The sequence below is a fragment of the Bradyrhizobium sp. LTSP857 genome (genome assembly GCF_000938285.1).
GTDB lineage: Bacteria > Pseudomonadota > Alphaproteobacteria > Rhizobiales > Xanthobacteraceae > Bradyrhizobium.
The window spans coordinates 1-55,139 of sequence record NZ_JYMS01000046.1; the positions used below are offsets into that span (position 1 = coordinate 1).

At 62.9% G+C, this 55,139-nt stretch carries 59 protein-coding genes and 2 tRNA genes (1 of these 61 running past the window's edge); 40 read left to right on the forward strand and 21 right to left on the reverse strand.

All coding sequences use genetic code 11. From position 1 onward, the window contains the following. Window positions 1-13 precede the first annotated feature (13 nt). The 3 genes from tnpC to tnpA form a co-directional block, all read right to left on the reverse strand. Window positions 14-1,492: an IS66 family transposase gene (tnpC, locus tag UP06_RS29430; protein WP_045004267.1), complete on the reverse strand. Its 1,479-nt coding sequence runs from the start codon at window positions 1,490-1,492 to the stop codon at window positions 14-16. A 122-nt stretch (window positions 1,493-1,614) separates the two neighbouring features. Beyond that, entirely contained in the window at window positions 1,615-1,971 is a 357-nt protein-coding gene (gene tnpB, locus UP06_RS29435; protein WP_045004130.1) for an IS66 family insertion sequence element accessory protein TnpB, read from the reverse strand. Then, entirely contained in the window at window positions 1,968-2,426 is a 459-nt protein-coding gene (tnpA, locus tag UP06_RS29440) for an IS66-like element accessory protein TnpA (protein ID WP_045005335.1), read from the reverse strand. The genes tnpB and tnpA overlap by 4 nt, the downstream gene beginning before the upstream one ends. A gap of 557 nt (window positions 2,427-2,983) precedes the next feature. On the opposite strand from tnpA, the gene UP06_RS41110 reads away from it, so the two are divergent. From UP06_RS41110 to UP06_RS29465, 5 genes are all read left to right on the forward strand, one after another. After that, the gene (locus tag UP06_RS41110; protein ID WP_156163305.1) at window positions 2,984-3,217 is read left to right on the forward strand and encodes a hypothetical protein; all 234 of its coding nucleotides are present in this window, start codon (window positions 2,984-2,986) and stop codon (window positions 3,215-3,217) included. 622 nt (window positions 3,218-3,839) lie between these two features. Next, window positions 3,840-4,325 carry a GlcG/HbpS family heme-binding protein gene (locus UP06_RS29450; RefSeq protein ID WP_050032209.1) on the forward strand — a complete coding sequence of 162 codons (486 nt, stop codon included), beginning with the start codon at window positions 3,840-3,842 and terminating at the stop codon, window positions 4,323-4,325. A 245-nt stretch (window positions 4,326-4,570) separates the two neighbouring features. Beyond that, a complete protein-coding gene (locus UP06_RS29455; protein ID WP_045007207.1) occupies window positions 4,571-4,771 on the forward strand; it encodes a hypothetical protein in 201 nt (66 codons plus the stop codon). Between the two features lie 10 nt (window positions 4,772-4,781). After that, the gene (locus UP06_RS29460) at window positions 4,782-5,357 is read left to right on the forward strand and encodes a Fic/DOC family protein (RefSeq protein ID WP_045007208.1); all 576 of its coding nucleotides are present in this window, start codon (window positions 4,782-4,784) and stop codon (window positions 5,355-5,357) included. 213 nt (window positions 5,358-5,570) lie between these two features. Then, on the forward strand, window positions 5,571-6,545 hold the full coding sequence (locus tag UP06_RS29465) for a Bug family tripartite tricarboxylate transporter substrate binding protein (protein WP_045007209.1): 975 nt from the start codon (window positions 5,571-5,573) through the stop codon (window positions 6,543-6,545). Window positions 6,546-6,682: 137 nt separating this feature from the next. Here UP06_RS29465 and UP06_RS40260 read toward each other — a convergent pair whose 3' ends face one another. Together UP06_RS40260 and UP06_RS29470 are read right to left on the reverse strand one after the other, a co-directional pair. Continuing rightward, window positions 6,683-7,024 carry a BrnA antitoxin family protein gene (locus UP06_RS40260; protein ID WP_502691615.1) on the reverse strand — a complete coding sequence of 114 codons (342 nt, stop codon included), beginning with the start codon at window positions 7,022-7,024 and terminating at the stop codon, window positions 6,683-6,685. After that, complete coding sequence (locus tag UP06_RS29470; protein ID WP_050032211.1) at window positions 6,990-7,280, reverse strand: BrnT family toxin; 291 nt, start codon at window positions 7,278-7,280, stop codon at window positions 6,990-6,992. The genes UP06_RS40260 and UP06_RS29470 overlap by 35 nt, the downstream gene beginning before the upstream one ends. Before the next feature lie 825 nt (window positions 7,281-8,105). Between UP06_RS29470 and UP06_RS40265 the strand changes: the two genes are divergently transcribed. The 6 genes from UP06_RS40265 (at window position 8,106) to UP06_RS29505 (ending at window position 13,669) form a co-directional block, all read left to right on the forward strand. Continuing rightward, a complete protein-coding gene (locus tag UP06_RS40265) occupies window positions 8,106-8,585 on the forward strand; it encodes a styrene oxide isomerase (protein WP_197087422.1) in 480 nt (159 codons plus the stop codon). Window positions 8,586-8,673: 88 nt separating this feature from the next. Further along, complete coding sequence (locus UP06_RS29485; protein WP_245305583.1) at window positions 8,674-9,996, forward strand: HlyD family secretion protein; 1,323 nt, start codon at window positions 8,674-8,676, stop codon at window positions 9,994-9,996. 14 nt (window positions 9,997-10,010) lie between these two features. After that, window positions 10,011-11,594 (forward strand): DHA2 family efflux MFS transporter permease subunit, encoded by a 1,584-nt coding sequence (locus UP06_RS29490; protein WP_045007213.1) that lies wholly within the window; start codon window positions 10,011-10,013, stop codon window positions 11,592-11,594. A 263-nt stretch (window positions 11,595-11,857) separates the two neighbouring features. Continuing rightward, entirely contained in the window at window positions 11,858-12,283 is a 426-nt protein-coding gene (locus UP06_RS29495; RefSeq protein WP_045007214.1) for an SgcJ/EcaC family oxidoreductase, read from the forward strand. 24 nt (window positions 12,284-12,307) lie between these two features. Further along, a complete protein-coding gene (locus tag UP06_RS29500; protein ID WP_045007215.1) occupies window positions 12,308-13,315 on the forward strand; it encodes an MBL fold metallo-hydrolase in 1,008 nt (335 codons plus the stop codon). 159 nt (window positions 13,316-13,474) lie between these two features. Beyond that, complete coding sequence (locus UP06_RS29505) at window positions 13,475-13,669, forward strand: hypothetical protein (protein ID WP_156163306.1); 195 nt, start codon at window positions 13,475-13,477, stop codon at window positions 13,667-13,669. 16 nt (window positions 13,670-13,685) lie between these two features. Here the strand turns inward: UP06_RS29505 and UP06_RS29510 are convergent, their stop codons facing one another. Both UP06_RS29510 and UP06_RS29515 read right to left on the reverse strand, forming a co-directional pair. Beyond that, a complete protein-coding gene (locus UP06_RS29510) occupies window positions 13,686-13,988 on the reverse strand; it encodes a hypothetical protein (RefSeq protein ID WP_045007217.1) in 303 nt (100 codons plus the stop codon). A 214-nt stretch (window positions 13,989-14,202) separates the two neighbouring features. Then, the gene (locus tag UP06_RS29515) at window positions 14,203-14,388 is read right to left on the reverse strand and encodes a hypothetical protein (protein ID WP_045007218.1); all 186 of its coding nucleotides are present in this window, start codon (window positions 14,386-14,388) and stop codon (window positions 14,203-14,205) included. A 445-nt stretch (window positions 14,389-14,833) separates the two neighbouring features. Here UP06_RS29515 and UP06_RS29520 point away from each other — a divergent pair, with 445 nt between their 5' ends. From UP06_RS29520 to UP06_RS29530, 4 genes are all read left to right on the forward strand, one after another. After that, entirely contained in the window at window positions 14,834-15,130 is a 297-nt protein-coding gene (locus UP06_RS29520; RefSeq protein ID WP_045007219.1) for an HU family DNA-binding protein, read from the forward strand. A 659-nt stretch (window positions 15,131-15,789) separates the two neighbouring features. After that, on the forward strand, window positions 15,790-15,927 hold the full coding sequence (locus UP06_RS41675) for a hypothetical protein (protein ID WP_197087423.1): 138 nt from the start codon (window positions 15,790-15,792) through the stop codon (window positions 15,925-15,927). A 563-nt stretch (window positions 15,928-16,490) separates the two neighbouring features. Next, window positions 16,491-16,841 (forward strand): GrlR family regulatory protein, encoded by a 351-nt coding sequence (locus UP06_RS29525; protein ID WP_045007220.1) that lies wholly within the window; start codon window positions 16,491-16,493, stop codon window positions 16,839-16,841. A gap of 139 nt (window positions 16,842-16,980) precedes the next feature. Continuing rightward, window positions 16,981-17,178 (forward strand): hypothetical protein, encoded by a 198-nt coding sequence (locus UP06_RS29530; RefSeq protein ID WP_045007605.1) that lies wholly within the window; start codon window positions 16,981-16,983, stop codon window positions 17,176-17,178. A 199-nt stretch (window positions 17,179-17,377) separates the two neighbouring features. On the opposite strand, the gene UP06_RS29535 is transcribed toward UP06_RS29530, so the two are convergent. Next, window positions 17,378-17,608, reverse strand: coding sequence for a hypothetical protein (locus tag UP06_RS29535; protein ID WP_045007221.1), 231 nt, complete (start codon window positions 17,606-17,608; stop codon window positions 17,378-17,380). A 282-nt stretch (window positions 17,609-17,890) separates the two neighbouring features. On the opposite strand from UP06_RS29535, the gene UP06_RS29540 reads away from it, so the two are divergent. Next, window positions 17,891-18,190: a hypothetical protein gene (locus UP06_RS29540; RefSeq protein WP_045007606.1), complete on the forward strand. Its 300-nt coding sequence runs from the start codon at window positions 17,891-17,893 to the stop codon at window positions 18,188-18,190. 80 nt (window positions 18,191-18,270) lie between these two features. On the opposite strand, the gene UP06_RS41680 is transcribed toward UP06_RS29540, so the two are convergent. Then, complete coding sequence (locus UP06_RS41680) at window positions 18,271-18,435, reverse strand: hypothetical protein (RefSeq protein ID WP_008130359.1); 165 nt, start codon at window positions 18,433-18,435, stop codon at window positions 18,271-18,273. Between the two features lie 258 nt (window positions 18,436-18,693). Between UP06_RS41680 and UP06_RS29545 the strand changes: the two genes are divergently transcribed. The 4 genes from UP06_RS29545 to UP06_RS29560 all read left to right on the forward strand — a co-directional run bounded on the left by UP06_RS29545 (window position 18,694) and on the right by UP06_RS29560 (window position 21,078). Next, entirely contained in the window at window positions 18,694-19,455 is a 762-nt protein-coding gene (locus UP06_RS29545; protein ID WP_045007222.1) for an SIR2 family NAD-dependent protein deacylase, read from the forward strand. Between the two features lie 211 nt (window positions 19,456-19,666). Continuing rightward, a complete protein-coding gene (locus UP06_RS29550; RefSeq protein WP_045007223.1) occupies window positions 19,667-20,299 on the forward strand; it encodes a cold-shock protein in 633 nt (210 codons plus the stop codon). A gap of 132 nt (window positions 20,300-20,431) precedes the next feature. Next, the gene (locus UP06_RS29555) at window positions 20,432-20,917 is read left to right on the forward strand and encodes a DUF192 domain-containing protein (protein ID WP_045007224.1); all 486 of its coding nucleotides are present in this window, start codon (window positions 20,432-20,434) and stop codon (window positions 20,915-20,917) included. Between the two features lie 84 nt (window positions 20,918-21,001). After that, window positions 21,002-21,078: transfer RNA gene (locus UP06_RS29560), tRNA-Pro, on the forward strand. 76 nt (window positions 21,079-21,154) lie between these two features. Here the strand turns inward: UP06_RS29560 and UP06_RS29565 are convergent. Beyond that, window positions 21,155-21,424 carry an RNA-binding protein gene (locus UP06_RS29565; RefSeq protein WP_245305584.1) on the reverse strand — a complete coding sequence of 90 codons (270 nt, stop codon included), beginning with the start codon at window positions 21,422-21,424 and terminating at the stop codon, window positions 21,155-21,157. A 233-nt stretch (window positions 21,425-21,657) separates the two neighbouring features. Between UP06_RS29565 and UP06_RS29570 the strand changes: the two genes are divergently transcribed. Continuing rightward, a complete protein-coding gene (locus tag UP06_RS29570; RefSeq protein ID WP_045007225.1) occupies window positions 21,658-22,395 on the forward strand; it encodes an outer membrane protein in 738 nt (245 codons plus the stop codon). 162 nt (window positions 22,396-22,557) lie between these two features. Here the strand turns inward: UP06_RS29570 and UP06_RS41115 are convergent, their stop codons facing one another. Continuing rightward, a complete protein-coding gene (locus UP06_RS41115) occupies window positions 22,558-22,848 on the reverse strand; it encodes a hypothetical protein (RefSeq protein WP_045007226.1) in 291 nt (96 codons plus the stop codon). An 870-nt stretch (window positions 22,849-23,718) separates the two neighbouring features. Here UP06_RS41115 and UP06_RS29580 point away from each other — a divergent pair. Continuing rightward, complete coding sequence (locus UP06_RS29580) at window positions 23,719-23,913, forward strand: hypothetical protein (RefSeq protein ID WP_045007227.1); 195 nt, start codon at window positions 23,719-23,721, stop codon at window positions 23,911-23,913. Window positions 23,914-23,958: 45 nt separating this feature from the next. Here the strand turns inward: UP06_RS29580 and UP06_RS29585 are convergent, their stop codons facing one another. Then, window positions 23,959-25,134 (reverse strand): OpgC domain-containing protein, encoded by a 1,176-nt coding sequence (locus tag UP06_RS29585; RefSeq protein ID WP_045007228.1) that lies wholly within the window; start codon window positions 25,132-25,134, stop codon window positions 23,959-23,961. Window positions 25,135-25,397: 263 nt separating this feature from the next. Here UP06_RS29585 and UP06_RS29590 point away from each other — a divergent pair, with 263 nt between their 5' ends. The 3 genes from UP06_RS29590 (at window position 25,398) to UP06_RS29600 (ending at window position 26,831) form a co-directional block, all read left to right on the forward strand. After that, the gene (locus tag UP06_RS29590) at window positions 25,398-25,703 is read left to right on the forward strand and encodes an ETC complex I subunit (protein ID WP_045007229.1); all 306 of its coding nucleotides are present in this window, start codon (window positions 25,398-25,400) and stop codon (window positions 25,701-25,703) included. Window positions 25,704-25,794: 91 nt separating this feature from the next. Then, the gene (locus UP06_RS29595) at window positions 25,795-26,286 is read left to right on the forward strand and encodes an Lrp/AsnC family transcriptional regulator (protein ID WP_045007230.1); all 492 of its coding nucleotides are present in this window, start codon (window positions 25,795-25,797) and stop codon (window positions 26,284-26,286) included. Between the two features lie 248 nt (window positions 26,287-26,534). Further along, entirely contained in the window at window positions 26,535-26,831 is a 297-nt protein-coding gene (locus UP06_RS29600) for a DUF3551 domain-containing protein (protein ID WP_045007231.1), read from the forward strand. 75 nt (window positions 26,832-26,906) lie between these two features. On the opposite strand, the gene UP06_RS29605 is transcribed toward UP06_RS29600, so the two are convergent. Next, window positions 26,907-27,944 (reverse strand): AraC family transcriptional regulator, encoded by a 1,038-nt coding sequence (locus tag UP06_RS29605; RefSeq protein ID WP_045007232.1) that lies wholly within the window; start codon window positions 27,942-27,944, stop codon window positions 26,907-26,909. Between the two features lie 148 nt (window positions 27,945-28,092). Between UP06_RS29605 and UP06_RS29610 the strand changes: the two genes are divergently transcribed. The 4 genes from UP06_RS29610 to UP06_RS29625 all read left to right on the forward strand — a co-directional run bounded on the left by UP06_RS29610 (window position 28,093) and on the right by UP06_RS29625 (window position 33,820). Beyond that, entirely contained in the window at window positions 28,093-29,220 is a 1,128-nt protein-coding gene (locus UP06_RS29610; RefSeq protein ID WP_156163356.1) for an isovaleryl-CoA dehydrogenase, read from the forward strand. Between the two features lie 74 nt (window positions 29,221-29,294). After that, complete coding sequence (locus UP06_RS29615) at window positions 29,295-30,899, forward strand: carboxyl transferase domain-containing protein (protein WP_045007234.1); 1,605 nt, start codon at window positions 29,295-29,297, stop codon at window positions 30,897-30,899. A 4-nt stretch (window positions 30,900-30,903) separates the two neighbouring features. Continuing rightward, entirely contained in the window at window positions 30,904-32,907 is a 2,004-nt protein-coding gene (locus UP06_RS29620; protein ID WP_045007235.1) for an acetyl/propionyl/methylcrotonyl-CoA carboxylase subunit alpha, read from the forward strand. A 1-nt stretch (window position 32,908) separates the two neighbouring features. Next, the gene (locus UP06_RS29625; RefSeq protein WP_045007236.1) at window positions 32,909-33,820 is read left to right on the forward strand and encodes a hydroxymethylglutaryl-CoA lyase; all 912 of its coding nucleotides are present in this window, start codon (window positions 32,909-32,911) and stop codon (window positions 33,818-33,820) included. Between the two features lie 114 nt (window positions 33,821-33,934). On the opposite strand, the gene UP06_RS29630 is transcribed toward UP06_RS29625, so the two are convergent. Genes UP06_RS29630 through UP06_RS29640 form a run of 3 tightly spaced genes read right to left on the reverse strand, consistent with a single transcriptional unit; the run spans window position 33,935 to window position 36,863 of the window. Continuing rightward, entirely contained in the window at window positions 33,935-35,293 is a 1,359-nt protein-coding gene (locus UP06_RS29630; protein WP_045007237.1) for a TRAP transporter large permease, read from the reverse strand. Next, window positions 35,290-35,844, reverse strand: a complete 555-nt coding sequence (locus UP06_RS29635) for a TRAP transporter small permease (RefSeq protein ID WP_045007238.1) — start codon at window positions 35,842-35,844, stop codon at window positions 35,290-35,292. Before UP06_RS29635 ends, UP06_RS29630 begins: the two co-directional genes overlap by 4 nt. Continuing rightward, window positions 35,841-36,863, reverse strand: a complete 1,023-nt coding sequence (locus tag UP06_RS29640) for a TRAP transporter substrate-binding protein (RefSeq protein ID WP_045007239.1) — start codon at window positions 36,861-36,863, stop codon at window positions 35,841-35,843. Before UP06_RS29640 ends, UP06_RS29635 begins: the two co-directional genes overlap by 4 nt. A gap of 331 nt (window positions 36,864-37,194) precedes the next feature. Between UP06_RS29640 and UP06_RS29645 the strand changes: the two genes are divergently transcribed. Then, the gene (locus UP06_RS29645; protein ID WP_045007240.1) at window positions 37,195-37,437 is read left to right on the forward strand and encodes a pentapeptide MXKDX repeat protein; all 243 of its coding nucleotides are present in this window, start codon (window positions 37,195-37,197) and stop codon (window positions 37,435-37,437) included. 170 nt (window positions 37,438-37,607) lie between these two features. Here UP06_RS29645 and UP06_RS29650 read toward each other — a convergent pair whose 3' ends face one another. After that, window positions 37,608-37,955: a DUF6481 family protein gene (locus tag UP06_RS29650; RefSeq protein ID WP_045007241.1), complete on the reverse strand. Its 348-nt coding sequence runs from the start codon at window positions 37,953-37,955 to the stop codon at window positions 37,608-37,610. A gap of 264 nt (window positions 37,956-38,219) precedes the next feature. Between UP06_RS29650 and UP06_RS29655 the strand changes: the two genes are divergently transcribed. The 3 genes from UP06_RS29655 to UP06_RS29665 all read left to right on the forward strand — a co-directional run bounded on the left by UP06_RS29655 (window position 38,220) and on the right by UP06_RS29665 (window position 39,699). Then, window positions 38,220-38,456, forward strand: coding sequence for a hypothetical protein (locus UP06_RS29655; RefSeq protein ID WP_045007242.1), 237 nt, complete (start codon window positions 38,220-38,222; stop codon window positions 38,454-38,456). 62 nt (window positions 38,457-38,518) lie between these two features. Beyond that, entirely contained in the window at window positions 38,519-38,758 is a 240-nt protein-coding gene (locus UP06_RS29660; RefSeq protein WP_045007243.1) for a hypothetical protein, read from the forward strand. Window positions 38,759-38,928: 170 nt separating this feature from the next. Continuing rightward, window positions 38,929-39,699 carry a hypothetical protein gene (locus UP06_RS29665; RefSeq protein WP_045007244.1) on the forward strand — a complete coding sequence of 257 codons (771 nt, stop codon included), beginning with the start codon at window positions 38,929-38,931 and terminating at the stop codon, window positions 39,697-39,699. A 334-nt stretch (window positions 39,700-40,033) separates the two neighbouring features. Here the strand turns inward: UP06_RS29665 and UP06_RS41120 are convergent, their stop codons facing one another. Next, window positions 40,034-40,216: a hypothetical protein gene (locus UP06_RS41120; protein ID WP_156163309.1), complete on the reverse strand. Its 183-nt coding sequence runs from the start codon at window positions 40,214-40,216 to the stop codon at window positions 40,034-40,036. 380 nt (window positions 40,217-40,596) lie between these two features. Here UP06_RS41120 and UP06_RS42235 point away from each other — a divergent pair, with 380 nt between their 5' ends. After that, complete coding sequence (locus tag UP06_RS42235; RefSeq protein WP_245305585.1) at window positions 40,597-40,947, forward strand: hypothetical protein; 351 nt, start codon at window positions 40,597-40,599, stop codon at window positions 40,945-40,947. A 349-nt stretch (window positions 40,948-41,296) separates the two neighbouring features. Here the strand turns inward: UP06_RS42235 and UP06_RS29680 are convergent. Then, a tRNA-Arg gene (locus tag UP06_RS29680) sits at window positions 41,297-41,373 on the reverse strand. Window positions 41,374-41,780: 407 nt separating this feature from the next. Between UP06_RS29680 and UP06_RS29685 the strand changes: the two genes are divergently transcribed. From UP06_RS29685 to UP06_RS29710, 6 genes are all read left to right on the forward strand, one after another. Then, on the forward strand, window positions 41,781-46,985 hold the full coding sequence (locus UP06_RS29685; RefSeq protein ID WP_045007247.1) for an alpha-2-macroglobulin family protein: 5,205 nt from the start codon (window positions 41,781-41,783) through the stop codon (window positions 46,983-46,985). A gap of 11 nt (window positions 46,986-46,996) precedes the next feature. Further along, window positions 46,997-49,105: a penicillin-binding protein 1C gene (gene pbpC, locus UP06_RS29690; RefSeq protein ID WP_045007248.1), complete on the forward strand. Its 2,109-nt coding sequence runs from the start codon at window positions 46,997-46,999 to the stop codon at window positions 49,103-49,105. A 50-nt stretch (window positions 49,106-49,155) separates the two neighbouring features. Beyond that, complete coding sequence (locus UP06_RS29695; protein WP_045007249.1) at window positions 49,156-50,898, forward strand: ArnT family glycosyltransferase; 1,743 nt, start codon at window positions 49,156-49,158, stop codon at window positions 50,896-50,898. A 1-nt stretch (window position 50,899) separates the two neighbouring features. Next, window positions 50,900-51,745, forward strand: a complete 846-nt coding sequence (locus UP06_RS29700) for a phosphatase PAP2 family protein (protein WP_045007250.1) — start codon at window positions 50,900-50,902, stop codon at window positions 51,743-51,745. A 78-nt stretch (window positions 51,746-51,823) separates the two neighbouring features. Beyond that, a complete protein-coding gene (locus UP06_RS29705; protein WP_045007251.1) occupies window positions 51,824-52,558 on the forward strand; it encodes a glycosyltransferase family 2 protein in 735 nt (244 codons plus the stop codon). After that, entirely contained in the window at window positions 52,555-52,884 is a 330-nt protein-coding gene (locus tag UP06_RS29710; protein WP_045007252.1) for a lipid-A-disaccharide synthase N-terminal domain-containing protein, read from the forward strand. Before UP06_RS29705 ends, UP06_RS29710 begins: the two co-directional genes overlap by 4 nt. Before the next feature lie 18 nt (window positions 52,885-52,902). Here the strand turns inward: UP06_RS29710 and UP06_RS29715 are convergent, their stop codons facing one another. Both UP06_RS29715 and UP06_RS29720 read right to left on the reverse strand, forming a co-directional pair. Then, the gene (locus UP06_RS29715; protein WP_045007253.1) at window positions 52,903-54,594 is read right to left on the reverse strand and encodes a Na/Pi cotransporter family protein; all 1,692 of its coding nucleotides are present in this window, start codon (window positions 54,592-54,594) and stop codon (window positions 52,903-52,905) included. 112 nt (window positions 54,595-54,706) lie between these two features. After that, window positions 54,707-55,139, reverse strand: the 3' end of a protein-coding gene (locus UP06_RS29720) for an adenylate/guanylate cyclase domain-containing protein (protein WP_045007254.1). Its footprint extends 1,343 nt past the window's final position; the window shows 433 of its 1,776 coding nt (coding positions 1,344-1,776); its start codon lies beyond the right edge, outside the window; it ends in the stop codon at window positions 54,707-54,709.

Consider the following 55,139-nt stretch of genomic DNA (forward strand, 5'->3'; position numbering starts at 1 on the left):
GTAAGCGCTGTTTTCAGGCCACAGCTCTGAGGTCGTGACGGCAATAGGCCCACGGAAGCAACTGATCGATCTCGCTATTCGGATGACCATTGACGATCCTGGTGAGGACGTCGGTCAGGTAGGCAAGCGGATCGAGGTCGTTCAGCTTACAGGTTTCGACCAGGGAGGCGATGGTGGCCCAGTGCTCGGCACCGCCGTCGGAGCCTGCGAACAGCGCATTTTTACGGTTCAACGTGATCGGACGGATCGAGCGCTCGACGGCGTTATTGTCGAGCTCGATACGGCCATCATCGATGAAGCCCGTCAGGCCATCCCAGCGTGAGAGCGCATAACGGATGGCGTCTGCCAGCTTGCCCTTTTGGCTGATCAACGCGAGCTTTGCGCGGAGCCACAGCTCGAAGGCTTCCGCCAGCGGCCGGCTTTTCTGTTGTCGAACGAGACGACGTTCCTCGGCGCTGCGGCCGCGGATGTCCTTCTCGATGGCATAGAACTCGGCGATATGCTTGAGCGCCTCGCTCGCAATAGGCGCAGGACCGGGGGTGGCAAGTTCGTAGAAGTTACGCCGCATGTGCGACCAGCAGAATGCAAGCTGAACGTTGCCACGCTCGGCGAGCCTGCCATAGCCGGCATAGCCGTCGACCTGCAGGATCCCCTTGAAGCCTGCCAGATGAGCGATCGGTCGGTCGGCCTTGCGGTCGGGCGCATAGACATAGGCGACGCCCGGCGGATCGGCACCGCCCCATGGCCGGTCGTCCGCCGCATAGGCCCAGAGCTGACCGGTCTTGGTGCGCCCGCGGCCGGGATCGAGCACCGGCATCGTCGTCTCGTCGGCGAACAGCTTTGGCCGCTGCCTGAGCTTGCCAAGGAGCCGCTCATGCAACGGGCGCAGATGGAAGGCTGCCTGTCCCACCCAGTCCGCCAGCGTCGAACGATCAAGCTCAATGCCCTGGCGGGCGTAAATCTGCGCCTGCCGGTAGAGTGGCAGGTGATCGGCATATTTGGAGACCAGGACCTGGGCGACGGTGGCCTCGGTCGGCAGACCACCCTCGATCAGCCGGGCCGGGGCCGGCGCCTGCATGACACCGTCCTCGCAAGCCCGGCAGGCGTATTTGGGACGCCGGGTGACGAGGATCCGGAACTGCGCCGGGACCAGGTCCAGCCGCTCACTTCTATCCTCGCCGATCCGGTGCAACTCGCCCTGGCAACAGGAGCAGATCTTATTGTCGATATCGACGACGACCTCGATCCGCCGCAAGTGCGCTGGCAAGGCGCCACGGTTGATCCGGCGCTTGCGAGCCCGAGCCTCACGGCTTTCAGGTGCGCTGACGTCCTGCGCCGTCTCGCTGTACGCTGCGACCTGCTCGACATCTTCCAGGCCCAGCAGCATCTGATCTTCAGGCAAGGTCTCTGCCCGCCGGCCGAACCGATGCCGCTGCAATTCCTTGATGATCTGACGCAGCCGTTCGCTCTCGCACCGCTCGGCAAGCAGCATCGCTTTCAGCGTCTCGGGATCGTCAGGCAGGGCGTCGCTCACACGCAATTCAGAGCATATTCGCCGCCATCTGGCGACGCGCTCGATGCCCCTGATTCACTTCGCCGCAGCGCTGCCAACAACTATCCGGCTTGCGTTGGCGCTGGCGTCTCCCGTACCTCGTGGACACGCCGCCAGTCGAGCCCTTCCAACAGCGCCGACAATTGCGCCGCCGACAGACGCATCACGCCGTCCTCGATCTTCGGCCAGCGGAAGATCCCATCCTCAAGCCGTTTGGCGAACAGGCACAGACCCGTTCCGTCCCAGAACACCAGCTTGATCCGATCCGCCCGCTTGGCACGGAACACATAGACAGCTCCCGAGAATGGGTCAGCCCCCATGCTCTCGCGCACCAGGGTCGCAAGCCCTTCCATCCCCTTGCGGAAGTCCACCGGTTTGGTCGCCACCATCACCCGGACCGCACCCGACGGACCGATCACCGGCTCGCCTTCAGCGCCTGGACGATCGACGCAATCATTGCCGTGTCCGCACCACGACCGGCCCGGATCGTGATGCCGTCGACTTCGATCTCGATGATCCCGGCATCGCAACGGCAAGTTCGGACATCCGGTTTGGGTTTGCAGCGCGCCACTTTGCGCTCCCGGCCAAGAGCAGGCGCCGGCACTGCGACATCCACCACCGCCGGCACAAACTGCACTTCTTCTATTTCGGAATGACCGCCTGCTGCCTCTCGCAACTGACGTCGCCAGCCAAACAACTGCTGCGGTGACAATCCATGCCGTCGGGCTACCGAACAGACCGAGTCGCCGCTCGCCACAATCTCCGCGACGATCCGCGCCTTGTCCTCGTCGCTCCACTTCCGCCGACGGCCGGCGCCGGTGAAGACCTCAAGCCGCCGTACCGGCTCCGTGATAGCAGTATGCACTGTGTCCATTCTAAGCCTAACGGTCCAAATCGAACCGCAGACTCGCAGATCACCCCATCATCCGGTAGGTGGCCGCTGAACAGCGCTTACGGTGCTGTTGGTGCCGAGGCTATTTTATTGAGCACCGGAAATCACTTCGGGAGGGCGCTTTAATCTCCTTCATCGTCATCTCCGCCGTCGTCACCATCTCCTCTGGTTTCGCCCTCGTCTTCCTCATTGCCCTCATTCGAGTCGGACGAGCCGTCGGCTTCGGGATCGTCGTCTCTTCCAAACATCTCAACAAGCTCATCCAGAGTAGTGTCAGCACCCCAACTTCCGCCGAGGGGTGGGAATTACGGTGACAGTGCTGTCACCGTAACTCTGTCACCGTAACTCAAATGGCAGCAAAGAGCGTGTTGAGTGCACTGTCACCGTAACCCCATCGGGGGTCGGAGCGCCGAAGGCGGGGCGTTCAATAACTAGATTCATGCAAAGTGCAATCAACCAGAACGCGCCAGAAATATTCCCGTTGCCGTAGGTTGTGCTGTCTTCTAGGCTGCCTGCGTTTCAATCCCAGGGAGATTTTGATGCGTTTCAGAATATCAATTTTCAGCGCCACCCTCATTGCTCTGTGGTTCGTCCCTCCAGCTCAGGCTGCAGGCAGCATGGACAAATGCACGGGCTCCGGCTTCTCGACTTCCTGCTGTTCGCAGGCGAACGCGAAGGGCTTGTTTGCCGGTGACGACACCAGCTCGGTTGCTTCGCGCTGGGACTTCCTCGGCAAGTGCAAGGCGCGCGAGGAGCAGAAAGGAAAGAAGTGAAGTTGGCAGTCTGACCCCTGAGGGAATTTTCATGAGAACAATTTTGATTACTACCTTTGTCTTGGCCTCAAGCGGGGCCTTCGCCCAGGACCTGTCGATGTGCACCAGCCTGGGCAACTCGGTGAGGTGCTGTAGACAGTCCGTAGCCGAGCATGGAGCTTTCGGAAGTTCTTTCGGTCAGTCAAAGGCAAACCGGCAGGCGGATATGGCGGCGTGTATGGCCGCTGAGAACGGGAAGAAGAAGTGAAGAGCGGCGCGTGGCCGAGGTTACCGCTGGAGGTTTGGTACGTTTTAGCAGGAGAATTTCATGCGAGTTCTTACTTTGGCGATGGTGCTTTGTCTGGTAGGCGGATCCGCAGTGGCTCAGCAAAAGGCATCGAAGGCGCCTAAGGCCAAGACCTGTACTTACGAACAGTGCGTGTCTGCCAACACGGGGAAAGGTTGGAGCAGCACACAGGTAAGTAACTGGTGTTCTGGTAACCCAGGAAAATGCCAATAAACAATTGCGGCGACAGTGCAGTTCAGCACTGTCGCCGTAAGGCCTTCCCTTCGCGCGGTTCTTTGGACTAGAATAACAAGCATGTTACGTAGAGCATGTGTTCGTCTTTCCGCGGCTCTGATTGTGTATTCGCTCCTCGCCGACGGCGCGCCTGCCGAGGAGTTGCTGACTGAGCGTCAGCTTCCGCTTTCATTGGCGCTCGATGGCGCTCGTGCCGCGCTCGATGGCTGCCTGTCGCAAAATTACAAAATCGCAGTGACCGTGGTGGATCGCTCCGGGCAGGTACGCGCCACGCTGCGTGCCGACGGGGCTAATCCGCATCTGCTCGAAGGCGCTTTGCGCAAGGCCTATACGGCATCAATGCTGCGGATCAGCACCGTGCAGATGGGGACGTTCGTTGAGCGCAGCCCGGGTGCCAACGGTTTGATGGTGTTTGAGCACATGACTGCGCTCGGTGGTGGCTTGCCGATCCGCATCGGAGATGATGTCGTCGGCGGCATCGGTGTTGCCGGTGTTGCCGGCGTTCCGGTGGGCGGTGCGGGCGGAGCGGGCGACGAAGGCTGTGCACGCATTGGATTGGACCGGATTGTGTCGAGGTTGATACCGTAACCAGTCGTCGGTGAAGAAGATGGGCCTCAGGCTGGAACAATCCGAATGGCGGCAGTGTGAGCCGAGAGGATTTGGTGCAGCAACAGGCTGGTCATTACGCTGACAGTGCTCGACTGCACCCCTTAAGTGAGACACGGGAATTGCGGCGAACTTAACGCCAATGGCAGGCAGGAGTGAGTTGAGTGCACCGTTGTTGGGGTCCAGGAGAGCGTGGCAAAGCCAGAAAAATGTGATAGATTCGAGCAATGCCAAAGCAAAAACAGCAGACTGGAAAAACCGTCAAGGGTGGCTTCGTCGTTGGCCGTGCGGGCTTTGCTAAGATCAGCGATGTGGAAGGCATTCGGCTGAAGCCGGCCATGAAAAAAAGGGCCACCGAAGCCGCCGCCAAGGGCCTCTCAGCAGAAGAGTATCGCCGCTCGATTTTGCACAGTTACCGCAAGCGCTAAGCGTCATCGCATGTACGATGCGGTTGACGATCCCTACACCTACGAAAACTCGACGGTTCTTGTTAACAAGCTCGACCTGCGGGACCAGGACGACCTCGACGATTTCGAAGCCGAAATTTCCAGCGCTCGATCGGCCGAGCCGTTGCCCGAAGGCCAACTGGACTTCGCCCACTATTGCGCCGTTCATCATCATCTTTTCCAGGATGTCTACGAATGGGCAGGGAAGCCCCGAACGGTCCGGATGTCCAAACAAGGCAGCTCGTTTTGCTTTCCTGAACATATCGACACGCAGGCAGCGAAGCTTTTTCTGGATTTGAAGGCCGACCATTTCCTGGAGAATCTGCCCGCGGCCGAGTTCGCAGCGAAGGCTGCGCACTTCCTCGCCGAATTGAATGTCATCCACGCATTCCGCGAAGGAAACGGGCGCTCTCAATTGTCGTTTTTTGCCATGCTGGCTGATCGCGCAGGCCATCCCCTCGATCTGGAAAGGCTCGACCCTGGTGCCATGCTCGACGCCATGATTGCCAGTTTTGACGGGGATGAAACCGAGTTGGCCCAAATCATAGCTGGCCTAGTTACCGCATAATCCGTCACGGCGACAGTTCGCTCAATTGACGCTGTCCGCCAAGCGGGGACCGAAGCCGCAATAGGCGGGTTGGCGACGGCGAATGAATTTGATGTACTGTCGCCGCAACCCATTTTGTGTTCAGGCCATGCCGTGTTTGTCACCGGCCAAAACATAATCGACGGGGGAAGCGACCCGAGGCATCTTCTAACGCAATTTTTGAGAGGATCCTCGATGACAAGACTTCATGTCCTTGCCCTGCTGGGCACGGCCCTGCTCGGGCTTGCCGCGGCGCCGGTCAAGGCGCACAGCTATCCGAGTCGCGTGGTGACCGTTGTGGTGCCTTATCCCGCAGGCGGCTCCGTCGACGGCGTCGCGCGCCTTCTCGCGCAAAAGCTGACCGAGTCGTTCGGGCAGAGTTTTATCGTCGAGAACCGCGCCGGTGGCGCCGGCGGCATCGTCGGCGCGAACTATGTCGCCAAGGCCGCACCGGATGGCTACACGTTGATGCTGACCGCGTCGATCCATGTGGTGACGCCGTTCCTGCACAAGGCCGTTCCCTACGACGTGGTCACTGACTTCACGCCGATTTCGCTGGTGGCCAGCGGACCGCTGATCGTCAGCACCAATGCGCAGTCGCCCGCCAAAACTCTCAAGGAATTCTTCGACCTGGTTCGCAAGGATTCGACCAAATACACCTTCGCGACATCGAGCTTCGGCTCGGCCGGGCACATGGCGATCGAGCTGCTCAAGCGCGATGCCGGTGTCGACACCCTGGTGGTGCCCTACAAGGGTGCAAGCCCCGCACTGACGGACCTGATGAGCGGCCAGGTGCAGTTGATCGCCGATCCGATCCTGTCGTCGCTGCCGCTGGCGAAAGCCGGAAGCATCAAGGCGCTGGCCATCACCAGCACCAAGCGCGTCGACATCGCTCCGGAGATTCCGACCGTAGCTGAGTCCGGCATGACAGGCTTCGAGTTCAGCTCCTGGTACGGCCTGTGGGGCCCGAAGGGCATGCCCGCTGACCTCGTCACGACGATTCAAGCCGAGGTCGCCAGGATCGTGCAGCGGCCGGAGGTGAGGGAACGCTTCGCGCTGCTCGGATTCGAACCGCTCGGCTCCACGCCGGATTATTTTGCCGGCTACATCAAGAGCGAGATGGCGAAGTACGAGCAGATCATCAAGGACGCCAACATCAAGGCTGAATGAGAGTGGTGGATGCGGGGGCGGGGATTATGGCGCATTCAATGACGCCGCCCGTGCTTGCAGGCAAGCTACGGCCTCTATTTCGGTCCACTCAATGCGGGCTTGAATGAATTTAATGCACGGGCACCGTATTCGAAGCCTTATCTGCTGCCAGCGGCCCGCTTGCCGCTCGACGCGGGTCGCCTGCTGACCGCTCGTTTTCCGCGACGCGCTCTCATCACTATGTTCTTTAGCGTGGTGTCGATCTTCGATTGCCATCCCGGTCCCATTTCCTTGAAATGGGTAACAACCACTTTGCTCAGGCGGATCGATACCGGAACTTTCTTCGGCGCCCTCTGCGGCCCTCGCTTCTTACCAAAGACGGCCAAAACGTCTGGCGAAAGCACCTCTTCCGGGCTCTTTGCTCGCGCAAAGTCTGCTGCGCTCCATTCCGGATTCTCCGGATCATCAACGATCTTTTTTCGCGAGACCATATTGCTCAATCTCCCTTTCGTTGGCAGGGCGGAGGCTGATCGCCCGAACCCGCTTTCCGCCAGTCTTCAGCTCAGTGACGGTGAAAGCGAGGGCATAAGCTCCCTTGCCGATGAACCCAAAGCCCCGGTATCGGGTCTCTCCGTAGTTCTTCCGAACGTCTTCCAAGATTTTGACCGGAACGAACTCGCTGGCTCGCGCTAGCCTAATCCCGTGCTTAACGAGATTGGAAGCGTCCTTCTTTGGGTCGAACTCAATGTCCAGCATCTATAATGTGTATATACAATTTGGAGCCGCGCGCAAGTCCTGTATATACAAATTACTCTATATGCCGGGGTGGCGGGGGACTGGCTCAATGTAGATGTCCTGCCGCGGGCACCGCTCGAGCCGCTCCGTAGCCTGCGCGAGACATGGAGCGGCGTCGGCGCTATGGCGCCCTGGCTGAAGAAGGTTCGGGAGGCGGGCGAGGATATCGAGCGATACCGCGCATCAGCGTGACCTCGTTCGCCCGGCAAGGAGCCCGATGAGGGCTCCGGTGCCTACATTGAAGAGGCTGTTCGCTGTCGTAAAGAATTGGGAGAGGGAGGATTTCTCACCGCTGAGGATTGCCGCGATAAGCGCCAGCGCGGCGCATCCGGCGGTGAGACTGGCTACAAGAAGGGGAAGGTGGTGGTTCTGGTTCATCTGCATCCTGCTGAAGGTTATGCTTGCAGGGAGATGTTCCGGTACGACGAGGAACGCCCCCCGGCAAAGCCGAGAAGTGATCCTCGAAGGCATCCCGTCGCCAACGAGTATTGAAACGAGATTCAACACCGGCCTGTTATGGCCACAGAGAAACGAAAAGGTCTGGGCGGCGACGGGCACCGCAAAGTCCGAACTTCAACAGCTCGGAAAATCTGGTTTAAGGAGCCCTTGCAGGCTCAGGTAGACCTTGACGTAGTTTTGCTGTGGGAGCCTTACAAGAGCCGGCAAGAAAAAATCCTCGCGCGCATGGTGCCGACCATCCCAAGCATCAGGATGACCGCCGTGGCGGGCGATGATTGAATGTCAACAGCTCGAGGGGAGACCCATGGCCGATGAGAAACATGGCCGATGAGAAACGAAGGCTCCTCTGGGCATGGCACGGTCTTGTTCTTGATCGGCTTGCTGACGGGGCTGGTCGAGCAGCATTTTGCAAATGTGAGGATGGGGTTGGCCGCCCATTTGGAGGGCGTAATGAACGGAACGTTCCTGCTTGCCGTCGGCGCCATCTGGAACGAGGTCAGGCTATCGACACGTACGAAGGCGGCGGCCTATTGGACGCTGCTCATTGGAACGTACGGCAATTGGACCGTCACAACATTGGCCGCTGTGCTTGGGACAGCCGCGCTCTCGCCGACCACGGCGGCGGGGGCACGAAGCGGAGCCTTGGAAGGAGGCGATGATCACGGCCGGATTCGTATTCATCGGCCTGGCGATCATCGTGGCCGTCATCCTGCTAATGTTCGGGTTGCGGAGCACGGCAAAGCCGGAGTGAGGCGACGAGCGGCAAATACCAATCGCGGTGACGGTGCATTCAACCGCAGGGCATAAGCCATCCGCACCGGACAAGTGATCTCGCAACCGTAACCGCAGACGTCCTGGTGACGAAGGGCGGCAACACCCGGGAACAAGTTGCGCCTTGGTCCGTTCGTTCCACTTCGGCAATGCACAACAGCCGGTTCGCATTGACGTCATGGAGCCAGGCGGCATGAGTTCTGTTGATCCGATAGTTGCAGGTTCGTCGACCTCGGCGTCGGGGGAAACCTTGCGCAGGGACCGCTCGCCCGAGAAGATATCTCCCAAAACATCCGATCCTGTTGTGCAGAAAGATGCCGGCGTCAGGTCAGAGAAGCCCCAAGCGGATCCGGAGGGCCGACAGACCGACCGCAAGCCGCAGGAAACCGATCAGACTCCGGAAAAGGGGCCCGCGGGAGTCAAGGGTGCATTCCGCAAGCACCCGATCGCGATGATCGCCTGCCTTGGGTTGATCGTCGTCGGCATCATCGCAGGCATCGCTTGGTATCTTCACGCCCGTCACTACGAGAGTACGGACGATGCGTTTATCGATGGCCGGTCGGTGCTGGTCAGCCCGCAAGTCTCCGGCAGCATTGTCAGCGTCAATGTCACCGACAACCAGATCGTGAAAACAGGCGATCTGCTCGCGACCATCGACGCACGAAACTATCAAGCCGCGGTCGATCAGGCCGACGCGCAGATCCGTCAGAACGAAGCAACCGTAAAAAACGTCGAAGCCCAGATCGCAGGGCAAAAAGCCCAGGTCGATCAGGCCACCCAGCAGGTGACGGAGGCGGCATCGGCGCTCAAATTCGCAACCGACGAAAACACCCGCTATCAGGACCTCGTGCAGAAGGGCGCCGGGACTGTTCAGCGCGCCCAACAGGCCTCATCCGACTTCAACGGCAAGCAGGCCGCCCTTGACGCAGCCAACGCGGCCAAGGTGGCGGCCGAACGGCAGATCGACGTCCTGAACGCGCAAAAGGTCGGCGCCGCGGCGCAACTCGATCAGTCCAGGGCACAGAAAGATCGCGCCGACGCCGATCTGCAGCGAACCGAGCTGCGTGCAACCGTCGACGGGCGGGTGACGAAACTGACGGCAGCCGTCGGCGCACTGGCAGCACCCGGGCAGGCGATCATGATCGTGGTGCCGCTCGACATCTGGGTCACGGCCAATTTCAAGGAATCGCAACTCGCCGACATGCGCGTCGGCCAGCCCGTCGATATCAGAATTGACGCGTTCGGCGGCCGCAGTTTTCCCGGCCAGGTCAACAGCGTTCAGGCGGGCAGCGGAACCGCGTTCAGTCTGTTGCCAGCCGAAAACGCCACCGGCAATTATGTGAAGGTGGTGCAGCGCGTGCCGGTGAAGATCACCTTCAACCAGCGTCCCGACATTGAACTCGGACCGGGCATGTCGGTCGTTCCGACCGTCACCGTTCGTCCCTGAGGGGATGGTGGCAAATGCCTGACGCAGCGGCCAAGGGCGAATATGGTGACGCGAACCCCTGGATCATTGCCGTCCTGGTGGCGATCGCGACCTTCATGGAAGTGCTCGACACCACCATCGCCAACGTGGCCCTGCGTTACATATCCGGTGGCCTCGCTGTCAGCAGCGACGAGGCGTCCTGGGTCATAACCACCTATCTGGTCGCCAACTCCATCGTGCTGTGCGCCAGCGGCTGGATTGCCGAGATGTTCGGACGCAAGAACTTCTTTCTGGTCTGCATTGCACTGTTCACGGCGAGCTCGCTGATGTGCGGCTTTGCGTGGAATCTGCAGTCCTTGCTGGTGTTCCGCTTGTTGCAGGGGCTGGCGGGCGGCGGCATGACGCCGGTGGCGCAATCGATTCTGGCCGCGGCTTTCCCACCCGCCAAGCGCAGCCAGGGGTTTGCGCTCTACGGCATCGCCGTGGTCGTGGCACCTGCCGTCGGGCCGACACTCGGCGGCTGGCTGAGCGACAATCTGTCCTGGCACTGGTGCTTTCTCATCAACGTGCCGGTCGGATTGATCTCGCTGGTGCTGATCTACATGATCATTCCGAGTTCGCCTGAAAAGAAGAAAGAGCGCGAGCGGATGTGGGCCAAGGGCCTCGACTTTGACTGGGTGGGCTTTCTGCTGATTGCGATTTTCCTCGGTGGCCTCGAGGTCGTTCTCGACCGCGGCCAGATCGACGACTGGTTCAGCTCGAACTTCATCGTCACGTTCGCGGCGATATCCGCCACCGCGCTGCTGCTGTTCATCCCGTGGGAGCTCAATCGCCCGAAACCACTCATCGACATCAAGATGCTGACCGGACGCCAGTTCGGCACCTGCTTTCTCATCATGCTGGTGACGGGCGCGCTCCTGATCGCGACGACGCAGATCGTGCCGCAGCTGTTGCAAGAGGCATTCGGCTACACCGCCACCCTGGCTGGTCTTGCGATCTCGCCGGGCGGCGCGGTGACGATGGTGATGATGGTGGTGGTTGGCCGCCTTGGATTCATCCAGCCGCGCTATCTGATCGCGGTAGGGGCGGCGATAGCCTGTTATGCGATGATCGACCTGCTTCGCATCAACCCTGATGCAGATTACTGGTACTTCGCCTGGTCACGCATCTATCTCGGTATAGGCTTGCCGCTCGTCTTCATTCCGATCACGACCGCATCCTACGACGGCATTCCACCTGACAAGACCGACCAGGCTTCGGCGCTGATCAACCTTGCGCGAAATTTCGGCGGATCGATGGGCGTGGCGCTGAGCCAGACCGTGCTGGCGCGGCGTGAGCAGTTTCATCAGAGCCGTCTGGTCGAACATATCGGCTCCTGGAATCCGTTCTATAACGACACGTTGAGCCGGATACAGGGATATCTGAATGGGCGCGCGGCCACCGGCAGCTCATCCGGAACCAGCGCGGCGATTGTCAATCAGATGGTGCAGAACCAAGCGACGCTGCTTGCCTATATCGACGTGTTTGTTGCGCTGGGCGTGATTGCGGCGGTGATGGTGCCGCTGGCCCTGACGTTGCGCACGGTCAACCGGAGCGCCGGTTCGAAACCTGCCCATTAGCATTTTGCCACGCCGCGCCGGGTGAACGCCGTTCAGCATTGTCACCGTGATTCCAGCGCTGTCACCGCAATCCCGGCGAGGAGGGGCGTGATCGCGATATCCCCGGATCCAAGATCCTCACATTGAGCTTGTCGAGTTGACCCGAACAGGACATCGGCGATAGCCTGCCGGCGGCTTGTCGTGCTTTGTTGAAATTTTGAGCTGAAGATAGTTGCGGCGGAACGGCGTCCCGCAGACACGCCGGTTATTTGGGGAGAAACCTGATGCAGAAGCTTTTTGCAGTTCTTGTTATTGTCATTGCCTTGTCGCCGCAGCTCGCGAAGGCCGGACCGAGCGAAGACGCCGCAATGGTCCGCGCGCAGTGGGAGGAGGTCTACAATTCCGGCGACGCCGACAAATTCGTCGCGCTCTACACCAAGGATGCCACGCTTTTCGGATCGACGGCCCAGCTCTTCACCGGTTCAGACGGCGTGCGTGCCTACTACAGCAAGCTCCCGCCGGGCATCAAAGCGAAGATGGGCGATCAACAAGCCATCGCGGTCGGGTCGAATGTTCTCCTGAGCTCCGGTTTCGCGAGTTTTACGCTGAAGGATGGCACCGTCGTCCCGTATCGCTTGACCCTCGCTTTGGTGAAGGTCGACGGTCAATGGCTGATCGCCCAGCATCACGGCTCGCCGGTCCCGAAATGAAGCCTCGCAAGTGCCGGAGATATCATGACCTTCGTATCTCGTCGTGGACTGCTGGCTGGTAGCGCGGCACTGGCTGCTGCAACGGGTTTGCCATTGGCCGGGTCATCCCGCGCTGCTGCTCCGCTCGCCGGACAGCAGGCTCCGGGTTTCTATCGATACCAGGTCGGGGATTTCGAGGTCAGCGTGATTTCGGACGGCGCGCTCAGGTTTCCGGTTGAGGGCTTCGTGACGAATGCCAGCACCGATCAGGTCAAGGCCGCGCTCACAGCGGCGTTCCGTAACACGGATGGGTTGACGGTCCCGTTCACGCCGATCGTCGTCAACACGGGAGCGAGGCTGATCCTGATCGACACCGGCCTTGGCGATGCCGCGGTTGCGCGCACGAAGGGGACTGCGGGCCAGTTCGCGGCCAATTTGAAGGCTGCGGGTCTCGATCGCGGGGATATCGACGCCGTCGTCATATCCCATTTCCACGTCGACCATGTGGATGGCCTGCTGACCGCGGACAACAAGCCGGCGTTTCCGAACGCCGAGATTTTCGTGCCGGCCGCCGAACTGAAGTTCTGGATGGACGACGGCGAGATGAGCCGTGCTCCGAAGGGGCGGATCGAAGGGCTGTTCAAGAACACCAGGCGGATCATCGCAGCGCTCGGCGGCAAAGTGACGCCATTCGAGGCCGGCAAGGACGTCGTGCCGGGCAACGAAATTGTGCCAGGGCTCACCGCTGTTGCAACACCGGGGCACTCCGTCGGCCACACGTCGTTCGTGCTGTCGTCGGCCGGCAAGAGCGTGTTCGTTCAGGGCGATGTCGCCCATATCCCGGTGCTGTTTGTCGAAAATCCCAGCTGGCACGCCGCGATCGATCAAGACCCGGTCATGGCCGAAGCCACCCGTCGCAGAATCTACGATATGCTGGTGGCGGAGAAGATGCTGGTTCAGGGCTTTCATTACCCATTCCCAGCCCTTGCCCATGTCGAGCGGACCGCGAATGGTTATCGCGAAATTCTGGTGCCGTGGAGCACCAGCATCTAGGTTGGTCCGTCTCGCGGGAGCTATCTCGTCTTGAGATATCCGCGATCGGAATTACGGAATTTCGGCGAAATGCGGTGACAGAGTTACGGTGCTCACCGCAATTCATGACCTGAGCAAAATTGACCATCCCAGATTTTGGAACCGGGCTATATCCGCATCATGGCTCCGAACACGCTCACGCGCGAAGAGTTTGCCTCGCTGCTTAAGGTCGGCAACTGCTCGACATTGGACCCGCCAGCAGCAATTCCCGTCGAGCACAGCACCAAACTGATCGCGCTGGGTTATATGGTCGACTTGGTGGGAAGGCTGCGGATGACGACGCCCGGCAGGCACCGGATAGCTGTGGGGGCCTGAAGGTCGCCGTCTGCAACTAGGCTGCAATCCGTTGTTCGACGGGGGCCGTCAGGTGCTTGAGCACTTCCGCATGCTCGAGGTCGGGGACCGCGATCGCCGTGTGGCTGTACATCGCATGCGCGCGCGAATTTGCGATTCTGTCCAGGATCTCTTTGCCCTTGATGACGTGGAGGCCCATGCCGTCGCCGGACGGGAAGATCGCCAACACCACGTCATAAGCCGCGATGACGGCTCTGAGCGCCTCGGCCTTGTCTTCGGCGACATCGACGAAAACGCGAACATCGGCTGCGAGTTCACGCAGCTCATCAAAATCCAGCACTGTAGGGGGTACTCCAACGCAACGATACTGCGCGGAGCTTGGATGGGTTGGGTTACTGAAGTCTCAACAGCGCATGCCGAGTCACAAGTTTCACGATGAGGTGACCCCTTCATGGAGTCAGACTCGCAAAACGAGTGTCCCGCTGCCGAACGATGTTGGCCCTGGGTGGAATTGAAGCGCGATGCGCGCGACGGCTACGTCACGTGAAGCTACATCACTTGGCATAGCCCTGAGAACGGAGCCATGCGATCTTGCGATCCCCGTTGATCCAGTCGTCGGCATCTGCCTTGCTGGTGAAGCCTGTAATCTGGCGCTGCTCGTGGTCCGGGTAGTCCGCCAGTATTTTCCAGTCGTTGTCTGAAATGCGGACGGTTTTGAAGGTCACTTTTGTTTTAGCCATGCAGCATTATGCAGGAGCTGGCCCCAAAAGTGAACCCGCCTTGAGCTTTGAAGCAACCTTGGGCGGCGGGGCAGGCATCGGGGCCCGGCCAATCGGCGGGGTTGGGCCGTCTGCAAAGACGTCCAGGTCTTGGATTTCAGGTCTTGGGGATGAGGTCATGGAGATGGCCATGCGAGAACGCGTAACGAACCAGCAGAACTCCATAGGGATATTGTTGTTTTCGATTTCTGGTGTCGTATCGAATAGCCCAACAGAGGCGGTTGTCCGGGTCAAAAAGATGAGGAACCCACGCCCAACTGCGGCTTGCGTTTTCGGCCTCGATAGGTTCTAAGCCCGGTTGCTTCATGACCGTAGGCATGAATAGAAGCGCGCCGGGTAGTTTTACGGCGTCCCAGGCAGAGCTACATCGTGGCTCGCGCGCACCCAATTCAGAGGACTTTGAGACATGGCGAAGATGACCAAGACCCAGTTGATCGATGCAATCGCAGAGGGCACGCAGCTTTCGAAGAACGACGTGAAGTCGGTCATCGAGTTCATGGCGACCGTCGGCTACAAGGAGCTGAACGAGTCCGGCGAGTTCGTCATTCCCGGCTTCGTGAAAATGTCGGTCGTGAACAAGCCTGCGACCGAAGCCCGCATGGGCGTCAATCCCTTCACCAAGGAGCCGATGCAGTTTGCGGCCAAGCCCGCGAGCAAGTCGGTCAAGGCGTCGCCGCTGAAGGTCGCCAAGGACTCGGTCTGATCCGGCCATCGCGCGCCGTAAAAAGCGAAAACCCCGCCTGGGGAAGGCGGGGTTTTCTGATGGGGATGAAGCCTGGGGGAAGCTTCACTTATAAGACGCGCCAGCGCTGAAAAGGTTCACTGTCTGAGGACAGGAGAGTGCTCGGCGATCGCGATCGGGTTTTCCTTTTCGCCAAGAGTCGCAAGTCATCAGTCGCAATTCATCGCCCGCGACCGAAAGAGAAAAACCCCGCGCGGGGGAGCTGCGGGGTTCTTCAATGCTGGCGGTCGCGTCGCACAACCGACAGCACCATCGATTTCGGTTTGACAATGCGGAGGCGGGGAGTTCGTTCCAGCGTTCCCAACGAGCGGCGCGGTTGTCCCCGAAAGAAAAACCCCGCGCTTGCGCACGGGGCTCTCTAGCCGACGGCAATGGGATTTCAGCGCCTAGCCGCCAGCCGTGTTTCTAACTTAAGGTTGAAAATCCAAAAAGCAACAGCGCCGCGGTGACGGAATATGTTCGTCAGGCGGCGCTGCAGTATGACTGGGCGCTGAAATCCCCAGCCTCCATGGGTCCTCGCGCCACCAAAAAGGTTCAAGGCGACGTGATGAGGAAATCTCTGGCCAGGGCTGGACTTTTTGTTCTACTTTTGTTCTAGTGAATCGCCTTGGAGGTGACTCATGACGATCGAGAAACAGCGCGAAGTGATCAGGCTCTGGAATCAACTCAGGAAGGTCGAGGGCCCGGCCGCCGAAGAACTCCGCATCCAGATCCTCGAATGCTTTGCGGAGAAGAGCAACGCCAAGCGCGCGGCATGAGAGGTCTCGCCGGACATCGATAACACGCGGCAATAGCTGCGTGTCGAGCAGGGCATGTCGCGAGATCATCAGCTCGCGAGATCATGAGCGTGCTTTGCGCGCGTCTCGAAATTCTCATCTCGAGATTCCTGCCGCCGGCAAAGTGATCAGTCGCGTCTTCATCCGTCATTAGGATTCGCTTCGCGTTGATATTTCCGACTCCGATTCGTTCCTTGAGAACGAAGTGGAGTCGGATGCAGAACAAGTCGTGGCTGTCTGAATCTCGACGCAGGGCCTGTATCAAAACGAGTCAGCTTGATGTGTCGCACAGTCGTTTGCTCAAGGTGCGGCTGCTCCGCATGACGTCGACAGCGTCGATGGGAATCGAAGATGCGCTCTGGCGATGCAAACCAATTGTTAGGAGTTGCTCCGCGCCGATTTCGCCGATTCCGATTCGTTCTTTGAGAACGAAATGGAGTCGAAGCTGGAACAAAGCCGGTCGGCGAACCGCGAGAAGCTCCCCGGCGGCATCTCGACGCTCTGCGCGTCCGGCGCTATCGTCGCTGACGACGGCGGGCGCATCCATGAAGAACGGGCTTTACTCCATCCACATCCACATGCTCGACGGCGTGAAGGGCCGCGACAGCGGCGTGCTGGTGCTGCGGGACGGCATGCTGCTCGGAGGAGGGCCGTATTTCTGGTCGCGCGGGTCGTACAGTGTCGGCAACGGCACCTGGAAGGGTGAGCTTGCCACCAATCAGCATTCGCCGTTCGCCGATCCGCTGGTCCGGCCGCTGTTCGCTGGCGCAGAGGCCACCAGCGGCTTTTCCGGGACGTTCAGCGGGGATGACGCCGAGGTGTTCGGCACCGTGCTGGTCGCGGGTCATCGCAGTCTGGGTTTTCGCGCGACATTGAAGTGGCTTGCCGAGATCTGAGGCGTCTCGGCGAACTCCTAACGAAAGCTTGCAGCGGTCGCGATAACCCTATTCGGTTAGGTTAAAAGCCCAATCGCGTTGCGCTTGCGCGCCGTTGGGATAGGTGTCTGGCAAAGACAACAAGAAAACCCATTTTGCCATGACCCCATTTTTAGAACCGTCGTTTTATCAAGGCGACCGCCAGACCTATCGGCGCGTTGCCGTCGTCGGCACGCTGTTCTGTCTCGCTTTCGTCGTGATCAGCTTTTCGCTGCGGCCGCAGGACGAGGACACGCGCGTTGCGGTCAAGGCCGACCGATTGATGCGTACCGCCGGCCAGGCGCCGCACGCGAATTAAAATTCGTCGCTATGAGGTCGGATCGTCGGCACCCGTCTGCCGGCATGAGGTGCCGTGCGTTGCGAGCGCCACGAAGCCGGCATAGCCGGACAGATTGAGCAGGATGTCGAGCCACGCGGGCATGTTGAGCCTCTTCTCATGAAGGCACGATCAACGTGCGCGCGAGGCGCACGTTCCCCGCTGACAGAAGAAACGCCACTCAGAGTGGGGAGGAGGGGTCAAGCCGCCGGCCCAGCGTCGCAACCGTCTCCGTGGACGGCGTTGCCTTGAGGAACTCCGCAATGGCGCGGGCGAGCTCGCCGTCGGTCATGGGCGTCGGTGGCGGGCGCAGGGCGCCGACGCCGAAATTGCGGACGATCTCGTCGTAATGCTGCTCGTTGGTGTTGGGAACGAGCCGGCGGATGCGGGCCAGCAGCGCTGATATCGGCAATCTCTCCTCCCAAGGCGCCGTCGCCGTTGGCAGCCAGTTACGTCTGCTGCCATTTTGTCCGTTCGAAACTGAAAAACCCCGCCAGCACCGCGGAGATGCTGACGGGGTCTTCGTGCTGTTACCTCTACCGGATAGCGGAGGCTCCGCACTTGAAACTGAGGCGATTTCGTTCCCTTCAGGACGGAGTTTTTTTCGCATGCCTTGCGGCGCCGACATAGCCGCTCCGCGCAACCATCGCAGGCGGATGACGTTGTCTCTCCAGATGTGAAGGAGACATGCATGATGAAGAAAACATTGGCAGTTTTGGCGACGATCGCGGCGGTTGGCGTGACGGCGGTTGCGGCGCCAGCACCTGCGGAAGCGCGCGGTCGCGGCATTGGACCGGGCTTGGCGTTCGGTCTCGCCGCAGGCGCGATCACTGCTGGCGCGGTTGCGGCGTCCGGTCCTTATGGCTACGGTCCCGGCTACGGCTATGGTCCCGGCTACGGTTATTATGGCCGCCCGGCCTATGCCTACGGTCCTGCCCCGTACGCCTATGGACCAGGCTACTATCGCCACCGTTATTACCGCAATTATTGGTAATCGCAGGTCATAACCGACAAGCGAAAAGCCCGGAGCAATGCTCCGGGCTTTTTTCATGCGCGCGCATCTGGCGCGATATCCTACGGCCAGAGCGAGGGCCGCTCCACCTTGCGGGCGTTCTCGAGCGTCGACACGAAGTACTCGTCACGCTCGCGCTTGAACTTTTCCTGCGTCGCGCGGAAGGCGGCAACACGTGCGGCGATTTCATCTCGTTCGCGAATCTTGCGTTGTTCGTCTTCGGTCATGTCAAATCCCCACTACACCTGAGTATGTGTGCACTGTTGAACTCAAGCACTGCCGCCGCAATCACGTTGAGTCGCGTCAACACATGCATTGGCGCTTCTGATTGGGGCGTCAATGGGGAGGAGGCATTGCAGGATTGTGATAAGCGAGGGTCGGAAAAAATTGCCGACCGCGACTTGCGCGGCAGTGGATAAGAGCGTCAACAATCTTGTCGCTTGAACGTGTTGCAGCTAGCGCGAAAGCAAAGCAGGAGGCGGCGAGTGATTGCATCAGACCTTCAAAGCGGCGTTGAACGGCTCGGCGACATGATCGCCGAAGCCAAGACCATCGTCCCGTTCACCGGCGCCGGTATCTCGACCGAATGCGGCATCCCGGACTTCCGCTCGCCCGGCGGCCTCTGGACCCGCAACCGTCCGATCCCGTTCGATGAATTCGTTGCCAGCCAGGACGCGCGGGACGAATCCTGGCGCCGCCGCTTTGCGATGCAAGAAACTTTCGCGGCGGCAAAGCCTGGCCGCGGCCATCGCGCGCTCGCAGCACTGCACCGCGCCGACAAGGTTCCCGCGGTCATCACCCAGAACATCGACAATCTGCACCAGGCCTCGGGCTTTGCGGCCGATCGCGTGATTGAACTTCACGGCAATACCACTTATGCGCGCTGCATCGGATGTAGGCAGGCCTATCAGCTCGACTGGGTGAAGCGCCGTTTCGACGAGGATGGCGCCGCGCCCAACTGCACCGCGTGTGATGAGCCGGTGAAAACCGCAACGATCTCATTCGGTCAGGCGATGCCGGAGGATGAAATGCAGCGCGCGACCGAGCTGTCGCAAGCCTGCGATCTCTTCATCGCGATCGGTTCCTCGCTCGTGGTGTGGCCCGCGGCGGGCTTTCCGATGATGGCGAAGAACGCCGGTGCACGTTTGGTGATCATCAATCGCGAGCCGACCGAGCAGGACGATATCGCCGACCTCGTGATCCACCACGACATCGGCGAAACACTCGGGCCGTTCGTCCGTAATTGAACGGTCGTTTTTGATTCGCGCCTGTGCAAGCTGTTCATAGGTTCCGGTGAATCTCTTTTTTGTCTATGCCTCGCAACCGGGAGTGTTATCTTTTGATTCGAGAGATTCGCGTCGCGTCCAGTTGAGAAGATTCTCTGAAGGTTCTCGAAAGACGCGTGATTCGACGCCGCCACTGAGGGCGGGTTGCATGGCATGTGTGGGGTCCGGGGTTATGGGGTCGTCGGACGGATTTGAGTCCAAGAAGCTGGGAGTTCCCGCAGCCGGCGAACACGGCGGCGGTCGCGATAGCGCGCTCAGTCCCTTCACCGGACTTGGTGAGGCCAGCGCCAACCTCGTCGAGGTCCACGGCGTCATCAAATGGTTCGACGCCTCAAAGGGCTACGGCTTCATCGTTCCCGACAATGGCTGGCCCGACGTGCTCCTGCACGTTACCGTGCTTAGGCGCGACGGCTTCCAGACCGCTTATGAGGGCGCCCGCATTGTCGTCGAGTGCATCCAGCGCGCCAAGGGTTACCAGGCCTTCCGCGTGGTCTCGATGGACGAGTCGACCGCGATCCATCCGGCGCAGATGCTGCCGCCGCGCACCCATGTCACGGTCACCGCGACCAGCGGGCTGGAGCGGGCCCAGGTCAAGTGGTTCAATCGGCTGCGCGGCTTCGGCTTCCTGACCTGCGGCGAGGGTACCCCCGACATCTTCGTGCACATGGAGACGCTTCGCCGCTTCGGCATGACCGAATTGCGGCCCGGCCAGTATGTGCTGGTCCGCTTTGGGCCCGGGTCCAAGGGCATGATGGCGGCCGAGATCCATCCCGAGACGGGATCGCCGGGATTGCAGTCGCACTAACGGGCTCCCAACTCCCGCAATCGTGAGCAGAGGCGCGTGGTCAGGACCATGTGCCTTTTCTGGCTTTTCCGGCGATCGCCGCGTAAGGATTGCGCCAGTTCCACGTCTTGAGCGCCGTCCCGAGTGCATCCCATGAAGCCTGATCGAAACACTGTCTGGTCCCTCGCCAGAGGCTGGCTTGCTGCCATCCTCGTCATCGCCGGCTTTGCCGTTGCCAATGCGCCCGTCCGGGCCGCCAGCTTCCAGCCGCTCGAGATCGTCACCAAGAACGGCGTGCAGGTGTTCTCGGTGGAGATGGCGACGACGGAGGAGGAGAAGCAGACCGGACTGATGTACCGCAAGGAATTGGCCGACGGCAAAGGCATGCTGTTCGACTTCAATCCCGAGCAGGAAGTGTCGATGTGGATGAAGAACACCTACATCTCGCTCGACATGATCTTCATCCGCGCCGACGGCCGCATCCTGCGCATCGCGGAAAACACCGAAACGCTGTCTACCAAAATCATCGCGTCCCACGGACTTGCCCGGGCCGTCCTGGAGGTTCCGGCGGGGACCGCGCAGAAATACGGCATCCGCCCCGGTGACCGCGTCGGTCATCCGCTGTTCGGCAGCAAATAGGACCGCAAACAGGGCCGAGCGCGGGGGCATTGCCGTCTTGCTGGCGTGCCGGGAAGCGTGTATCGACGGGGCTCGCCGGACATTCGGGGTATAGCGCAGCCTGGTAGCGCGGCAGTTTTGGGTACTGCAGGTCGTTGGTTCGAATCCAGCTGCCCCGACCAGTCCCGAATTTGGTGTCCTCGGCCTTGATGTCTCTTCAGGCTGGATGTCTTCAGGCTTGCGGGCCGCGATCCGGCCTCAGGACAGCACCCAATCCCCTAGTCGCCAGGCCAGCCAGCCAAGCGCGGAAATCCAGCCGACCATCGCGATCCCTACGATCCCCAGCCAGCAGAGCGCAAACAGCGATGTCCCGGGCTCGTGTAGCTCGGGAGGTTTCTCAGTCGTATCAAGTTGGCTCACAGCGTCCCCTTGCCTTGCGGCCTGCTGTTCATTGGTCTGCGCTTGCTCCTGATAATTCACCGGGCCCCCCTCAATCTCACGGGGACGTGAGACGATCCGGTTGTCCATGTCGGCGCGCACGTCCTGCTGTCGCGCCTGTCCTGTGCAGTGCGGGAAAGCCCTGCAACTCTTTGCAACTCAATCGGTTGTGGCCGTTCGGCCGGAAATCCATCTCGATGGACGCGTACCCTTTATCACCGCGCAGGAGCATGCACACGTCTTGCGAGTGTGCTTCCCGGGTGACACCTAGAATCGAGAACGCGTGGTAGTTGTTGCGCAGCATCTGTCGGGGAAATTATCCAATGAAAAAATTGCCACTCGCGATCGCCATTCTGGCGATGAGCGCCAGCAGCGCGTTTTCCGCCGATCTCGCCGCGCGTCCCTACACCAAGGCGCCGCCGATGATTGCTGCGATCTATGACTGGAGCGGCTTCTATATCGGCATCAACGGCGGTGGCGGCTCCGCCCACACATGCTGGGATCTGGTCGGTTTCGGCGCGGAAGGATGCCACAACTCGACCGGCGGTACCGTCGGCGGCCAGGTTGGCTATCGCTGGCAGTCGGCCAATTGGGTGTTCGGCCTGGAGGGGCAGGGCAACTGGGCCGACTTCTCGGGCAGCAACACCACGCCGATTGGCGGCAACCCGCTTGGCGGCGGAAGCATCCGGACCCGGATCGACGCCTTCGGGCTGATCACCGGCCAGGTCGGCTATGCCTGGAACAACGTTCTCATCTATGCGAAGGGCGGCGCTGCGGTCGTGAGCGACAAATACGACGCGATCTTCGCCGGTGCCGTGGTCGATACCGCCAAGGCGACGCGCTGGGGTGGCACAGTCGGTGCGGGCCTGGAGTTCGGGTTTGCGCCAAACTGGTCGGTCGGCGTCGAATACGACCACATCTTCCTGGATAGCCACGACACCGCGCTGACGGCGGTCCCTGGTGGTGGCGCTGGCGGCACCATTCACGTTCGCCAGGACGTCGACATGGGCCTCGTGCGCCTGAACTATCGCTTCGGCGGTCCGGTGATCGCCAAGTACTAAGTGAAGTACTGGGCAAGCCGGGGCGGCGGTCTGAGCCGCCCCGACCACCCCGCTCCTGACTGCTCGTACTGATTTTTCGTCGCGCTCGCGACGCCTGATTTCGGCCGGGTTCGCGTTGAAGGGGAAGAGCAGGCGCTGAGATGGCGCCGCGCCAAATCTCCTTCAGGCGAAGCTTCCTTCAGGCGAGGTTCTCATGTCGATCAGTGCGATTGCTTCATCTTCCGCGGCGGTGACGGCAACGCCGTCAACATCAGCAAATTCGTCCTCGGCCGCTTCGTCGACTGCGGCAACATCAGCGACGTCGTCGACATCAGCGACCTCGTCAACATCGTCGACCTCATCCTCGCAATCGGCGGGCGGAAGCTCCGGCTCCGGCGGCAGCGGCGGCTCGTCCAAGACGGTCGTCAGCGAGGTCTCGACCACCGTCAACGGAATGACAACAACGACGATCACCTATTCCGACGGTACGACCGAGGTGGAGACGTCCCCCGCCAGCTCGCAAGCCAGTCAGGGCAGTCAGCCCGGACAGACCTACAATTCGCAAGGCGCTCTTAGCTCCAGCGCCAACGCGAGCAGCGCGTCGGCCGCGAGCAGCGGGGTCTGAACGGTGATCAATCGCTGACACCAGGGGCGCAGTCAAACGCGACGCCGAACCCTCAGCGTTTGTTCTTCGCGAGACGCGACTTCTGCGCGATTTTTGCTGGAATTAAAACAGGTTAACCGGAGCAGAATTACCAAGGCTTTATCGAACCTTTGGGCGTCGCCACAGACATATGGATGTTGGGGATTTCAGCGCCCAATGACTAAACGGACGCCGCCAAGCGATGATACTCCGCTTGCGCGGCGTTGCGCTTTTTGAAGGGGCTCTTCAGTTCGAGGCGTACCAACCTGCCGGGAACGGGATCAGCGGCCAAGCCGGATAATTGTCGTTGGCGCCTTTCGGCAATCTATCGGCGAGCGGCTTCGCAATTGGCGTCAGGGGCGGCGAAACCATCGCCAGTCGCAAATATACATTTTGCAAATTCATGATCATCAACCTGCACAGTTCAAAAATTCAGTCTGAGTTCGAAATCGCTACGCGCGCCTCGTAAATGGCGCCCTCATTCTCAAATCGCGCACACATCTTAGGAAAGATAGGCAAGCGTTTCAACCGGCAAGACACCACGTCGAGTAAGGTTGATCGGTTAGGTTAAGCGCGAGACGTCGTTGCGGCCGCCTTGGTGACTGTTATCAAACCAGTCCCGGCTTGCGACGATGGGCCATCAGCCAGCTCACACGACGTCACATTCGTCGCAGCGTTTCGTTTCGCGCGAGTTGTCCGTCATGGCTTTCGATCTCACCCCTAGAACTCTCCGTCCGCGGTCGAACTGGACCGAGATCTGGCACCTCTGGACCGTGATCGTGCCGCGCCGCTCGATCAATGGGCAGCTAGTCTATGGCAAGGTCTGGCGCCGCCATGACGGCCGCGACTGGATCTACAAGAAGTTCACCGAGTACGACGGCGAAGCGGCGGCCTGAGCTAGCGCCGCTTCCACGGGCTCAAGCGGCCTTCTCAGGCAACCTTCAAGCAGCCTTGGCCGCCGTTGCCGCTGGCTTGGCCGGCGGCGGCTTCAGCGGCTTGTCCTGCCGCTTCGACCAGGAAATGTAATAGGCCACCGTCGTCATGATCGCGATGCCGGCGATTGAGACGAACAGCTGCGCGAACACCGAGCCCGAACTCATCGACAGCTCGAAATGGCCGACGAAGGACAAGAACACGCCGACGCAGAACACCGCGAGCGATTGCTGACCGCAGACGATCACCGGATCGAAGATCTTCCATTCCAGGCCCGGCCAGTCCTTCGGCACGAAGCGGATCACCATGATCACGATCACGACGAAATGGATGAAGCGATAGGGCGCGAGGTTGGTCTTGTCGTTCGGGTTGAAGTACGAGAACAGCCATTCCGGGAACATGCCGGCGAGGGTCGGGAAGCGGCCGGCCATGGTCATCACCAGCGCGAACGCGAGATAACCGAGACAGAGCCACAGCGTGATCGGTGAGTTGATCACTGTCCCCGAGCGCCGCGCCCCGCCCATTGCGCACCAGGCGCCGAACACGAACAGCACCTGCCAGGCATACGGGTTGAAGTACCACTGGCCGGCCGGATAGGCGGTCAGATTCCAGCCGAAGTGCCGCGCGGAAAGCCACAGCACGATGGACACCACCATCGTCAGGTCCGGCTTGCGCAGCATGAACCACAGCACCGGCGGAAACAGGCCCATCAGCACGATGTAGAGCGGCAGCACGTCGAGATTGAGCGGCTTGAAGCGCAGGAACAGGCCCTGCCGCAGCGTCTCGGTGGCGTTGTCGACGAGGCCGGCGACGTTGAACTCGTTGATCATCTCGGAGTCGCCGAAGCGCAGCGCCAGATAGCTGATCGAGGCGATGTAGATCACGAACAGGATGATGTGGGCGACGTAGAGCTGCCAGACCCGCTTGGTGAGGCGGGTGGCGCCGACCAGGAAGCCGCGCTCCAGCATCATCCGCGCATAGACGAAGGAGGCGGTGTAGCCGGAGATGAAGACGAACAGGTCGGCGGCGTCGGAAAAGCCGTAATTGCGGGTCGTGATCCAGTTCACGATGTTGTCGGGGATGTGATCGAGGAAGATCGCCCAGTTCGCGACGCCGCGAAACAGGTCGAGCCTGAGGTCGCGGCCTTTTTCGGGAAGGGTTGCGCTGATGTTCAGGAAGGCCATGCGACGGGAGCTTTCGAAGGGGACACTGGAAAACGCAGGCGCCGGCGGGACGGCCGTGGCTGCCCCGGGCTTCCCGCCGGGAGCGTGGCGGGTACGCAATTGTCACGGTGCAGCATAATGACTATACCCGTCGGTGAGATTACCGGGGGCCGGAATCACCGATTTGGTCCCGAAAGGCGTCTCTATACTATGCCCACGGTTTCCACCAACTGCTACCGTGACGCATCAAAATCGAACGAAAAGACGAAGAGGCCGGACAGCCAATGACCGCACGCATTTTCAAGCCCGCCAAGAACGCGATGCAATCGGGCCGGTCCAAGACCAAGGAATGGCAGCTCGACTACGAGCCGGAGCAGCCGCGCGCGGTCGAGCCCCTGATGGGCTGGACCTCGTCCGGTGACATGAAGCAGCAGATCACGCTGCACTTCCACACCAAGGACGAGGCGGTCGCCTATTGCGAGCGCAAGGGCATCGCCTACCAGGTGATCGAGCCGAAGGAGTCGCTGCATCGGCAGGTCGCCTATGCCGACAATTTCTCGTTCCGGCGCGGCGAGCCCTGGACGCACTGAGCCCATCCCCAGCCTCTGAGAGCCCTTGGCAGCGATTCCGCCGCGTGCTTCGCTCATCCGAGGCATGACGGGATCATGACGAGGTGGGGGTATGGCCGGGCGTCATCAGCTCGACGGCGTCGACTTGCGGATATTGTCCGAGCTCCAGCAGGACGGGCGCGTCCGCAACAATGAGCTGGCGCTGCGCGTCGGCGTCTCTGCGCCCAACTGCCTGCGGCGGCTGAAATCGCTGTTCAGCCGCGGCGTGATCCGGGCGATACGCGCCGTCATCGACGAGCGGCTGCTCGGCTACGAGGTGGTGTCGTTCGTCTCGATCCAACTCGGCAGCCAGGCCCAGCCGGTGCTCGAAGCGTTCGAAAGCTCGATCGCCGCGATCCCGCGCATCCAGCAGTGCTGGCGGATTTCGGGCGATACCGACTATCTCCTCAAATGCGTGGCGCCGAGCGTCGAGAGCATGCGCCAGCAGCTCCTGCATTTCGCCGCGATGCCGAACGTGAAGAACGTCCGCAGCTTCCCGGTGCTGGGCGTGGCCAAGGATGTGCCGCTGCCGGTGCAGGAGATCGCAACAGCATCGGCGGGGTAGGGCTGCTGACGCAGCTCTTTTCACACAAATCCGAAGTGGTGGCGGTCGCGCGCATGGCCAATCCGATTCGGATAATGTCACAAAAGCTTAGTAACTCACCTAACTGTGACATGTGATTTAGGCAGTACTGCAATGCGCTGAACCGTGATTGTCGGTTCCGGTGCACGGCCTACATCCGGGGTGTGAACCCTCAGCTTGCGTCGCATGCCGAGGCCTCTTTTGTGGGACCCTGAAGCAGGAAAAGACATATGACCCCGATTTCGAAGACGTTTGTCGCCTCCGCTGCGACGCTGTTTGCATCCGCGTTTCTTGTGTTGAGTGCGCCGGCCGCGAAGGCTGACGATTTCTGCATCACCAACGGCGCCCAGGCCGCTCACGGCTGCGGCTATCCGACCATGGAGGCCTGTCGGGCGGCGTCTGCCGGTATGGGCGGCTCGTGCTCGCAGAGCGGCGGCGCGAAGACCACCAACGACGCGCTCGCGTTCCAGCCGAAGCAGACGAAGCAGCCCAAGCTTCGCTCGGGGGCGCAGACCAACTCGAACTAAGTTCAGCGTCGAGATTGGTTTTGAAGCATTGCGGCCTCCGCGTTTGATCGCGGAGGCCGCAGGCGTTTGTAGGGCTCAGCGATACCTGCTGCGAAACTCGCGCGGCGAGGCGCCGGTCCAGCTGCGGAAGGCGCGGGAAAAGCTCTTCTCGTTGCGGAAGCCCGCGATCTCGGCAATCCGCTTGATCGGGGTGCGGCCGCGCATCAGTGCCTGCTTGGCGAGCTCGAGTTTTGCTTCTTCCTTGAGATTGCGCAGCGAGGTCGCTTCCTCGCGCAGGCGGCGGTGCATGGTGCGGGTGGAGAGCGCGAGCTCGCTTGCGATATCCTCCGCGCCGAGAATGCGTCCGCGCGCTTCGCGCAGCACGCGACGGACACGCTCGACCAGGAGTCGGTCGCGGCGATAGGGCCGATAGGGCAGCACGGTGAGCCGCAACGCGCCCTTGAGCATGGTGTCGAGATCGGCGGCGCTGCGGGTGAGCGGCAGCGAGAGATAATGCTTGTCGAAGGTGATGCTGGCATGGTCCGCGCGGAAGCGGACGGTTTTGCAGAAGATGGTCGGATAGACCGACACGTGTTCGGGTTCGGGATAGGGGAATTCTGCCGCGCGGAGCGCGATGGCTGAATCGACCGCCCAGCAGGAAAAGCCGAGCACGTAGCGGAGCAGGGTGACCAAGCAGAACTCACGGAGGGCGCCGAGGTCGCGCTGCTCGCGAATGGAAACGGTCGCGGTGTCCTCGCTGGCCGAAAGCTCGAACAGCACGTCCTCGGTCAGCAGGCGGTGATGCCGGCACCAGCGCTTGAGTGCGACCTCCAGATTGGGCGCGGTGATCGAGGCGCGGCACAGCATGCCATAGGTGCCGAAAGGCAGCCGGCGCGAGAACCAGCCGAGCGCCTCGTCGTCGAGCTCGCGCATGGCATGGCCGGCCAGCGCCTCGAACTGGGCGGCCGTCACGCGCCCCTCCATCGATTTGACGAGGTCCGGGAGCACCTGTCCCTTGGCCAGCGCCTCGGCCGGATCCTGCCCGTAGCGGGCGTAGGCGGCGACCACGCCGCGCACGAAGGCGGCGGGGGTCATGGCGCGGCGGGGTGTCGCGGTCGCGGCTCGAAGGGGCATGGAAAATCCTCGCCAAACTTGGCGGAAAATGCAACCTTTTCGACCGCCACGGCGCTCGGGCGGGGGTAGGTTCGGGCGAGAATAAGAATTCGGAGGAATCGCCTTGAACATCCCGAGCATCGATTTCGATCTGGGCGACGACATCGGCATGCTGCGCGACACCGTGCGCGCCTTCGTCGAGGCGGAGGTCGCCCCGCGCGCTGCCGAGGTCGAGAAGGCCAATCTGTTCCCGGCCGACCTCTGGAAGCGTTTTGGCGATCTCGGCCTGCTCGGCATGACCGCGCCGGAGCAATATGGCGGCTCCAACATGGGCTATCTCGCCCACGTCGTTGCCATGGAGGAGATTTCGCGCGGCTCGGCCGCGGTGGGGCTGTCCTACGGCGCCCATTCCAACCTCTGCGTCAACCAGATCCGCCGCAACGGCAACGACGCGCAGCGGCAGCGCTATTTGCCCAAACTGATCTCCGGCGAATTTGTCGGCGCGCTCGCGATGTCCGAGCCCGGCGCCGGCTCCGACGTGGTCTCGATGAAGCTGCGCGCCGACAAGCGCGGCGATCGCTACGTGCTCAACGGCTCCAAAATGTGGATCACCAATGGCGGCGATGCCGACGTGCTCGTGGTCTATGCCAAGACCGATCCGGAGGCCGGCCCGCGCGGCATGACCGCGTTCCTCATCGAGAAGGATTTTAAGGGCTTCACCAACGGCCAGCATCTCGACAAGCTCGGCATGCGCGGCTCCAACACCTATCCCTTGTTCTTCGACGACTGCGAAGTGCCGGAAGAAAACGTGCTCGCCGGCGTCGGCGAGGGGGTCAAGGTGCTGATGTCCGGCCTCGACTATGAGCGCGCGGTGCTATCAGGCGGTCCGCTCGGGATCATGGCCGCCTGCATGGACGCGGTGGTGCCCTACATGCACGAGCGCAAGCAGTTCGGGCAGCCGATCGGCGATTTCCAGCTGATGCAGGGCAAGCTCGCCGACATGTACTCGACCTGGCAGGCGACACGCGCCTATGTCTATGCGGTGGGAAAGGCCTGCGACCGCGCCAACCACGCCCGCAGCCTGCGCAAGGATGCTGCCGCCGCGATCCTCTATTCCGCCGAGAAGGCGACGTGGATGGCGGGCGAGGCGATCCAGGCGCTCGGCGGCGTCGGCTACACCAGCGAGTTTCCGGTCGGACGTCTGTGGCGCGACGCAAAGCTCTACGAGATCGGCGCCGGCACCTCGGAGGTTCGCCGTATGCTGATCGGTCGCGAGCTGATGGCGGAAACCGCTTAAACCCTCCACGTAATTGGAATTGCCGCGAAACCTGTTCGCGGTCTCTCACCACATCACCAGAAACGCGGGACCCCATGCCGCTCCATTCCAGCATCGATCCATCGTCATCAGATTTCGCGCGCAATTCGGAAGCCATGCGCGGGCTCGTCGCCGATTTGCGTGACAAGCTCAGCCAGGTCGCCGGCGGCGGAGGCGAAGCCTCGCGCAACCGCCACACGTCGCGCGGCAAGATGCTGGCGCGCGAGCGCGTCGATCTCCTGGTCGATCCCGGGACGTCGTTCCTGGAGCTGTCGCCGCTGGCGGCCCACGGCCTCTATGGCGGTGACGTGCATTCGGCGAGCGTCGTCACCGGCGTGGGGCGTATCTCGGGCCGCGAATGTGTGATCGTCGCCAACGATGCCACCATCAAGGGCGGCACCTATTATCCGATGACCGTGAAGAAGCATCTGCGCGCGCAGGACATCGCGCGGCAGAACAATCTTCCCTGCGTCTACATGGTCGATTCCGGCGGCGCGTTCCTGCCGCTCCAGGACGAAATCTTTCCGGACGAGCGCCACTTTGGCCGCATCTTCTACAACCAGGCGCAGATGTCGTCGCAGGGCATTCCGCAGATCGCGATCGTGATGGGCTCCTGCACCGCCGGCGGCGCCTATGTGCCGGCGATGTCGGACGAGAGCATCATCGTGCGCAACCAAGGCACCATCTTCCTCGGCGGTCCGCCGCTGGTGAAGGCCGCGACCGGCGAGGTGGTGACCGCGGAAGAGCTCGGCGGCGCCGACGTGCATTCGCGCCAGTCCGGCGTCACCGATCATTATGCCCAGAACGACGCGCATGCGATCGGTATCGCGCGGCGGATCGTCGGCACGCTCAAGCCATCGACGCGGCCGAACCTCAACATGCATCCGCCGCGCGACCCGCTGTTTGCAGCAGAAGAGATCTACGGCGTGGTGCCCGTCGACGGCCGCAAGCCGTTCGACGTCCGCGACATCATCGCCCGCATTGTCGACGGCTCGGAATTCGACGAGTTCAAGAAGCTTTACGGCACGACGCTGATCTGCGGCTTCGCCCATGTCTGGGGCTATCCGGTCGGCATCATCGCCAACAACGGCATTTTGTTCAGCGAGAGCTCGCTGAAGGGCGCCCATTTCATCGAGCTGTGCTGCCAGCGCGGAATCCCGCTGGTGTTCCTCCAGAACATCACGGGATTCATGGTCGGCAAGAAGTACGAGGCCGGCGGCATCGCGCGCGACGGCGCCAAGCTGGTAACGGCGGTAGCGACGGCGTCCGTGCCGAAATTCACCGTGGTGATCGGCGGCTCCTATGGCGCTGGCAATTACGGCATGTGCGGCCGTGCCTACTCACCGCGCTTCCTCTGGATGTGGCCGAACGCGCGCATCTCGGTGATGGGTGGCGAGCAGGCCTCGATGGTGCTGAGCCAGGTCCGGCGCGACAATATCGAGGCCAAGGGCGACAGCTGGTCGAAAGAAGAGGAAGACAAATTCCGTAACCCCATTCGCGCGCAATATGAGAGCCAGGGGCACCCGTATTACGCGACCGCGCGTCTCTGGGACGACGGTGTGATCGATCCGGCCGACACAAGGCTCGTGCTCGGGCTTGGCCTCTCGGCGGCGTCGAATGCGCCGATCGAGCCTACGAAATTCGGCCTGTTCAGGATGTGATGCGATGGACCGTTCAAAGCTCTACCGGCGTTTTCGCACGCTCCTGATCGCCAACCGCGGCGAGATCGCCTGCCGTGTCATCCGCACTGCGCGGGCCATGGGGCTGCGCACCGTCGCGGTCTATTCCGAGGCCGACCGCGACGCCATGCATGTCGCGCTCGCCGACGAGGCCGTGCTGCTCGGGCCTGCACGGGCGCGCGACAGCTATCTCAATGTCGAGCGGCTGATCGAGGCTGCGCGCAAGACCGGCGCGGAGGCCGTGCATCCCGGCTACGGCTTCCTGTCGGAGAATGCCGAGTTCGCGCAGGCCTGCTTCGACGCCGGCCTGGTGTTTGTCGGCCCGACTGCCGCGATGATGACGGCGATGGGATCAAAATCCGGCTCGAAAGCGCTGATGGAGAAGGCCGGCGTGCCGCTGGTGCCCGGCTATCACGGCGAGGCCCAGGACGAGGCGACGCTTGCGAAGGCGGCTGAGAAGGTCGGCTTCCCTGTGCTGGTCAAGGCGTCCGCCGGCGGCGGCGGACGCGGCATGCGCATCGTGCGCTCGGCGGCCGAGCTCGGCCCCGCGATCGTCAGCGCCAAGCGCGAGGCCAAGGCCGCGTTCGGCGACGATCGCATGCTGATCGAGAAATATGTCGACAATCCCCGCCACATCGAGGTGCAGGTGATCGGCGACAGCCACGGCAATCTGCTGTCGCTGTTCGAGCGCGAATGCACGTTGCAGCGGCGGCACCAGAAGGTGATCGAGGAGGCGCCGTCGCCGACGCTCAATCCCGCGCAGCGCGAGACCGTCTGCGCCGCCGCGCGCAAAGCAGCGGGAGCCGTCAACTATGTCGGCGCCGGCACCATCGAGTTCGTTTCCGACGGCAAGGACGTGTTCTTCATCGAGATGAACACCCGTCTCCAGGTCGAGCATCCCGTGACCGAGCTGATCACCGGCATCGATCTGGTCGAGTGGCAGCTGCGCGTCGCCTTCGGCGAGGCATTGCCGCTGAAGCAGGATGAGATCCGGCTCAACGGCCATGCGGTCGAGGCGCGCGTCTACGCCGAAAACCCGACCAAGAACTTTATGCCGTCGGTCGGCAAGATCTCGACCTGGCGGCTGCCGGCGGAGACCGGAGGTTTGCGTATCGACGCCGGCTATCGCGAGGGCGATGCGGTGTCGCCTTACTACGATGCGATGCTGGCCAAGATGATCGCATGGGCGCCGACGCGGGATGTCGCGATCGAGCGGCTCAACCGCGGGCTGGAGGACTCCGACGTCCGCGGCATCGTCACCAACATCCCGTTCCTGTCGGCGCTGATAACGCATCCGAAGGTGCGGGCGAATGCGATCGACACTGGGTTTATCGAGCGTGAGCTGGCGGTCCTGACGTCAGCGGCACCGGCGCCGGCTGAACTCGAGCTCTGTGCGGCGGTGGCCGCGATCGTCAACGACGAGCGCAAGACCGCACAGACGGACGCGAATTCGCCCTGGCAGACTTTTGGCTGGATGCCGGTCGGCCGCCGCCAGCGCGGTTTTGCGTTCCGAGTCGGCCACGGGCCGGAACATAAGATCACGTTGAATTATGGCAGTGGTCCATCGACGCTGGTGATCGGCGAACGCGAGCTGGCTTTTGCCGTCGTGCCAAAGGACGGCGGCTTCGACTTGACGCTCGACGGCGTGAAGTCACAGGTTGCCGCTGTCATCGACGGCCATGAGCTGTATTTGCGTACGCGCAACGGGCGGTTCGATCTGCACTGGGTCGATCCGTTCGGCGGCGAGACCGAGGAACAGGCCGGCGCGGACAAGATCGCAGCACCGCTGCCGGGCACGGTCGTCGCCGTGCTGGCCGAGGAAGGGGCCAGCCTCGAGAAGGGCGCGCCGATCCTGACGCTGGAGGTGATGAAGATGGAGCAGACGCTGCGGGCGCCCTATGCCGGCGTGCTGAAGTCCATCAAGTGCAAGGTCGGCGACATCGTCCAGGAGGGCGTCGAGCTCGCCGTGGTCGAAGCTTCCGGTGAGTGACATGAGCGATCCCGTACGCATCATCGAAATGGGGCCGCGCGACGGCCTCCAGAACGAGAAGACGCCCGTCAGCGTCGAGGCGCGGATTGCTTTCGTCGAGGCGCTGGTGGCAGCCGGCTTGCACACCGTCGAGGTCGGGGCGTTCGTCTCGCCCAAGGCGATCCCGCAGATGGCAAGCTCGGATGCCGTGCTGCGCGGCATCAGCCATGTGAAGGGCGCCGAATTCCACGTGCTGGTGCCGAACGAAAAGGGGTACGACGCCGCGCGAGCCGCTGGTGCGCAAGTGGTGTCCGTATTCGCGGCAGCCTCCGAAGGTTTTTCGCGGGCCAACATCAATTGCACGGTCGCGGAGTCCATCGAGCGCTTCAAGCCGGTGCTGGCGCGCGCCAAGGCCGATGGCGTAAGAGTGCGCGGCTATATCTCCTGCGTGCTGGGCTGTCCCTTCGACGGCGAGATCAGGCCCAAGGCGGTCGCCGACCTCGCTGCTGCGCTGTGGGATCTCGGCTGCTACGAGATCTCGCTCGGCGACACCATCGGCGTCGGCACGCCACTCAAGGCGAAGGAGATGCTGCGCGCGGTCAGTGCCAATATTCCCGCGGCCAAGCTCGCGATGCACTTTCACGACACCTATGGCCAGGCGCTCGCCAATCTCTATGCCGGCCTAGAGCAGGGCGTCCGCGTCATCGATGCCGCCGCCGGCGGGCTTGGCGGCTGTCCGTACGCTCCCGGTGCGACTGGCAATGTCGCGACGGAGGATGTCGTCTACATGCTCGAGGGCATGGGGATCAGGACCGGCGTGGATATGGAGAAGCTGCTGACGGCGACGATTGAGATGAGTGGTGTGCTGGGCAAGCCGCCCGTGAGCCGCGTGGCGTCGGCGCTGAATGCGAAGAAGAGGCGGGCGGCGTCGTAACTCCCGTAGGGTGGGCAAAGGCGCGTAGCGCCGTGCCCACCATCTCTCAACGATCGCAATTCCAAAGGGTGGGCACGCTTCGCTTTGCCCACCCTACGGCAGTTGTGATTGCCTCTACCTGCTTCCGTCCGGCCCCATCACCAGGTCCGGCAGTGCGGTCGATATTCCCGGCACGAGGCAGAGCAGCAGCACCGCGCCCATCATCAAGAGCACGAAGGGCAGCGTGCCCCAGATCACCTCGCTCAGCGGAATATCCGGCGCGACGTTGCGGATGACGAAGATATTCAACCCCACAGGCGGATGAATCAGCCCCATCTCCATCACGATGGTCATGACCACGCCGAACCAGATGATGTCGAAATTGGCCGCCCGTAGGGGGGGCAGGATGATCGGCGCGGTCATGAGAATAATCGAGACCGGCGGCAGGAAGAAGCCGAGCACGACCACCATCACGAGGATCGCGAACAGCAGGCCCCAGCGCGGCAGGTGCATCGCGACGACGGATTCGGCGGCCGATTGCGAGATGTGCAGATAGCTCATCACGTAGGAATAGAGCAGCGACATGCCGATGATCATCATCAGCATGGTCGATTCCCGGATTGTCGACTTCATGATGGGCGCAAGGTCGCTCGGCCGCCAGACACCGTAGATCGCCGCGATCAGCGCCAGCGCCAGCAGGCCGCCGAGCCCGGCGGTCTCCGACGGAGTGGCATAGCCGCCATAGAGCGCGGCCATCACGCCGGTCAGCAGCAGGACGAAGGGCAGCACGCGCGGCAGGACGCTGAAGCGCTCGGCGAGTGTGTACTCGTCACGGGCCAGGATGGCGGCCTCGGGGCCGCCCTTCTTGTAGATCGCTTCAGCAGCGGCATATTCCTTGCGGAAGTGGATCACCGCATAGGCGCCGAACAGCGAGACCAGCAGCAGGCCGGGCCCGATGCCGGCGAGGAACAGCCGTCCGAGTGATTTTTCGGCGGCAACCGCGAACAGGATCATGGTGATCGAGGGCGGCAGCAGAATGCCGAGCGTGCCGCCGGCTGCAATGATGCCGGCGGCAAAACCGCCGGAATAGCCGCGCTTGCGCATCTCGGGGATGCCGGCCGAGCCGATTGCCGAGCAGGTCGCGGGCGAGGAGCCCGCCATGGCTGCAAACAGCGCGCAGGCGAACACGTTGGCAACGCCCAAGCCGCCGGGCACGCGATGCAGCCAGGCATGCAGCGCCGAGTAGAGATCCTGGCCGGCGCGCGACTTGCCGATCGCCGCGCCCTTCAGGATGAAGAGCGGGATCGACAGCAGTGTGATCGAGGCCATCTCCTCGTAGACGTTCTGCGTCACCGTATCCAGCGAAGCGGCGGGCATGTAGATGCCCATGAACACGACAGCGACGGCGCCAAGGGCAAAGGCAATGGGCATGCCCGAGAACATGGCAACCAGTGTCGCGAAGCCGTAAGCGAGGCCGATACCGAAAACGCTCATGGCCGCCTGGCTCCAGCGAAGGGCAGCGCAAGCTGCACGAGAACCTGCACGCAGAGCAGGCTCATGCCGAACGCCATCAGCGAATAGGGGATGGCGAGCGGCGGTGACCACATCGAGTTCGAGACCTGGCCGTCGACGTAAGCTTCATGCGCCAGCGTCCAGGATTTCCAGGTGAAGAACGCACAGAACAGAAGCGTCACCACGTCGACGAACCAGAGCCGGGCCTTGTTTGCCAGCGGCGAGAGCAGGCCGACGAAGGCCTCGATGCCGATATGACCGCGGTTCTGCTGTACATAGGCTGCGGACATGAAGGTGGCGCCGACCAGCAGGAACACGGCGGCCTCGTCCTGCCAGTAATTGGCGGCGTGGAACAGCGCGCGGCTGAGCACGCTGTAGCTCAGGATAGCGCAGGCAGCGACCAGCGCGAGTGATGCGAACACGACGATGATGCGGTTGAGGACGGCGAGGCCGCGATCGAGCGCCGCCGCAAGGCCTGTGCTTGCGGCAGCGGTCGCCTGGTCGTCACGATCCGGAAGCGGACCGTGGATCATGCTGAGACGTCGGAGGCGAGCTTGAGCAAATTCGCCGCGGTCGCGGTCTTGGCGCCGTAATCCTTCCACGCGGTGTCGCGGGCGATGTCGCGCCACTTGCCGACGGTCGCGGCATCGAGTGCGCTGACCTTGGCACCGGCCTTCTCATAGACCTTGGCGACCTCGACATCATCGTCCTGCGCGCCCTGGCGGCCGAAGGTCTCGAGCTTCTCGCCGACAGCGAGCAGGATGTCCTGCTGGTTCTTCGGCAGCTTGTCGAAGATCGCCTTCGACATCATCAGCGGCTCGAGCATGAACCAATACGAAGCACCAGCGCCCGAGGTCAGCGACTTCGCGACCTCTTCGAGGCGGAACGAGATCAGGCTGGTGGAGGAGGTGATGCCGGCATCGCAGGCGCCGGTCTGCATCGCCGCGTAAATTTCGTTCGACGGCACCGACAGCACCGAGGCGCCCGCGGTCTGGAGCACCATGTCCATCTCGCGCGAGCCGCCGCGCACCTTCATGCCCTTGGCATCTTCCGGCGATACAATCGCCTTGGAGCGGCTGGCGACGCCGCCGGCCTGCCACACCCAGGAGAGCAGGATGATGCCCTTGTCGGCGAGGAAGTCGGTCAGCGCCTTGCCGACCGGCTCTTTCTTCCAGCGCATGCCTTGGTCGTAAGTCGTGACCAGGCCAGGCATCAGGCCGATATTGGTCTCCGGCAATTCGCCGCCGGCGTAGGGCATCGGATAGAGCGAGATGTCGAGCGCGCCCTTGCGCATCGCGGAGAACTGCGCGTTGGTCTTGATCAGCGAGGAGTTCGGATAGATTTCAGCTGCGATATCGCCGTTGCTGCGCTTGGCGACTTCGGCTGCGAACATGCGACAGAGCCGGTCGCGGAAATCGCCCTTGTCGATGGTGCCGCCCGGGAATTGGTGCGAAATCTTCAGCGTGGTCGCGGCGTGTGCGGTGCCGATGCCGAAACGGAGAATGGCGGGTGCTGCGACGGCGGTCGCGAGCAAGTTGCGGCGGGTAAGCATGACTTGATCCCCTTGGATTGTTCTTGTTGGCACGATCGGGTTTTGAGGCCGGCCTCAGGGCCCATCCTAGCCGGTCTTCCACCCGATATTCTCTCATCTGATAGTTCGAGACCGAATGCCGCGGCAAGTGTTGGCCTTGCTGCGCTGCACACTTGCGGTCACCGCCGGTTTGAGAAACCGGCGGTGCCACTGCGCACGAGATTGCGGCAAACACGCGGACAGCGGGCACCACAAATTTGTCTGTGGCGGCGTAACAAAGCCGGCCGTCCATCCGTCGAGATTGAATAGCGGCGTCCGTCGCTAGCAAACCTCATTCGAAGGACAATGAATCATGACCATTCGCACCCGCATCGTGCTCGGCGTCTCGGCTGCCGCTCTCTCGCTTGGCCTCGCGCTTTCGCCGGCCGCCTTTGCTCAGGACAAGATGGGCAAGGACGATGGCATGATGAAGAAGGACACGATGTCCAAAGACGGCATGAAGAAAGACACCATGTCCAAGGACGACGGCATGAAGAAGGACACGATGTCGAAGGACGGGATGAAGAAGGACGATGGGATGATGAAGAAGAACTGATCTCGCGCCGTGATGCCGGGACGCCTCGACGAGGTGAGCCCGGCGTTTCGCGATTTCGGTTTGGTCGCCTGTCGTCGGGCCGCGCTTTCGCGCGGGCCCGGCAAGACCGTCCCGGCGTGTGAACGGAGGCGTGCCTCAGTTCAATTTCAGTTGAACGTTACTTGTGAACGTTACTTGCGCTTGGCCTTGCGGGCGGCGTAGCGGGCGTCACGCTTGGCCTTTTGCTCAGCCTCGGCTTCAGCCGCCTTTGCGGCCGATTCTTCCGCTTCACGAGCGATCCGCGCGGCTTCGAGGGCCGCGGCTTCTTCGTCGCGACGCTTCTGCTCGGCCTTTTCCACCTCGCGCAAAGCCTTTGCCTCGGCGCGCTTGACCGCGAGGGCCTCGCGCTCGGCACGCTTCGCCAGAACCGCGGGATCATCGGGCCCGGGCTGCGATTTGAATTTGTTTAAAAGATTCTTGCGCGCTTCCTGCGCCGCCTTTTGCCGGTCTGAAAACCCGGGTTCCCTAAATCCACTCACGGGCCTTGCCTTCCTCGCTTTCGATCTTACATCATTGCCTGTTGGTACGTCGGCTGGGCATAGCAGGCACCACGCGACGCAGATGCGTGTACATCCGCGCGCGCCGCAACGCCACCCATATTCGCAGCCGATCAGGTAGACGAAAATTCGCTGTACCAGCCGATCCCTTCGTAGCCCGGAAAAACTGCCGAATTGTGATGTCCCTCATAAGGGGCCACGGAGGCGGCGCCTAGCGTTCGCCCCGATACGAGACGGAGCACGGGCATGTCTTTCTTCCGGCTGAGCCTGAAGGCGCTCGCAATCATCTTTGCGGTGGCGGCAGTGGCCGGCGCAGCGTTGCTGCTCGCCCGCCCGCAACCGATCGAGAATGCAGTTCTGGGGACCGGCTGGGAGTGCAGCCGGACCGCGTTCGTGCTGACGACTTGCGCGCCGCGGGCCCAGCAGGCGATCCCGGCGGTCGAAACCTCGGGCAAGGAGGCGGTCAGGCCCACCAGGGGCTGAGGGGGGATGTGACGGGACGTCGCGGAGGTGATAAAGCCGCCGTTCCAAGCGACAAGGTCGTCATGTCCAACGAACCAGCCAAGCCTGAATCAGCCAAGCCTGAACCAGCCGAAAAGCCCAAATCAGCGCCAAAGCCCCAATCCGGCGACAGCCGCCGCGGCGCCATTGCGGGGTTGATCATTGCCGCCGTGATTCTGGGCGTCGGCCTGTGGCTCGCCCGGGACCTTACCGCCGCCAGCAAGCTGCAGGATTGCCTGATGTCGGGGCGCAGCAACTGCAACGTGATCGAGCCGGCCCGCTAGCAGCATTCTCGGGACACGTCCGGACGAAAAATTGCCGCGATCTTAAACATTTGTAACGGGACTTGGCTGATCAAGCAGGTCAGTTGTGTCAGCCGGCATCAGCCAGGCGCGATCCGAATCGTCTATCGCGCATGGACCACGGCAATCGAGCGAATAGGGGTCAAGCACGCATGAGTGCGTCCAGCCGCATGAAGATCATCATTCCCTTGGTTTCGGCCATGTCATTGCTCGCGCTTTCGGCGCAAGCGCAGGACGCAGGTCCGAAAAGAGAGGGCCAGGGGCCGGGCGCCGGTGCGCCGCCCCAGAACAATCAGCAGAACATGCGCAAGGGTCCCCCGCCACAGCAGGCGGCCCGGCCAGGGCCACAGCCCGGCGGCCCCGTTCACGCCGGTCCCGGTCCCGGTGCTGGTCCGCACGGTCCTGGCGGCCCGCCCCCTGGACGCTACGCGCGCGGCCCTGCGCCGGCGCGTGACTGGGGCGGACACGCCTATCGCGGCAACCTCGCCTGGGATGGCGGGCGCTGGCGCCATGAGGTCCACAACGGCCGCCCGGGCTGGTGGTGGGACGTCGGCGGCGTCTGGTATTATTATCCGCAGCGGATGGACGGCCCGCCCGCCTATATCTCCGAAGATTATGCTGACGACGTGCCGATGGCCTACGCGCCACCGCCGGTCGCCTATGAACCGGCACCGCCGCCGCCTCCACCGGTCGATCCCGGCGCGAGTGCGCTGGGCGGCGCCATCGTTGGCGGTGTGCTCGGCGGGCTGATTTCCGGCAGAGCCTCGGGTGCAGCCGCGGGCGCCGTGATCGGCGGCGCCACCGGCGCGATCGCCGGCGCTACCGCGGCCTCACGTCCCGGCTACTATCTGGCCGAGGGCGTTTGCTACTACCGCTATCCGAGCGGCCAGTATGTGCAGGCCGATCCGCGCGCCTGCTACTGAGCACCTGAGCGAAATCCGAATTGAATGAGGCGGGCGCGATGCCCGCCTCATTTGTTTCTGGATGTCACAAGCGCCCGTGTTTTTGCGGATGAATCCTTGCGGCGGCGCACAACAACTGCCTTAAATTTCGACTGGCGCTTCCTTCCGCATCACGCGATTGATCAAAGAAAAAAATGGAGACGTGAGTCGAAGGGGACAGAAACATGTTGGATGCAGTTCAGATCAGCTTGGCGCTATGGGCCATGATCGTTTGCGGGGGGATCAAGGCAGTGCAGATCGTGCACTACCTGTTCTGACGCGCGAACGAGAGAGCGTGGCGCGGTGTTGTCGCGCTCTAGGAAACAAGCCAGTTCAGGAACGCCATCACGGCCCAGACCAGAGCGCCGATCCAGACCGTCATCACGATGGCGATGGTTGCGAGAAAGGCGAGGCCGTGCAGGTCGGCTTTGCGCGATGATGCCGCCGCGTCAGCCTGTGCTGCGGCTTCAGCTTCCTGGGTCATGAGGGGAACAGCCATCGATCCTGTGTCGCTTTCTGTGGAGCGCTGTGCTGCTGTTTAGCGGACGCGCCGGGCCGCGGCTGTGATGCAATTCACAGATCACCGCTTCGTGCGCGCGGCTTGAGCCGTTTGAAACCGCCAGTGCAATTCCCTATGGCCCACAATTTTAGCGTGCCGAAAGCGCCGAAAACACGCCTCGTACTCCGCATTCATACGGACAAATTTGCCACGTACTTGTCCAGATCGCCCGGTTAGAGTCGGCCTCATGTGTACCAAGTACGATGCGCAGCATGAAGCCGAGGCGGCGATGAAGCGCGCCGCAGCGTCAGAGGGCGCCGACCGGCAAAGACTCATCGAAATCGCCCTGGCCTGGTTTCAACTCGCCCGCGATCGGCGCGATGACGAGCGGACGGACTGATCGCGTCTCCACCAATGCCAAGAAGCGGACGCGTTGTGTGATCCAGGGGCAGCCTTCAACGGCGGCAGGCTCGCAGGTAGGAACATCCGATCTGGACCTGCGTTGGCTGGCTATGACCGATCCCGAGTTGCGCGCACAGTCTTTCGAGATTGCCTGGAGATATCTCGACCAGTCCGGGCTGCTCTCCGGCGAGCATCAGGATTCAGCCCGCTTCATCCTGAACAGGATCGACCGCATGATGCTGCGTGGCGAGCGGCGCAGGCTACTGCTGTCAAACGCCGCGATCGAGGCCTACCGGTTGCGGCCTGTGCTCGTAACCATGAATGCATGATCGATCCGCGGCCGAACGAGGCTTCTGGTCGCTGCCACCCGCCAGCGACCGAACGGCGAAAGCAAGTTGATACTGGCTTGCCGCCACATCCATAATGGACGTTTGCGCCACCTCGAGGCGTTTTGCGATCCCGCCTGCGCTCAGGTTCACGACCGCGTCCATCGCCAAAAAAGACATTGCGATGACGGCGGCTCCGGCCGCAACGGCAATTCCTGTCCATTCGGATGACGGCATCACAAAACCCTTCGACACCTATCTTGCATGCCGGATAGGTAGGGTTCTCTGGTCGCCTGGACAGGCCTGTGCACGCGTTCTTGAAGTGCGACAGATTTGCAAAGCGTTGAGGGCTTGGCGATCCCGGCAGGAATCGAACCTGCAACCCTCAGAGTAGAAATCTGATGCTCTATCCAGTTGAGCTACGGGACCGTCTGGCGCCAGCCTCGGTTTGGGGGGCGGGCTGTTCATCTACCATGCCAATAGGAAATATCTGGTGTTTCGCCAAGCCTGAACCGAACCGTTTTCCTCAAAGCTGCGACAAAGCGGAACGGCGGAGTGTCAGGGTGCCGGGTTGAGCGGCCGCGGACTGGACGATGGTTCACATCGCCGGGAACGCTGGCTAGCTTCCGGGACACGGCCGCCGGTCGACTGGCCTGGTATTGCTGCGCCGTTAGGACGGTGGGTGCGGCGGTATCTTGATCGGTCTCCTCTGGGCTTGGCTTGCCATGGCGCATGCGACGTTTTGCTATCCTGGTTCCATCGCCTTGAGTCGGTCACCTTTCCGAGCATTTCATTGCCTGCCGCGGCGTTCGTCCGCGCTTCCTGGAGTTTCCGTCATGATCGGTCTGGTTCGCGCCGTCACAATCTGCGCAACGCTTTGCTTTGGGCTGGTTTCAGCACAGGCCGCCGACAAGGCGTTCAAGCGTGACGATCTCGCCGATTCCGCAATCAAGCTGGAGGCCCAGATCAAGAGCGAAGCGGGGCCGGTCGCCAAGTCCGGCGCGACGCTGCGCACCGATGCCGACGCCGCCTTCAGGCGCAACGATTTCCGCACCGGCCTGTCGGTGCTCGGCCAGATCGCGGCGACCGCGCCGGAGGACGCCGGCAACTGGCTGCGGCTCGCAAAAGTCATCTTCCAGATCACGCCGAAGAGCTCGAGCGAGCAGACCTTCCTGCTGGAGCGGGCCTCGACCGCCGCCTACGTCGCTTATCAGCGCGCCGGCAATCCGGGCGAGGAGGCGGACGCGCTCGCGGTGCTCGGCAAGTCGCTCTCCGAACGAAAACTGTGGCGGCCGGCGCTGGATGCATTGCGGCTGTCGCTCGACATGCGCGAGGTCGCTGACGTCCGCGGCCAATACGAGAAGATGCGCGACGAGCACGGTTTTCGGCTGCTCGACTACACCGTGGACTCGGATTCGGCGAGCCCGCGCGCCTGCTTCCAGTTCTCCGAAGAGCTTGCGAAGCGCACTGATTTCGCTCCGTTCCTGGCGCTCGCGGGCCAGGACAAGCCGGCGCTGTCGGCCGAAGGCAAGCAGCTCTGCGTCGACGGGCTGAAGCATGGCGAGCGCTACAACATCAATCTGCGCGCCGGCCTGCCGTCGACGGTGAAGGAAGGCCTGCCGAAATCGGCCGAGTTCAACATCTATGTGCGCGACCGCAAGCCCTTCGTGCGCTTCACCAGCCGCGCTTATGTGCTGCCGAAAACCGGCCAGCGCGGCATTCCCGTGATCAGCGTCAACACGCCCGCGGTCAACGTCAACGTATTCCGGATCGGCGATCGCAATCTGATCAACACGGTGGTCGACAGCGATTTCCAGAAGACGCTGTCCAAGTATCAGCTCTCGGATCTCGGCGATGAGCGTGGTGTCAAGGTCTGGTCCGGCGAGCTTGCGACCGCGATGACGCTGAACCAGGACGTCACCACCGCATTCCCGGTCGACCAGGCGCTCGGCGAGCTTCAGCCCGGCGTCTATGTGATGACGGCTGCGGCCAAGGGCCCGGGCTCGGACGACGACTCCCAGCTTGCCACGCAATGGTTCATCGTCTCCGATCTCGGAGTAACGGCCTATTCCGGCAATGATGGCATACACGTCTTCGTCAATTCGCTGGCTTCGACTGATCCGGTCGGGAAGGCCGAGGTACGGCTGGTCGCGCGCAACAACGAGATTTTGGCGACGCGCAAGACCGACGACAGCGGCCATGTCCTGTTCGAGGCGGGGCTTGCACGCGGCGAGGGCGGGCTGTCGCCGGCGATGCTGACTGTCACGGGCGAGAAGGCCGACTATGCCTTCCTCAGCCTGAAGACCTCCGCCTTTGACCTGTCCGATCGCGGTGTCGCGGGCCGCGTGGTGCCATCAGGCGCCGACGCCTTCGTCTATGCCGAGCGCGGCGTCTACCGCTCCAGCGAGACGGTCTATCTCACCGCGCTGCTGCGTGACGGTCAGGGCAATGCCGTGACAGGTGGCCCGCTGACGCTGGTGATCGAGCGCCCCGACGGCGTTGAATTCCGCCGCGCCGTGCTGCCCGACCAGGGTGCTGGCGGGCGTACGCTCTCCGTGCCGCTCAACTCCGCCGTTCCGACCGGCACCTGGCGCGTGCGCGCCTTCACCGATCCGAAGGGCTCCTCGGTCGGCGAGACCACCTTCATGGTCGAGGACTACGTTCCTGATCGGATCGAATTCGACTTGTCCGCCAAGGACAAGCTGATCAAAGCTAACGCTCCTGTGGAGCTTAAGGCCGACGGCCATTTCCTCTATGGCGCGCCGGCCTCGGGCCTCCAGCTCGAGGGCGATATGCTGATCGCGCCCGCGAGCGAACGCCCGGGCTTTGCCGGCTACCAGTTCGGCGTCGACGACGAACAGACCACCTCGAACGAACGCACGCCGCTGGAGAACCTGCCTGAGGCTGACGCCAATGGCGTGGCGACCTTCCCGGTGACGCTGGACAAGCAGCCGGCCTCGACGCGTCCGCAGGAGGCGCAGATTTTTGTCCGCATGGTCGAGACCGGTGGTCGCGCCGTCGAGCGCAAGCTCGTGCTGCCGGTTGCGCCCGCCGCCGCCATGATCGGCATCAAGCCGCTGTTCGGCGACAAGAACGTTGCCGAGGGCGATAAGGCCGAGTTCGACATCGTGTTCATCTCGCCAGAGGGCAAGACCTTGCCGCGCGACGGCCTGCGCTACGAGCTCCTGAAGATGGAGTCGCGCTACCAATGGTATCGCCAGAACAATTACTGGGAGTATGAGCCGGTCAAATCGACCTCGCGCGTCGCCGACGGCGACGTGACGATCGCTGCCGACAAGTCGTCGCGGATCTCGCTGGCGCCGCAACCCGGCCGCTACCGGCTCGACGTCAAGTCGAACGACGCCGACGGCCCGGTGACCTCGGTGCAGTTCGACGTCGGCTGGTATTCCGACGGCAGCGCCGACACGCCGGACCTGCTGGAGACCTCGATCGACAAGCCGCAATACGCCTCCGGCGATACCATGACCGTCTCGGTCAATGTCCGCACCGCTGGCAAGCTCACCATCAACGTGCTCGGCGACCGCCTGCTGACGACGCAGACCATCGACGTCAAGGAGGGGACCGCGCAGATAAAACTTCCGGTCGGCAAGGATTGGGGCACCGGCGCCTATGTGGTGGCAACGCTGCGCCGTCCACTCGATGCGGCTGCGCAACGCATGCCGGGCCGTGCGATCGGCCTGAAATGGTTCGGGATCGACAAGCAGACCCGCACGTTGCAGGTGAAGCTGACGCCGCCGGCGTTGATCCGGCCGAACGCGATGCTGAAGATCCCGGTCAAGCTCGACGGGCTCAATCCGGGGGAGGACGCCAAAATTGTCATCGCCGCGGTCGATGTCGGCATTCTCAACCTCACCAATTACAAGCCGCCGGCGCCGGACGATTACTATCTCGGCCAGCGCCGCCTCAGCGCGGAGATCCGCGATCTCTATGGGCAACTGATCGACGGCATGTCGGGCACGCGCGGCCAGATCAAGTCCGGCGGCGACGCCGGCGCGGCCGAGCTCCAGGGCTCGCCGCCCGCGCAAAAGCCGCTGGCGCTCTATTCGGGCATCGTCACGGTCGCTGCCGACGGCACCGCGGAAGTGAGCTTCGACATTCCGGAGTTCGCCGGCACCGCCCGCGTGATGGCGGTGGCGTGGACCGCGACGAAACTCGGCCGCGCCAACACCGACGTCGTGATCCGCGATCCCGTGGTGCTGACCACGACCTTGCCGCGCTTTCTACTCAATGGCGATCACGGCACGGCCAATCTCGAGATCGACAATGTCGAGGGACAGGCCGGCGATTACGTCATCAACGTGAAGACCGGCGGCCCGATGAAGATGACCGGCAATCCCGCAACCACGGTCAAGCTCGCAGCCAAGCAGCGCAATTCGTTCTCGCTGGCGCTCGACGCGACAGCGGCGGGGCAGGCCACGCTCGATGTCGACATCAAGGGGCCGAACGGGCTTGCGCTCGCGCGGCACTATGCATTCGACGTCAAGGCGGCGACGCAAGTGCTGGCACGGCGCTCGATCCGGACGCTGGCAAAGGGCGAGAGCCTGACGCTGACCTCGGATATGTTCTCCGATCTCGTGCCGGGCACCGGCAGCGTCTCGGTGTCGGCGAGCCTGTCGACCGCGCTCGATGCGGCGACGATTCTGAAAGCGCTCGACCGCTATCCCTATGGCTGCTCGGAACAGATCACCAGCCGCGCCATGCCGCTGCTCTATGTCAACGATCTCGCGGCCGGGGCGCATCTGGCCATGGACACCGAGGTCGACCAGCGCATCCGCGACGCGATCGAACGGCTTTTGGCTCGTCAGGGGTCCAATGGCTCATTCGGCCTGTGGTCGGCCGGCGGCGACGATGCCTGGCTCGACGCCTATGTCACGGACTTCCTGACCCGCGCCCGCGAAAAGGGCTTTGTGGTGCCGGACGTGCTGTTCAAGAACGCGCTCGATCGCGTCCGCAACTCCGTCGTCAACGGCAACGAGCCGGAGAAGGACGGCGGGCGCGATCTCGCCTACGGCCTCTACGTGCTCGCCCGCAATGGCGCAGCGCCGATCGGCGATCTCCGCTATCTCGCCGACACCAAGCTGAGCAATCTGGCGACGCCGATTGCGAAATCACAGCTTGCGGCAGCGTTGGCCTTGGTTGGTGACCGCAATCGTGCGGAACGCGTCTATGGTGCCGCCCTCGACAGCCTTGCGCCAAAGCCGGTGCTGGAGTTCGGCCGCACCGATTACGGCTCGCAGCTCCGCGATGCTGCGGCACTTGTCTCGCTTGCCAGCGAAGGCAACGCGCCGAAGGCGACGCTGACGCAGGCGGTGTTGCGGGTCGAGACCGCGCGCGGGCTGACGCCGTATACATCCACGCAGGAAAATGCGTGGCTGGTGTTGGCGGCGCGGGCGCTGGCCAAGGAAAATCTCTCGATCGAGGTCGACGGGCAGTCGGTCAAGACCGCACTATATCGCAGCTACAAGGCCGCGACGCTGGAGGGCAAGCCGCTGAAGATCACCAACACCGGCGATGCGCCGGTGCAGGCGGTGATCTCGGTGTCGGGCTCGCCGGTCACGCCGGAGCCGGCGGCGTCCAATGGCTTCAAGATCGAGCGCAATTACTTCACGCTTGACGGCAAGCCCGCCGACATCAGCAAGGTCAAGCAGAACGACCGCTTTGCGGTGGTGCTGAAGATCACCGAGGCCAAGCCTGAGTACGGCCACATCATGGTGTCCGACTATCTGCCGGCCGGCCTCGAGATCGACAATCCGAAGCTGGTGTCGTCGGGCGACAGCGGCACGCTGGACTGGATCGAGGACGGCCAGGAGCCGGAGGATACCGAATTCCGCGACGACCGCTTCACAGCGGCCGTCGACCGGGCCTCGGATTCCAAGGCGGTGTTCACGGTCGCCTATATCGTGCGTGTGGTGTCGCCCGGCAAATACGTGCTGCCGCAAGCCTATGTCGAGGACATGTACAACCCCTCGCGTTATGGACGCACCGGCACGGGCAATGTCGAGGTGCGGGCGGCGAAGTGAGTGATGGCGCGATGAGTGAGGTCAACAAGGACGGCAGTGGAGCAGGGCGACGCGGTGTTATGCGTGCCCTCTCGGCCGCCGCGCTTGCGTTCATCCTCGCCATCGGTGCCTTCGTCACCTGGGTCTACTCGCTTGGGCCTCTGCCGTTCGACGAGTCGCGCGCGGTCTCCACCACCATCGTCGATCGCAACGGCAAGCTGCTGCGTGCCTACGCCATGGCCGACGGCCGCTGGCGGCTGCCGGTCGATGCCAAAGCCAATGTCGATCCGACCTACCTGAAACTACTGCTCGCCTATGAGGACCAGCGCTTCTATGCCCATGACGGCATCGATCCGCGTGCGCTTGGCCGCGCCGCGTTGCAGCTCTCGACACGTGGCCACATCGTGTCCGGCGGCTCGACCATCACCATGCAGCTGGCGCGGCTGATGGAGCCGCGGCGGCAGCGCTCGCTCTACGCAAAGCTGCGGCAGATCGTGCGCGCCATCGAGATCGAACGCAGCCTAAGCAAGAGCGAGATCCTCGATCTCTATCTCGCGCTCGCGCCCTACGGCGGCAATCTCGAAGGCATCCGAGCCGCCTCCATTGCCTATCTCGGCAAGGAGCCGAAGCGGCTGTCGCTGGCGGAGGCCGCGCTGCTGGTGGCCCTGCCGCAATCGCCGGAGACACGCCGGCTCGATCGCTATCCCGATGCGGCGCGTAAAGCCCGCGACCGCGTGCTGGATCGCATGGTCGAGGAGCAGGTGGTCAGCGTCGACGACGCGACGCAGGCCAAGGCCGTGCCCGTACCAAAGCTGCGCAAGCCGATGCCGATCCTGGCGCCGCATGCCACCGATACCGCGCTCGCGACCATCAAGGATACGCCGGTCATCAAGCTGACGCTCGATGCGAACTTGCAGAAGGTATTGGAGCCGCTGGCACGCGACCGCGCCATCATGCTCGGACCGAATATCTCAGTCGGCATCATCGTGGTCGACAACGAGAGCGGCGATATACTCGCGCGCGTCGGCTCGGCGGATTATTTCGACGACAGCCGGGCAGGGCAGGTCGACATGACCCGCGCCATTCGCTCGCCGGGATCGACGCTGAAGCCGTTCATCTATGGGCTCGCCTTCGAGGATGGTTTTGTTCATCCCGACAGCCTGATCGACGACCGTCCGGTCCGCTTCGGCTCCTACGCGCCGGAAAATTTCGACATGACGTTCCAGGGCACGCTGCCGGTGAAGAAGGCGCTGCAGCTCTCGCTGAACGTGCCGGCCATCGTGCTGCTCGATCGCGTCGGTGCGAGCCGGCTGGCCTCGCGGCTGCGGCAGGCGGGCGGCAATCTGGTTCTTCCCAAAGACGAGGCGCCGGGTCTCGCCATGGGCCTTGGCGGCGTCGGTGTGACGCTCCAGGACCTCGCCCAGCTCTACACGGGGTTCGCCCGGCTCGGCACGACCAAGCCGCTGCGCGAGGTCATGACTGATAAGGACGATCGCGAGCCGCTGCGGCTGCTGGATCAGGTCGCGGCCTGGCAGGTCGGCAATGTGCTGCTCGGCACCCCGCCGCCGGAAAACGCCGCCCACAACCGTATCGCCTTCAAGACCGGCACCTCCTACGGCTATCGCGATGCCTGGTCGGTCGGGTTCGACGGCCGCATGACTATCGGTGTCTGGGTCGGCCGGCCCGATGGCGCGCCCGTTCCCGGCCTGATCGGCCGCGTCGCAGCCGCGCCGATCCTGTTTGATGCCTTCGCCCGGACCGGCAAGACGCTGACCCCGTTGCCGAAGCCGCCGCGGGGAACCCTGGTTGCCAGTAATGCCAAGCTGCCGTTGCCGTTGAAGCGGTTCCGCCCGGTTGGGGAACTGGTCCGGACCGGGGGCGAGCAGGCGCTGCACATTCAGTTTCCGCTCAACGGTTCCCGGATCGACGTGGACCGCTCGGGCGGGCTGGAGGCCGCCGCCATGCCCGTCAAGGTCGCCGGCGGGGTCGTGCCGATGACTGTCATGGTCAACGGTACGGCCCTCGGCGAGATCGACGGCCGGCGCCAGCGCCTGATTGATCCGCCCGGTCCGGGCTTTGCAAGGCTGACCGTGATCGATGCCACGGGCGCCGCGGACACAGTTGTCATTCGAATTCAGTGACCCCGGCTTAAGCGGTTGTGGCGATGGCGGTTTCATCGTAAGCGGAACCAATGGCCGAGACCTATCCCAGCCCCCGTTTTGGCGCGCCGCGCGAGCCGAAATCGCCCGTGAATCCGGGCAGCCGGCTCGTGCTGATGCTCGACATCGCCACCGCCAGCCACGCCCGCGCGGTCGCCTTTCTGGTGCTGTGCGCGCTGCTGCTGTTTCTGCCGGGCTTCTTCACGATTCCGCCTGTTGACCGCGACGAGGCGCGCTTTGCGCAGGCCACCAAGCAGATGGTCGAGAGCGGCGACTATGTCGATATCCGCTTCCAGGAGGACGTCCGCTACAAGAAGCCGGTCGGCATCTACTGGCTGCAATCCGCCGCGGTTGAAATCGCCACGGCGCTGAAGCTGCCGAAAGCCGAATTGCGGATCTGGGTCTATCGGCTGCCTTCGCTGATCGGCGCGATCGGCGCGGTGCTCATGACCTATTGGACGGCACTCGGCTTCGTGACGCGGCGCGCCGCGGTGCTCGCCGCGCTGCTGGTGTGCGCCTCCGTCCTGCTCGGCGTCGAAGCGCGCCTCGCAAAAACCGACGCGATGCTGCTGTTCTGCGTCGTCGCCGCGATGGGCGCGATGTCGCGGGCCTATCTGTCCTGGCAGCGCGCCGAGGACGAGACCCACCCACCCTGGAGCTGGCCCGCGATCTTCTGGACAGCGCTCGCCGTCGGCATTTTGATCAAGGGTCCGCTGATCCTGATGTTCGCAGGCCTGACTATCGTCGTGCTCGCGATCCAGGACCGCGATGCCTCCTGGCTGTGGCGGCTGCGCCCGGTCTGGGGCCTGATGTGGATGCTGGTGCTGGTGCTGCCCTGGTTCATCGCGATCTTCTGGCGTGCCGGCGACGCCTTCTTTGCGGACTCCGTCGGCGGCGACATGCTGAGCAAGATCGGCGCGCAGGAATCTCACGGCGCGCCCCCAGGCGTTTATCTGGCGCTGTTCTGGATCACCTTCTGGCCGGGTGCGCCGCTCGCTGCGATGGCGGCGCCTGCGGTGTGGCGGGCGCGGCGCGAGCCCGGCGCGCAGTTTCTGCTGGCCTGGCTGATCCCGTCCTGGATCGTGTTCGAGGCGGTGCTGACCAAGCTGCCGCATTACGTGCTGCCGCTATACCCTGCGATCGCGATCCTCACCGTCGGCGCGCTGGAGCGGCGCGTGCTGTCGCGCTCCTGGCTGATGCGCGGCTCGGCCTGGTGGTTCGCGATCCCCGCAGCCGCCTCGATCATCGCGGTGGTCGGCGCGGTCATGCTGACGCGGCAGCCGGCCTTCGTGGCGTGGCCGTTCATTGCGGCCTCGCTGATCTTCGGTCTGTTCGCCTGGTGGCTCTACGACAACAACCGCGCCGAGCGCTCGGTGCTCAACGCGCTGGTCGCGGCCCTGATGCTGGCGGTCGTGGTCTACGGCATCGTGCTGCCATCGCTGACGCCGCTGTTTCCGAGCATCGAGGTCGCGCGCGCCCTGCGCAACGTCACCTGCGTCGGGCCGAAGGCGGCGTCGGCCGGCTATCATGAGCCGAGCCTCGTCTTCCTGACAGGCACGCAGACAGTGCTGACCGACGGCTCGGGAGCTGCTGATTTCCTCAGACAGGGGAGCTGCCGCTTCGCGCTGATCGAACAACGCTCGGAGCGCAGCTTCGTGCAGCGCGCCGAGGCGACCGGGCTGCGCTACAAGGTCGGCGCGCGCATCGACGGCTATAATTTCTCGCAGGGACGCGCGATCTCGATCTCGATCTTCCGCTCCGAAGGCACCGAATAGGATGCCGGCCTCGACCAACATTGCGCCGCGCGCGAGCTACCCCGCGCAATTGCTCGCCGTCTCGGAGCGTGCGCTGGCACAGCTCGTGCGCACGCCCTCGCATTCCCGTCGCGCTGAGGCCGCGCGAAAACTGGCACGGCACGCACTGTGGCTCAGTGTGGCCGGCGCGGCCGCGGTCATCACGCTCATGCTCGCCTTTGATCTGACCGAGATCCAGTTGATGCCGGCGCGCGGCGCGCCGGGCCTCTGGCCGATCCGCATCCTCACTGATTTCGGCAAGGACGAGTATGTGCTCGTGGTGCTGGCTGCGGCGCTCGTCGTGGTCGCGCTTGTTGCGGCCGGCTTGCATGGCACTCGCCGTACACTGCTGCTCGGCCTCGGGACTCGGCTCCAATATTTGTTTCTGTCTGTTGCTGCGTCGGTGTTCATTGCCGAGATCCTAAAGTTCATCATCGGGCGCGGCAGGCCCTTCGTCGGCGGCAAGGCAAATCCGTTCAACTTCGTTCCGTTTCAGGGAACGGAGGCCTATTTCAGCCTGCCATCCGCGCATGCGGTCACGGCATTCGCGTTGGCATTTGCGGTCTCCGCGCTGTGGCCGCGGCTGCGCGTGTTCATGTTCACTTACGCAATCGTGATCCTGTTGACGCGGCTGGTGCTGCTCGCGCACCACCCGAGCGACGTCGTCGCCGGCGCCCTGGTCGGCATGGGCGGCGCCATGGCGGTGCGCTACTGGTTTGCGGCCCGCAGGCTCGGCTTTGCCATTCGTGCCGACGGCACCATTGTGCCGCTCCCGGGACCGGTCGGCGGGCGCCTCAAAAGGGTTGCCCGCGGGGCATCCGCCCCATAAAAGCGGCTGCCTGCCGGGGCCGCCGGTTCCCCGAGCCAATGCCTCCGGGCCAAGCCAATCCAACCACGAGCTTTCGATTTGTCGTCGTCCCAGCCTTCGGTTTCCATCGTCGTTCCCGTGCGCAACGAAGCCGATAACATTGCGCCCCTGATCGAGGAGATCACCGCCGCGCTCGACGGCCGCTGGGTCTACGAGATCGTCTATGTCAACGACGGCTCGACGGATGCGACCGGCGACCGGCTCGTGGCGATCATGACGCAACGGGACAATTTGCGGCAGCTTCGCCACGCCAGATCAGGCGGCCAGTCGGCAGCGGTGCGCAGCGGCGTCCGCGCGGCGCGCGGCGCGATCGTGGCGACGCTCGATGGTGACGGTCAGAACAATCCGGCCTTCCTGCCCGACCTGATCGCGGCGGTCGAGAAGGGCGCGAATGTCGGGCTTGCCGCGGGCCAGCGGGTCGGGCGCAAGGACACGGGCTTCAAGAAATTCCAGTCGCGGGTCGCCAACGGCGTCCGCAATGGCATCCTGAAAGACGGCACGCGCGATACCGGCTGCGGGCTGAAGGCGTTCCGGCGCGAGGTGTTCCTGATGATGCCCTATTTCGACGGGCTGCATCGATTTCTGCCGGCACTGGTCCGCCGTGAGGGGTTTGACATCGCCTATGTCGACGTGATCGACCGGCCGCGCCGTTCGGGCGTGTCCAACTACGGCTTCTTCGACCGGCTGTGGATCGGGATCATGGATCTCGCCGGCGTGTGGTGGCTGATCCGGCGCAAGAAGCCGACGCCAGATGTGACTGAGGTGAAGGCATGATCATTCAATACGGTCAGGCGCTGAGCAACTATTTCTACGACGTCTTCGTCGCCAAGTTCGATTTCTGGCTGGCGTTCGGCCTGGTTGCGCAGCTGTTCTTCACCGCGCGCTTCCTGGTGCAATGGATCGCGAGCGAGCGCGCCGGCAACAGCGTGGTGCCGATGGCGTTCTGGTTCTGCTCGATGGGCGGCGGCTTGATGACGCTGGTCTATGGTGTCGTCAAGCGCGAGCCTGTCATCATCCTCGGTCAGGCGCTGGCGACCATCATCTACATCCGCAACATCATGCTGATCATCAAGAACCGCGGCCGCGCCGCCAAGACCTGAATCGTTGAAGCGGCTTGATCAGCGCGGCAAGGCCGACGCCGCACCCGAGGCGGGCAGGGTGGCCGCATCCGCCTCGCTCCTGCGATAGGGTTCACCCGCCGCATCCAGCACGGGATAGGCCACCGAGCAGATGTGCGAATGGATGCGGCGCAAATCGCGCAGCACGTCCAGATGCAGCGAGGTGGTCTCAATGGTCTCGGGCCGGCCTTCGCGCAGGCGGTCGAGATGGCGTTCGACGGCGGTGAGCTCGGTGTTCTTCAGCGCGGTCTTCTCCACCAGCAGCTTGCGCGCCTCGTTGGCATCGCCCGACATGAACACGCCGAAGGCGATCCGCAGCGACTCCATCGTGCGCTTGTGGAAGGCGGCGAGCTCCTCGGAACCCTCGGGCGAGAACTGGAAGCGCCGCTTGATCTTCTTGGTGGCGAGCTCGCTCAGATTCTTGTCGATGATGTCGCCGATATGCTCGAGATTGATGGCGAAGGAGATGATCTCCATCGCGCGCCGGCCTTCGCCCTCGTCAAGGCTGCCGCGGGTCAGCTTGGTCACGTAGAGCTTGATGGCCTCATCGAGACTGTCGACGACATTGTCCATCTTCGAGACCTGGTCGACCAGCGTGCGGTCGCCGGTCATCATCGCCGCCATCACCTTGCGCAGCATGACCTCGACGAGATCACCCATCCGTAGTGTCTCGCGGGCGGCGTCGGCGAGTGCGAGTGAGGGCGTCTCCAGCGCCGTCTCGTCGAGATAGCGCGGACGGGCCGGATCATCCTCCCGCACGCGATCGGGCAGGAGCCGGGTCAACAGCCGCGACATGGGGTCGAGCAGGCCGATGAAGATCACGGCCGTGCCGACATTGAAGGCGATGTGGAAGGCCGCCGTCATTTTCGCGAGATCGGGCTGCCAGTTATGCATGTGCCCGGCGATCACGTTCAGGAACGGCAGGACGAGGACGATACCGACCACGCGGTTGACGAGATTGCCGACCGGCAGGCGATAGCTCGCGGGATCGTCGCGCTTGGCGCCTTCGAAGACGGGATTGATGGCGCTGCCGAGATTGGCGCCCAGCACCAGGGCCAACGCCGCATCAGACGTGATGAACTGCGAATAAGCCAGCGACATGATCAGCAGCACGCTGGCGACGCTCGAATGCACCGCCCAGGTGACGACCGCCGCGATCATAATGCACAGAACCGGATCGCCGGTGATGGAAGCCATCACGACGCGGACGCCGGGCGCGTTCTCCGCCGGCGCCAGCGTGTCGAGCAGGATGTGCAGCGACAGCAACATCAGCCCGAGGCCGATCAGGATGCGGCCGATATCCTTGATGCGCGAGCGTGGACCGGAGCGGAAGGCGACGAGCCCGAGCACGAACAGTACCGGCGCGACGGCTGCGATATTGAACGACAGCGCCTGCACGATCAGCGTGGTGCCGACATTGGCCCCTAACATGATGGCGAGCGCGGCGACGAGGCTGAGCAAGCCCTCGGCGGCGAAGGAGCTGGTGAGCAGCGCGGTCGCGGTGCTGCTCTGGAGCAGCGCCGTCAGCCCGAGGCCGGCGGCAAAGGCGCTGAAGCGGTTGCCGAGCGCCTTGCCGAGCGCGCGTCGCAGGTCGGGGCCGAAGGCGCGCAGAATGCCGCTTTGGACCATATGGAGGCCCCACAGCAGCAGCGCCACGCCACCCATCAGATCAAGCAGAACCAACGTTCCCATGCTCCGTGTCCGGATTAGAGTCGAGAGGTCAGGCTAACGCCAAACGACTGGGGATCAATCCCTTTATTCGGAAGAAGTTTCCGCGTGCCCGTGCCGGAGGCATGCTTGCCGGTTATGAAGGCAGACCCGTCAGACGTAGGCCTTCTTCGAAGGCGGCAAGGTCCCCGGCGCGTCGCAAAGGCCATACGTTTGCGAAATTGGCGATCCGGACCTGTGGGTCGAGCTCGCGCAGGCGGGCGACGGCTTTGTCCCGGTCCTCGTTGCGTCCGGCTAGTGCGCCGCTGACTGCCGCCATGATCAACGCTGCGGCGTAGTTCGGGTTCTGCCGAAGCGCGCGCTGAGCCCAGTCCAGCGCCTCTTCGTAACGCCCGGCAAAGAAGTGGGCCAGCACGATCCCGTTCTGGACGATGAAGATGAGGGGATCGAGCGGGCTCAGCCGTATCGCGCGCTGGAGATGCTCGATGGCAAGGTCGGGGTCGCCGAGAAACGCCCGGACGTACCCGCTGAAACGCCAGGCCGCCGCGAGATTGGGGTTGAGGTTCAGG

Bases quoted from the DNA above. Each gene is read 5' to 3' on its own strand.
- tnpC (WP_045004267.1), bottom strand. From the start codon at position 1,492: ATGCTGCTTGCCGAGCGGTGCGAGAGCGAACGGCTGCGTCAGATCATC.
- tnpA (WP_045005335.1), bottom strand. From the start codon at position 2,426: ATGGACACAGTGCATACTGCTATCACGGAGCCGGTACGGCGGCTTGAG.
- UP06_RS41110 (WP_156163305.1), top strand. From the start codon at position 2,984: ATGCGTTTCAGAATATCAATTTTCAGCGCCACCCTCATTGCTCTGTGG.
- UP06_RS29455 (WP_045007207.1), top strand. From the start codon at position 4,571: ATGCCAAAGCAAAAACAGCAGACTGGAAAAACCGTCAAGGGTGGCTTC.
- UP06_RS29460 (WP_045007208.1), top strand. From the start codon at position 4,782: ATGTACGATGCGGTTGACGATCCCTACACCTACGAAAACTCGACGGTT.
- UP06_RS29465 (WP_045007209.1), top strand. From the start codon at position 5,571: ATGACAAGACTTCATGTCCTTGCCCTGCTGGGCACGGCCCTGCTCGGG.
- UP06_RS29470 (WP_050032211.1), bottom strand. From the start codon at position 7,280: ATGCTGGACATTGAGTTCGACCCAAAGAAGGACGCTTCCAATCTCGTT.
- UP06_RS40265 (WP_197087422.1), top strand. From the start codon at position 8,106: ATGAGAAACGAAGGCTCCTCTGGGCATGGCACGGTCTTGTTCTTGATC.
- UP06_RS29490 (WP_045007213.1), top strand. From the start codon at position 10,011: ATGCCTGACGCAGCGGCCAAGGGCGAATATGGTGACGCGAACCCCTGG.
- UP06_RS29495 (WP_045007214.1), top strand. From the start codon at position 11,858: ATGCAGAAGCTTTTTGCAGTTCTTGTTATTGTCATTGCCTTGTCGCCG.
- UP06_RS29500 (WP_045007215.1), top strand. From the start codon at position 12,308: ATGACCTTCGTATCTCGTCGTGGACTGCTGGCTGGTAGCGCGGCACTG.
- UP06_RS29505 (WP_156163306.1), top strand. From the start codon at position 13,475: ATGGCTCCGAACACGCTCACGCGCGAAGAGTTTGCCTCGCTGCTTAAG.
- UP06_RS29515 (WP_045007218.1), bottom strand. From the start codon at position 14,388: ATGGCTAAAACAAAAGTGACCTTCAAAACCGTCCGCATTTCAGACAAC.
- UP06_RS29520 (WP_045007219.1), top strand. From the start codon at position 14,834: ATGGCGAAGATGACCAAGACCCAGTTGATCGATGCAATCGCAGAGGGC.
- UP06_RS41675 (WP_197087423.1), top strand. From the start codon at position 15,790: ATGACGATCGAGAAACAGCGCGAAGTGATCAGGCTCTGGAATCAACTC.
- UP06_RS29525 (WP_045007220.1), top strand. From the start codon at position 16,491: ATGAAGAACGGGCTTTACTCCATCCACATCCACATGCTCGACGGCGTG.
- UP06_RS29530 (WP_045007605.1), top strand. From the start codon at position 16,981: ATGACCCCATTTTTAGAACCGTCGTTTTATCAAGGCGACCGCCAGACC.
- UP06_RS29540 (WP_045007606.1), top strand. From the start codon at position 17,891: ATGAAGAAAACATTGGCAGTTTTGGCGACGATCGCGGCGGTTGGCGTG.
- UP06_RS41680 (WP_008130359.1), bottom strand. From the start codon at position 18,435: ATGACCGAAGACGAACAACGCAAGATTCGCGAACGAGATGAAATCGCC.
- UP06_RS29550 (WP_045007223.1), top strand. From the start codon at position 19,667: ATGGGGTCGTCGGACGGATTTGAGTCCAAGAAGCTGGGAGTTCCCGCA.
- UP06_RS29555 (WP_045007224.1), top strand. From the start codon at position 20,432: ATGAAGCCTGATCGAAACACTGTCTGGTCCCTCGCCAGAGGCTGGCTT.
- UP06_RS29565 (WP_245305584.1), bottom strand. From the start codon at position 21,424: ATGGACAACCGGATCGTCTCACGTCCCCGTGAGATTGAGGGGGGCCCG.
- UP06_RS29570 (WP_045007225.1), top strand. From the start codon at position 21,658: ATGAAAAAATTGCCACTCGCGATCGCCATTCTGGCGATGAGCGCCAGC.
- UP06_RS29580 (WP_045007227.1), top strand. From the start codon at position 23,719: ATGGCTTTCGATCTCACCCCTAGAACTCTCCGTCCGCGGTCGAACTGG.
- UP06_RS29585 (WP_045007228.1), bottom strand. From the start codon at position 25,134: ATGGCCTTCCTGAACATCAGCGCAACCCTTCCCGAAAAAGGCCGCGAC.
- UP06_RS29590 (WP_045007229.1), top strand. From the start codon at position 25,398: ATGACCGCACGCATTTTCAAGCCCGCCAAGAACGCGATGCAATCGGGC.
- UP06_RS29595 (WP_045007230.1), top strand. From the start codon at position 25,795: ATGGCCGGGCGTCATCAGCTCGACGGCGTCGACTTGCGGATATTGTCC.
- UP06_RS29600 (WP_045007231.1), top strand. From the start codon at position 26,535: ATGACCCCGATTTCGAAGACGTTTGTCGCCTCCGCTGCGACGCTGTTT.
- UP06_RS29605 (WP_045007232.1), bottom strand. From the start codon at position 27,944: ATGCCCCTTCGAGCCGCGACCGCGACACCCCGCCGCGCCATGACCCCC.
- UP06_RS29610 (WP_156163356.1), top strand. From the start codon at position 28,093: ATGCTGCGCGACACCGTGCGCGCCTTCGTCGAGGCGGAGGTCGCCCCG.
- UP06_RS29615 (WP_045007234.1), top strand. From the start codon at position 29,295: ATGCCGCTCCATTCCAGCATCGATCCATCGTCATCAGATTTCGCGCGC.
- UP06_RS29620 (WP_045007235.1), top strand. From the start codon at position 30,904: ATGGACCGTTCAAAGCTCTACCGGCGTTTTCGCACGCTCCTGATCGCC.
- UP06_RS29625 (WP_045007236.1), top strand. From the start codon at position 32,909: ATGAGCGATCCCGTACGCATCATCGAAATGGGGCCGCGCGACGGCCTC.
- UP06_RS29630 (WP_045007237.1), bottom strand. From the start codon at position 35,293: ATGAGCGTTTTCGGTATCGGCCTCGCTTACGGCTTCGCGACACTGGTT.
- UP06_RS29635 (WP_045007238.1), bottom strand. From the start codon at position 35,844: ATGATCCACGGTCCGCTTCCGGATCGTGACGACCAGGCGACCGCTGCC.
- UP06_RS29640 (WP_045007239.1), bottom strand. From the start codon at position 36,863: ATGCTTACCCGCCGCAACTTGCTCGCGACCGCCGTCGCAGCACCCGCC.
- UP06_RS29645 (WP_045007240.1), top strand. From the start codon at position 37,195: ATGACCATTCGCACCCGCATCGTGCTCGGCGTCTCGGCTGCCGCTCTC.
- UP06_RS29655 (WP_045007242.1), top strand. From the start codon at position 38,220: ATGTCTTTCTTCCGGCTGAGCCTGAAGGCGCTCGCAATCATCTTTGCG.
- UP06_RS29660 (WP_045007243.1), top strand. From the start codon at position 38,519: ATGTCCAACGAACCAGCCAAGCCTGAATCAGCCAAGCCTGAACCAGCC.
- UP06_RS29665 (WP_045007244.1), top strand. From the start codon at position 38,929: ATGAGTGCGTCCAGCCGCATGAAGATCATCATTCCCTTGGTTTCGGCC.
- UP06_RS41120 (WP_156163309.1), bottom strand. From the start codon at position 40,216: ATGGCTGTTCCCCTCATGACCCAGGAAGCTGAAGCCGCAGCACAGGCT.
- UP06_RS42235 (WP_245305585.1), top strand. From the start codon at position 40,597: ATGACGAGCGGACGGACTGATCGCGTCTCCACCAATGCCAAGAAGCGG.
- UP06_RS29685 (WP_045007247.1), top strand. From the start codon at position 41,781: ATGATCGGTCTGGTTCGCGCCGTCACAATCTGCGCAACGCTTTGCTTT.
- pbpC (WP_045007248.1), top strand. From the start codon at position 46,997: ATGAGTGAGGTCAACAAGGACGGCAGTGGAGCAGGGCGACGCGGTGTT.
- UP06_RS29695 (WP_045007249.1), top strand. From the start codon at position 49,156: ATGGCCGAGACCTATCCCAGCCCCCGTTTTGGCGCGCCGCGCGAGCCG.
- UP06_RS29700 (WP_045007250.1), top strand. From the start codon at position 50,900: ATGCCGGCCTCGACCAACATTGCGCCGCGCGCGAGCTACCCCGCGCAA.
- UP06_RS29710 (WP_045007252.1), top strand. From the start codon at position 52,555: ATGATCATTCAATACGGTCAGGCGCTGAGCAACTATTTCTACGACGTC.
- UP06_RS29715 (WP_045007253.1), bottom strand. From the start codon at position 54,594: ATGGGAACGTTGGTTCTGCTTGATCTGATGGGTGGCGTGGCGCTGCTG.